The organism is Virgibacillus carmonensis, assembly GCF_057836705.1.
Map to the genome: position 1 here is coordinate 1 of NZ_JBYQFJ010000018.1, position 57,671 is coordinate 57,671.

Below are 57,671 nucleotides of genomic sequence, written 5' to 3' on the forward strand. Positions count from 1 at the left end.
CTGCACCGCTCTGCTTATGCTTGTCGTGTCTTTCAAGGCGCTTACGCTTTTCTTACACCGGAGCAAACAATTCGATTAAAAGTAATGAAACTGCACCAAGCAGTGTGGAATCGTCACCAAGTTTTGTCACTGACACGTCCGTCCGCTTTGCATCAGCTGTTAACGCACGTTGATCAATCGTTTGTTTAATAGCTGGCAATATGAATATTTCACTTTTCATAACCCCGCCACCCAACACAATTTTTTCAGGGTTAACAAGATGAATTAAATTGGTTAATCCTACTCCAATGATCTCCCCTATATCCTCCAGGATGTTACTGTATTCTTGCTCGCCAGCTAGTGCGCGCTCATATACCTCTTCTGCCCTTAGACTGTCTGGGATGTTAGTCATATTTTCACGCGTTCGTTTTACTATTGCCTCGCTAGTAGCAAAGGTTTGCAGGCAACCACGATTTCCGCATTCGCAAATTTCGCCATTTATATCAATTGTCATATGGCCAAGTTCACCAGCAATATCCTGTGCACCATGGTAAAGCTTTCCCTTATATACGATCCCCGCTCCAACCCCGTGCCCAAGGTTAACCGCAACCATACTTTCCACATCGCCATGTCCACCAAACCATGACTCCCCAAGTGCCATTGCTCTAGCATCGTTCTCAACCTGGACAATTAAATTAAATTCTTCTTCAAGCTCATTCTTTATAGGAATGTTTGTTAAGTTTAGGTTTGGCGCCACAAGTGAGGTACCTGTTTCAACGTTTACAACACCATGCATCGCCACTCCAATACCCAAGACTTTTTCATTGTTGGTAGGTGAAACCTTATGTATGTTTTCCTTTAAAATAGCGATAAATTGATCATTCGTTAACGGCGTATTTATACTGCTTTCTGCCCGCTTCATAACTTTTCCCGATAAATCAGTAAGAATGCATTCCACAGTTTCAGGTCCAACATCCACACCAATAACATAAAAAGCATCACTGTCTATGAGCAGCATCGTTGGTTTCCGACCGCCTTTAGATACACCAAGGTCACTCTCCCGTACAATTCCCTGCCCAATCAATTCCTTTACAATACCACTAACCGTTGGCGGAGTGAGCTCAGTCTCCTTCGCAATTTGCGCCCTTGAAATCGGTTCAGCCATACGAATTTTATTTAAAATAATAGATTTATTAACTGACTTCATTAATTGGAAAGTACCACGCTGCATGGAAGGATCCCCCTTGTTCCGTTCATGGATTTATTCTAATTATACCATAGTAAACTAAGGAGATTCAGGTGTTAGTTGAAAACTCAGCTAGTGGTGTGTCGGCTTCCGATTGAATTTCTGGTCATCACGATCAACTTCCAATCCGTTCCGATCGACTTTCTGGTCACCACGATCAACTTCCAATCCGTTCCGATCGACTTTCTGGTAATTACGATCGACTAACCCAGCTGGTCGATCAACTTTCTGGTTCTGAGGATCAACTTCTTTTACCAACCTGTTTTTTTGTTAAATTGTCTTTTATTCCATTTTCTTGTTATTGGATCATAGATAAGATTGGATGTTTTAAGTAGCCTTGTCGCCAAATGTCGGGATTTTACTTGCAAAAATTCCATACATTCTTTATTACTAATCCATGGGTTAATCAATAAGGTATAATCCTGTAGTGCAGTGATATGGGAGTTATTATTCTTCACATTACAAAACTTACATTCCCAAAATTTATATTGTCGTTGCATCCCTAACCTCCCACATTCAGGGCACTGCACCCCACCTACTATATTTTTCGGATCAATCCCGTAAACCCACTTACTATTTATAGTATATTCCTTGCACTCACTTAGAATCTGAGCACCTATTTTTTGATGAAGAATTCGTTTTTCACCTTCAAACTCACGGTCAACTTTCATTACATGTTGTGGCATATACTCTCCATGCATCACTACATCCGATATATCTCTGTTTTCAGGGATAACTTTTATAATCGTACTTGGATTGCTGATTGCAACGAGTGGGTAGATTGGAATATCCATTATATTGTGATCACTAAGCCAGTTCATTAATAGGAGTTTATTTGTCGTAGCTTGTGTGATGGGGTTACGAAAGCCAGTAACTTGGCCTTTATATGTGCTGTAGAATTGATTTAGAATGAAGTCAAAGGTTACAATGCCACGGTAATTTTTAATTTCTACTACGAAGATGCGATGTGGTGTTATGATTAACGTATCGATCTGGAAGGATGAAACTTTATTGTGGAGATAAACATCATGGAGTATCGTGAAGTTGTTTTGCAGAAGCGAAGCAGTGTAGCGATCGACATCTTTTTCACCATCAAATCCTTTTTGGCTCTTTGCTAAATCTTTGTCTAGCCTCTGTCGCCCTTTGTATGATTGTGGCAACCTATTTACTAGTGCCTTCAATATGCGTAATTCAACAGGAATAGGTCGTTTTTTAATAATCATAAATTACCCCTTTCATATTTAATTAAAAAGATTATATCATATAATATGGAAGTTTCTGAAACTCTAGCATGTAAAGTTAATCAAAATCTGCTTGGAAAAATAAGTAGGGCGTCCAGAACAAAAAGTTGATCGGTACCATCCTCAAGTTGATCGTCACAACCAGAGAGTTGATCCGCATTACCCTAAAGTCGATCCACACCACCCCGAAGTTGATCGGCACCGTCAAAAAGTCAATCCGCACCACCCCGAAGTTGAGCGTCACCGTCAAAAAGTCGAGCCACATCAACCCGAAGTTGAGCGTCACCATCCAAAAGTCGAGCCACATCACCCTAAAGTTGAGCGTCACCGTCAAATAGTCGATCCACATCACCCTGAAGTTGATCGGCACCGTCAAAAAGTCAATCCGCACCGTACTCTCACCCGCCACCCCATCAAAAAAAATAACCCGCATCCCCCAATAAGGGATGCAGGTAAAACACAATTTACAAGTTATAAGTAAACTCCCACTCCAGGTCCAAATGGGATGCCTAGTAATGCAAAGCCTAGTAATAGGATAATCCAGGTTACTAAGAATACGACACTGTACGGTAACATTAGTGCTATTAAGGTTCCAAGTCCGGCCTTTTTGTCATATTCCTGCATGAAGGCTAGCACGATAATAATGTATGGATTCATCGGCGTAATGATATTGGTTGATGAATCTGCAATACGATACGATGCCTGGATAAAGGCAGGTTCATATCCTAGGAAGTAAAACATTTTCAAGAAGATTGGGGCTTCCAGTGCCCATTGAGCAGAACCACTAAATATGAACAAATTCATTACTGCTGTCAATAATACAAAACCTATTACAGCCGCAAGTCCGGTAAATCCTAGTGATTCTAAAAAGTTTGCTCCACTAACCGCTATCCATGAACCCATATTGGTCCATTCGAAATAGGCAATAAATTGGGCTGCTGCAAATATTAATACGATAAACCCAGACATATCTTTCATTGCTTCTCCCATATATTTTCCAATAGCTCGGGAGCTTTCAATTTTCTTAACTGTGACACCATATGCTACACCTATTGCGATAAACCAGATTAAAATCAGTGGTACGATCCCATCTAAGAAAGGAGATGGAACGATTCCGCCTTGTTCATTGGTTAGCGGTGAGTTTGGTAAAAATATAACTAGTGCGATTAAAGCTATATAAGCTAAGCCAACGAGGACCGCATTTCGGAATCCGCGCTTTTCTAAAGCTGTAACCGCTTCAAATTCCTTTTTCACCTTACCCTCGTACTTGCCAAGTCGCGGCTCCACTAACTTTTCTGTGACAACTGCCCCTGCAATAGATAGGAAGACTACGGATACAATCATGAAGTACCAGTTGTCTACTGGAGTTACAACAATATCTGGATCGATTGTTTGCATAACTTCAGTGGAAATCCCTGATAGCAAAGCATCTGTTCCGGTAATCATCAGGTTGGCAGTGAAACCGGAGCCTACACCAGCAAATCCAGCAGCTAATCCGGCAAGTGGATGCCTGCCAACATTATAAAATACCATCGCTGCAAGTGGCGGGATAATAACGAATGCTGCATCTGACGCGATATTCCCTAATATACCTGTAAAAACCACTGCATATGTAATAAGTGATGCTGGAGCTTTCAAAATAGTACTCTTGATAGCTGTTTCAAGGAGTCCTACTTTATCGGCTAGACCAATACCGAGCATCATTGCCAAAACAATTCCCAGTGGTGCGAAACCGACAAAGTTTTCAAGCATGGAGGTTAGTATATACTGTAATCCTTCCCCAGTTAACAGACTTTTAATGACTAATTCTTCTTCAGCTCCTGGTACTGTAAATCTTACATCAAAAAGAGAAATTATCCAGGATAAAACGATTACCGTAACTGCTAAATACACAAACAGCATGAATGGATCGGGTAACTTATTTCCTACCTTTTCAATAACATTTAGGAAACCAGACATCCTTGATTTTTTAGCTTCACTACCTTTAGCTGACATATATTACACCCTTTCTATTTAAAAGATCACTTTATTTAAATCGATAAACCTTCCGGGGCCTTCCGCGTTCAAACGGCTTGGCTGTTCCACATTGTTCAATAACGCTTGCTTGATCCAAGGTTGTAAGAATTCGGCGCCCGTTACGTTCCGTACTTTGTAACCAGCGCGATACATCTTGCGCGGTAAATTCGCTACGATTGTACTGTTTTGCGTAAGATTGAATTTTTGAAACAACACCTGGATTAACGCCGCACTGATCCTTGCCGATTTCCATCGTATTGTACGAGATTGTTGCTTGTTTGGCGTTTTTTACTGTTACAGATTGATTTTCATCAATAAGTAATATAGTAGATTTATCGGTATCTTTACTGTTACGAAATCCATACCGAACGTTTTGCTCAGCCTGTGAGACTGTTTCGCCAAAGCCAACAGCGATTCCTACTTTTATATTGGATTGAACCTTTACGTCTTCTATCAGATTAAATAAATCCATTTCCGTTTCCGGGTTAATCTCCCCGCGTGTTGTAAAAATAAAGAACAGCCCATCACCTAATTGCATTAACGATCCATTCATTTTTTCTGTTAACAATAACAGGGAACGCTTTAAATCTAGTTCGTTATGTTTCATTTTAAAAGAATAATATAACTCATTCTGTTTATCTAAATTAAATGCAACATTACAACCGATCACAGCCATTTGAGAATTTTTATAACGGTTCAACTGCGCACGTTCTCGCAACAGTTCAATCGTAAATTTTATCGAAAGGTATGATGGCGTTACGCGATAAACCGGAATACCAAGTTCTTTCAATGCATAATAGGTTGCTTTGATTGGCGTAATAACTACCTCAATTTTTCCCGCGTCATACAACTTTTTATGGAAGTCTACGAAACTAGTAATATATTTATACCCTTTAAATGGTGAGTTATAATACTGCAATGATTCCAGGTTATAATAGGATAAAATTTTATCTATTTCTTCATTTGTTATCGTGTCGATACTGATTTGTTCATAAACTTTCTTTTCATTTAATTGTGCTTCCAACAATGTTCCAAAAAAGCTGGAACCATGTAAGGGAGGAAAACTTCCTTTATCCTTTGTAATCAATTGCTTTTCCATAGCGTACGTAAAGTTCAGTACACCAGAGAAAAACCATTGATCAACTTCATCTACATTTTTTTCTAACATTTCGTTTATTTCCGTAAGCTCTTCGTAAATAAATGGAACAAATTCCACGTCACTAAATTCTTCTGCGACATACATTATCCGCTCGATCGAATCGGCTGGGCCAATGACGCCAATTCGTACGTTCATGTTCTTCACCTGTTTCTATTATTTTAATTACTTGCTTGATCCCCCCTTTAAAATAGCTACGTACGTTTCTAATGCAACAGCTAACGCCTCTTCTTGAAAATCAAATAATCGGTGATGGTGTGGATAATCTAATTTAGTGCCAAACAGCATATACGTTGCTTTTCCACCCGCACCTTGCACTTTATTTATCATGTAGCTTGCATCCTCAGAACCAGCAACATTTATACTCGGCAGAACTTCTTTCAGATAACTGGATGAGCTACTTCCTTTTTCAATGATGGAAATTACATCATCATCACAATTGATTTCTTCTGCCCCACCGACAACTTCAAAGTCAACGGAAACGTCATACATGTTAGCAGCCGCTTCGATTATTCGTTTTGCTTCCTCTAGCATGTAGTGGTTAATTTCCTTTGTTTCTCCGCGAACTTCAATCTCTAGATGTCCTTTATCAGGTATAATATTTCGTCCACTCCCAGCTACGATTTTCCCAACGTTTACGCGGCTTATGCCATCACTATGCCGCGGAATTGTGTACAATTGTGTTGCAGCTGTTGTTGCGGCTATCAGCGCATTTTTTCCCACCTCAGGTTTCATCCCAGCATGTGAAGCAACACCTGAAAATTTCGCATTTAACTTGGTCGTTGCTAAAAAGCCTTTTATTGTAGCAGCAATTGTTCCAATGGGAAGTGAACTGATTCCAATATGGCCAGTATAAAAATGATCCACATTATCCAGCCAACCATTTTCAGTCATCGCCTTTGCCCCTCTGCCACCTTCTTCAGCTGGTTGGAAAAGCAACGTAAATCGACCTTTTAGATCCTTCTGATTTTCTGCAATAAATGTTGCTACACCAAGGCCAGTAGTCATATGTCCATCATGAGCACAAGCGTGCATGACGTTATCATTTGCAGAAACAAACCCATCTTGGTAGGGAATATGTGGGTTTTCCTTTGCTTCATTAATCGGGAGTGCGTCGATATCGTACCGAAAAGCAACATGGTCACCCTTGCGCCCTGTATCCCATGTAGCCGCAAGACCAGTGAATCCACCACGCATCTTTTCAAGCCATGTCTCGTCAACTCCGTGCTTTAAAGCTTCCTCTTCCTGTGTTCGCAGTTCAGCATCAGAAGGCAGTCCCAATCTTGATTCTTCTTTCATAACTTCTTTCCCAATATGCACGCTGAATCCTAAATCTTCTAGTTCTCTACCAAGCTTATATGTTGTTACATATTCCATAAAACCAAGCTCTGGGTACTGATGAAAGGTCCGCCGCCACTCCGTTAATGCTGGAACCATTTTCTCAACAAATTTGTCTGGCATGAAATCACTCCTCTCCTAACTCTTCTAATGTATCTAGCGCTATTTGAACGAAGCATGCACTTCCATTTGGTAATGCATCTTCATTTAGTTGAAAACGTGGATTGTGCAGGGCTTTCTGTTCTTCCTTATCTTCAATTTGTGTTCCAAGCCAGATAAAGGCTCCAGAATATTTTTGTAAAAACCGACTAAAGTCTTCTCCGGCTAATGACGGTTCAACGTCTGGTGTTGCATCTTCCCCCAAGACCTTTTGAGCTGAGTTTCGTGCTAATGCTGCCCATTCAGGTGTATTGATTGTTGCAGGATACCCATCCAAATAATCAATTTCTACCTCGGCTTCAAACATCGAGGCTGTGTGCTCCACAATTGTATGGAAGCGTTCCTTAAGCGTTTTTTTCACATCTGATGAATAAGATCTGATGGAACCCTCCAGAATTACGCCATCTGGGATCACATTGTGTGTACTTCCACCTTCTATTTTTGCGATTGTTAGAACGGAGGCTTCAAGCGGATCGACATTACGGCTGACCACTGTCTGCAAACTCGTTATCATATGTCCAGCAGTTACAATAGAATCACTTGTTTGATGCGGCATACTAGCATGGCCGCCCTTACCTTTGATGACCAATTTAAAACGGTCGGTAGCACCCATCATTTTGGTATCGCGAATTCCCATGGTCCCTACTGGGAGATTTGGCCAGACATGTTGTCCAAAAATTACATCCGGTTTATATGTATCAAATACTCCATCATCCAACATGACCTGTGCTCCCCCAATTGGCGAGTTCTCCTCAGCTGGTTGAAAAACAAGTAAAACAGTACCATGGATGTCCTCTTTCATTTGCCTGAGAATAAACCCTGCACCAAGCAACATGGCCGTATGTGCATCATGACCACATGCATGCATAGCATTTTCATGTATCGACGTATAAGCATGGTCATTTAACTCCTGGATTGGTAATGCATCCATATCTGCACGGAGCGCTACCGTTTTCCCTGGTTTATCACCTTTGATAATACCGAGTACACCATTCTCAGCAAAACCGGTTTCAAAAGGGATGTCAAATTCCGCTAATTTATTTTGAACCAACTTAGACGTTTCTACCTCCTCGTTACTTACCTCTGGATGTTGATGTAAATGGCGTCTAATATGTATTATTTCTTCTTCTATTTGTGAAAGATGCTTCTGGATTTTTTCATTCATATTCTTTCCTCCTTACCACTATTACTGCTGTCAATTTGATTTACGGAAAACTTCCTTTATTAAACCGTTAATAAGATTATACAAAATGTTTTTGTAATTGTATACAATTATTTGAAATTTTTATTAACAATGATATCCAGCCACGAGAGAATCGTCCAAACCTTGGAGCGTGGCGATCGACTTTTCGGGGTGTTCGATCAACTTTCTGCTTCGGACGATCGACTTATTGAGGTGCTCGATCAACTTACTAGTGCTTGCGATCGACTTTCTGCTTCGGACGATCAACTTTCTAATGGCGACGATCGACTTCAAGGTGATACGGATCAACTTTCTGTTCCGGACAATCAACTTATTTTTTCCAAGTGGATTTTGATTAACCTATTATTTGCGGATCAACTTTTTGGGGTGCTCGATCGACTTACTAGTGCTCCCGATCAACTTTCTGCTTCGGACGATCGACTTTCTAATGGCGACGATCGACTTCAAGGTGATAGGGATCAACTCTTCGATGTACTCGATCAACTTACTTGTGGTCCTGATCAACTATTCAATCGTTGCGATCGACTTTGAGGTTTTAACGATCAGCTTAATACGACTATTTTTTTATCCATTAAAAAAACTTCAGCCGCGGCCGAAGTTTACGCTTGTTAACCACCCATTTTATCAGGCAATGCGTGGATTGATTCGATTAAGTCATTGAGCTTTCCTTCGATGCGATGTAACAGATAAAACGTCACCACAATCGGAAAGCCAACTTCGGTTACGAATGACATCCAGGTTTCCATTTCATTTCCTCCTTTTTAATTTAATTTAGGTCCTATTGGTAAGACCCTTTTATAGTTCGGGAGAAAAGCGAATTTCCCCCCTTCCAAATTTAAATAATAAGGACCAGCGCCAGAATACTATTCTTGTCGCTGGTCCTTTTCATTAAGCTAATTCAATATCTAATACGTTACGCTCGACAATGCGAGCGCTCTTCTTCATTACAAGATCGCCGCCAGATGAAGTGAATGCGTTTTGGGTGATGATTTCATCCATCGCAGTCTGCACTGCGACCGCATCAGCTGGTTCAACTGGATTATCAAGTGTGTACGTTACCACTTTTCCGTCTTGGTTTTCAAACTTCAATTCTAATTTTTTCGCCATCAGAATCCCTCCTTTCTTTTAGATTTACGTATCGTTACGCCTGACGCAATTCGGAACTGTCAGTACGTTCAATTTTGAAAAGTGAACGCTGCTGCAATGGCTCAAGTAAGATTGAGATTGCATATAACTGATCCGCTGTTGCTACCGTTTTGACATTACTGAAGCTTTTTGTTTTAAAAACTTCCTTCCCTGAGATTGGGTCAACTCCTTCGTTGAAAACTAAACGAAGCGTCGAATTCGTCATATTTGCTATAGCCATGTGCCTCACCTCCTTTCACCATTACAATCGAAAGGAAGGCAGGAAAGGTGGCACGAAAATAAAAATAAAAAAAGCGCCACCATTTTTGCTTGGTGACGATAGTAATTATAATAGAAGGTTTTCTGCTTTAGCAGAAAATAGTATGTTGCTGTCAAATGCATGGTAAACCTATCAAGGGCAATTGGTCTGCTAATAAACAAAACACATTGACAGTATAATTATTTGAAACTATAATATACTTATAATAAGGTACCGAGTAGCGCTAACTACTCGGCACCAGCAACCACTAACTGCATTAATTAAGAGCAGTTGGCCAACGATCTAGCTGTAATTACCTAAAAGAAGTAAACGCGACCAAGGGTGGGGGCGGTTACTTCTTTTTGTTTAGGTAAACGACAAAAGTTACAATTAAAGTAATCGTAGCTATTTGGACTAAACCAAATTGTGCTACTAAACTTAATGCTTCGAATGTCGTCATCCTACCACCTCCCTCTTAAGTAACTTAAGAAATTAGGAAGATGGCCAACCGCCCGCAATACCTATGTAGTTGCTAGTTTTATTTTACCATAATACTATATTGAATAATAGCAAAATGAGAATAAACGTTCGCATTTGATGAACTCATGTTTAAACTTCTAAGACCTGTTCCAAACGCTTCAGTTTTTGGATTTCAAGATATTAATCAAGTTGAGTACTCCATTGTATCCCTTATTAAAACCTTTTCGAAACTCTCCTAATAGAAACTTTCCAGTTTGCTCCTGTCTCAATATCGTAAGCTTTTGCGAACGAACCTTGGTTAATTGCTACTCCTAATTTATCTAATGAATTCACGAAAAGCAGCGGTTCTCCCAAATGACTATCCGCAAACGAACGTCCAAATGTCATACTATTTTTGTATAGTTGATTCGTACTATTCGATATTGTAACTTCAAGAGATTCACCATATTCAATACCACTTTTTTCAAACAATTCACGGCCAATATTCGTCCAAAGATTACCAAATCGAATATCAAGAATATCAATGTTCCCTTTAATTACTCCTTCCTCAATACTTGCTATTGGGTTGTGCAATTCTACAATCTCACCTACATCAATACTCGGACCAACTTCCTCAAAAGATATGACTTTTGTGGCCAAACGCGCAGCTGTATAAGCGTAAACATCACGGCCATGAAATGTGTATGACTCCCCTGACCTTGGTAAGCGATTACGATTTTCATCAATTATACGTGCTTCAACGATTCCGATATGTTTTTTAATATGAGTTAACGTACCATTATCTGGTGTCACTATATATTGATTATCTGCTGTTTTTACCACAATACTTAAACGATCGGTTCCTACCCCAGGATCAACCACTGAAACAAATACTGTATTTTCTGGCCAATAGGTGATCGTCTGATACAATCGATAAGAAGCCTCCCAAATATTGTATTGTGGAATATCATGTGTTAGATCAAAAATTCGAATAGTGGGTTCAACAGAAATTGCTACCCCATACATTGCACTCACCGCACCATCGCTAAGACCAAAGTCTGTTTGTATAACTAAATTTTTACTCATGTTGAAGCCCTCCATTATGTGTTGGTTTTTTGAAAAATTAAAAAAACACGCCCTCGCCGAATAAACGGTAAGGACGTGGTTTAAATTAACGTGGTACCACCTTACTTTACTGTATGCTCACACATACAGCCTCATCAAGTACGTTAGTCATCAGACTCTTTATACTGTGGTATTGATAACGAGTACCAAATCTCGTCGGAACCTACTAGTATCACTGATATGTTCAGCGCGAAACTCCGAGGCCATTGTTCAGATTCCCACTTTTACTTCGTTTCCAGCAACCGAAGCTCTCTGTAAAAAACGATAAATCCTACTTTTCCTCATCCAAGTCTTTTAATGTTAAAAATTATTATACGGAACTAACTTTGTTATTGCAAGAATAATTTTTATAGATTAGACTATAACGTCATAATCGCGCAATCATAGCTTGAATTCGCGCGATGACAGTTCTGATTCGCGCACCACTGGCTTGAATTCGCGCAAAACCACCTGCTGCGACTATTTTGGTGCGTTAGCGCGTGACTTCGGCTGGAAGATGAGCGATTTGATTACTGTGTTGCGCGACTTTAGCCGGGCGACGCGTGATTCCATGCACGAATATCCACCGCCATCGCGCGCTTTGTTTTATACATAACGCTAACTCTTAATTGTTGCATTCGGTTTAGGGCGCTATTAAGCTTTAGAGAACCTCAGTATTATTTAACCCAGCGTTTATTTTGTTTCTCATATTCCAAGTTAAAAGATGTTAATATTCGTGTCGCTATACTCCGAGAATCTAACTTTAAAAATTGCCTGCATTCCTTATTTGTTATCCACTGTTTGACAAGTAAAAAGTAATCATTTAGTGCCTTTACATGTGCATCTCTTGATAGGTGGCTACAGTATATACACTTCCAGCCACTGTGCCTTCGATTCATACCAAATCTATTACAGCCAGGGCATTGCACTCCTCCCAAAATTTGATTCAGTAAAATGCTATATTCCTTCTGAAGATCAAAATCAAAAACTTTACACTCCTTCAAAATTAACTTCCCAATCTTCAGATGGAGGTGCCTTTTTCCACCTTCCAATTCGCCATCAATTTTAATTACCTGATGTGGGATATACTCTCCATGCATAACGATAGTAGATATATCTCTGTCTTCAGGAATTACCTTAATAATAGTACTTGGGTCACTTATTCCCACAAGTGAATAGATAGGAATACCAGTGATGTTACGATCTGTTAGCCATTCAGTTAGTTGGAGTTTGTTTGTTGTAGCTTGGATGATGGGGTTACGGAAGCTAGTTACCTTGTTGTTATACGTACGAGTAAATTGATTTGTGAGGAAGTTGAATAAAAGCGTGCCGGAAAAATCCTTGATTTCTACGACAAAAATGCTGTGTGGACCAATGATGAGCGTGTCAATCTGAAAGGAAGAACCTTTGTTATGCAAGTATACATCGTAGAGTATTGTGAAGTTATTTTTTAGAAGCGCTGTGGTATAACGATCAGTTTTCAACTCACCATCATGACCCTTTCTTCTATTAGAAAGATCTTTTTCTAAATTTCTTTTATTAGACGGTGAAAGCCTAGGAATAACCGCTTCTAACTTGATGATTTCAATCGGGGTTGTTCGTTTTTTTATTATCATACCTTGCTCCTTAACCTAGTATATTTTTTATAATGCCTGAACACTACCCCCCTTTATATGATTTAAAAAATTATACCATAAAACTGAACTTGATTGTCCTGCCTTTTATTAAATAGTTATAAAATGGTGTGTGGTGCGCGATTTCGGATGGTTGATGCACGTTCTGACCGTCGCATTGCGCGATTTCAGAGTATCGATGCACGATTCACACTCTGAGTTGCGCGACTTTCTACTTTCACCGCGCGATTGCGCAATACGTTGTTTGAACCGCGCACCAACGTAATGAATTCGCGCTTCGACCACTCAATTTCGTGCACTGACCGACACGTTTCGCTCAACACCTGCCAGAAGTCGCGCACCACAATCGCATCTGCATCTTTGCCACACGTATCCACTACTTACCCTGCTTCAACACAATCCTCATCATAAATTCAAACACCTTTAGTATCCGCTTAAATCGCCATGGCTGCTTGATTAATCGATATAGCCACTCTAAATTTAACTTAATCCAAAACCTTGGGGCACGTTTGACTTCACCTGCGATTACATCAAATGTTCCGCCGATACCGATAAATAGGCCCTTCTTAAATTCATCCAAATGTTTGGCAATCCAGTTTTCCTGGCGTGGAAGTCCGAGTGCTATAAATACAATATCAGGTTCTGCCGCACGAACTTCATCGACAACCGTGGCATCATCAAGGTCAAAGAATCCATGATGGTGACCGGCAATCGTTAACTGTGGATACATCCGATCCACCTCAGTTACCACTTTTTCATTCACTTGCTCTGATGCTCCCAAGAAGTAACAGCTTAAATTGTGCGCTTCTGCATATTCTAATAATTCAAAGGTTAAATCAGATCCAGCCACTCTCTCCTTTAGCGGCTGTTTCCTATACTTAGCTGCCATCAAAATACCGATTCCATCTGGTATAACATAATCTGCTCTACTAATTGATTTCTTATAAACTTGGTCTGCACGTGTTTTCATCACAATCTCAGGGTTTGCTGTGACAACAAAACATTTCTCTTGATTCATCAGTTTTGGAAAGAGGTGCCCGTTCAAGAAATCCTTTTGTGTTGTGTTGAAAAATTCTACATCCATTATTTGTACCTTTTCGTTCATTTTAGGCAACCTTTCACAGAAACTTTTTTCTTTCTTAAACGTCTATATTAATAGTAAATCATGCAATTGTAATCGTTTCTTACAGAAATGTAATAAAATATTAATTTACGAATAGGCATATTCATAGTAAAATAAAGGTTAATGTTTCAAAAATCATGTATAAAAATAAAATTTATGGTAACATGAATGATTACTTTTTATAGTATTAATATAGTTTGTTCCAAAGATAATTTCAAACGTTAGGAAATTAAAGGGGAAAATGTTATATGTCTAAAGAAAAATCAACGCAAAGCCGAACAGCCAAACGTGGTAGAAAAAGAAAATTACGCAAACGCGCTTATTTTATATTAGTTCCTGTTTTAGTACTTTTTATTAGCTTACTTACCTATGCAGCATATTTATATACAAAAGCTGATTCTGTCTTTTCAGAGTCATACAAGGACGATGGTCGAGCTAAATCGGAACTTCGTGATGAAGCAGTAGATCCAGCAGAAGATAATGTCTCTGTGTTAATAATTGGTGTTGACCAAAGTGATGTCCGCAACAATAAAGGGAATGCGCGATCAGACACGTTGATGCTTGCTACTCTTAACGTTGAAGATAAAAGTGTTAAACTGGTAAGTATTCCGCGTGACTCTTTGGTATATATTCCTGAGGTTGACTATGAGACAAAAATTAATCATGCCCATGCTTTTGGTGGCCCGGATGCAACAATTAAAACGGTAGAAAACCTGCTTGAAATTCCAGTGGACTACTATGTGAAAGTTAATTTTGATGCATTTATTGATGTTGTAAATGCCGTTAATGGTATTACTGTAGATGTTCCTTATGAATTATATGAACAAAACTCAAACGATAAAGCTAAGGCTATCCACCTTTTACCTGGCGAACAGGAATTAGATGGGGAAGAAGCACTAGCTCTTGCTAGAACTAGACATTATGATAACGACATTGAACGTGGGAAACGTCAGCAGGAAATTATCAAGTCTGTTGTTCGTAAGGCAACGTCATTAAACTCGGTTCTTAAATACGACAATATTATTGAGGCACTTGGTGAAAATATGACAACCAACATGACCTTCGATGAAATGAAAAGTTTCATTGCTTATGGAACAGGAACCGGAAATTTAGACATTGATACACTTACACTTGAAGGTACTAATTATCAGCCTACGGATACGTACTATTGGAAATTAGATGAAATCGCGCTTGAAGAAACCAAAGAGTTATTGAAGCGTCATTTGGAAATTGATCCCGCTACAGCAAAACGTTATGAGAATAATAATGAAGATAAAGTTTCTGCATCAGATGGTAAAGAAACCGAAAGCACAACAACATACTAAAAAATAAGAGTCTAAATCATAAACGATTTAGGCTCTTATTTTTTGTTGAAATAGTCGCTCGCTAAGTGGCGGTGAAATGCCAATTGTGCTTCATGCATTATCCACGTATTAACTTTTCTGCCGTAAGCTTTTTACAAAATTGGTCAGCGGTTTAAAGTCGTTATTAATCATACCTAAGTTTTCAATCAACACTTCAATCGCCAGTAATGCAACAGACATGATGATAATCGAACCCCATAAGGTTGTCATCGAAAACAAGAAGGCAGCTAAGCTGAACATTCCACTTAGTGAATAAATAAATAACACTGTTTGTCTATGTGTAAAGCCAGATTTCATTAATCGATGATGCAGATGTGAGCTATCTGGACTGGACATCGGCTGCCTGTTGACCCGTCTTCTTACCATCGCAATTAATGTATCTGAAATGGGCACTCCAAGAATAAATATTGGTATGACAAACGACACAATTGTAATATTTTTGAATCCGAGCAGTGCCAGTACCCCAATCATATAACCGAGAAATAATGCTCCCGTATCACCCATAAAAATTTTTGCAGGGTAAAAGTTAAATTTTAAAAATCCTATTGTACTAAAAAATAAAATAAGTGCCATCGTTGTAACGTATACATCACCCATTAACACAGCCATACCAGCAATAGTAAATAATGCAATAGATGAAACACCTGCAGCAAGTCCGTCCAATCCGTCAATTAAATTAATGGCGTTGGTGATTCCAACGATCCAAAAGATGGTTACAATCGAACTAAGAAATCCGAATTCGATTTGACCACCAAATGGCAAATTAATAAATTCAACTTGGAGTCCGCCCCAGAAAACAATCAATAAAGCTACACCAATTTGTACAATAAATTTGGTTTTTGCTGACAGATTGTACAAATCGTCAAAGATTCCCATAATAATGATGATGAACGCACCAGTGACAACAGCTGCATGGTAATCACTAGATGGTTGCAAGATGAGCAATCCGACAAGAAAGCTTATAAAAATTGCAATACCGCCAAGGGTTGGTGTTGGAACAGAGTGTGCTTTACGATAATTTGGTTTATCCGTCGCGTTTATTTTCAATGCAAATTTAATTAAAAGTGGAGTTAAAAGTAATGATATTAGTAACGTTAACGAGGCAAGTAAAGTAATTTCAATCATTTTTGCACCTCATTTTTCATATAAGACATAACATATACGAAAACGTTGTGGATAGTTTACAAAGCAGCCACGTCCAGCTCCAGCGACTAGCGGATTTCCCTCCCTAATCTTCAATAAGTCAAGCAACAAAAGATGAACACTCTTGGCTTTCCTTTATTTGATAGATCAGTCCATACGTCGCTGAACAGGCGCATACGCTTTTGCTCTTTACATTTCCATATCTAAGTATACATTATATATGTTTTCGGCAAAAATCTCCAACGAAAATTTACTAGAAGCATGGAGATGCAACTTTTCGCCCATTACTTGTAACTTACCCTCTTTTTTTAAAAATATAGCTTCATTCATGGCTTTTGTAATATCTGATTCCTCTACTAGCCACCCAATTGAAGGATCGGTAATTAATTCTTTTACTCCGCCCACATTTGTCGAAATAACTGGTGTGCCAGCTCTCGCAGATTCAAGTAAAACGAGTGGGAAACTTTCACTAGCGGATGTGAGTATGGTCACATCCGCTAATCTGTAAAAGCATTCTACGTCCTGACAGTGTCCTAGGAAGTGAACATGTTCGCTAATGCCTAGCCTTGCCGCTTCAAGCCCCAGTTCTCTCCGCAGTGCACCGTCCCCTACTAAGAGTAACCGGCATTGGGAATGCAGGTATAATAAATCTGCAAAAGATTTTAATGCAAGTTTATGTTGTTTGACCTTTTCAAGCCTCGCAACCATCAAGAATAAAAAATCCGTTTCCTTATAGCCAACATCTGAACGCACATAGTTATCCAGCAGGTTTTTTTGAAAATCAATTCCATTGAGTACGGTCTTAATTTTAGTGGGTTGTACCCCCTTTTCCTCCAGCATCGTTTGGAAGGGTGACGAGATTGCGATGACGCGATCCGCACATTTAATTGCATTTGTATGTAAGCGGCACAAAAATTCACCATACAATCCTTTCCCACGAAAGTCATAGAAAGGATCACTATGTACCGTTACGATCCATTGGAAAGATACTAATTTTTTTAAGAGTTTAGCGTAAACATTTGCACGGGGTCCATGCGTATGTATAACTTGAATCTGTTGTTCTTTTATATAGGTAACAATATTCTTTATAAGTGGGATACTTAGCTTTTTTGGACTAGCAAAGTGAACCGTTTCGATACCTAGATTTCGCGCACGATGCAGCATTTCACCCTCTTCTAACACTCCTAGCACAAACTCTTCTCGATTCAGCTTGTCCAGTAGACTCAGAATATGGTGCATCCCACCGCCAGTTTCGTTTCCTGCATTTAAATGAAGTATTTTCATAGGACTCTTTCACTCACTTTTTTGTATGATGTCCTTAGTTAGGATAACCATTTTATGGGTTTATTATAATCTGAGTAAGAATTGTACATAATGAGGATTGGGGGTGTTTAAGATGACACGCTTTACGAAATGTGGACTTATTTTTCTTCTCATTTATTTTCCGATAAGGCCATTGTTAGTTGAAATTTTTCCATTTACTCGATTTGTCGGGGATATCGTGATCCTTGTGCTTTTTTCAAAAACGGTTATCAGGCGGAAAAAATCACTTGTTACACGCTATCGATTCACACTCTATTTTTTCCTGTTTCTTCTAATCGGGTCTGTATCTGCATTACTTACAGGTGTAATTCCAATTGCCATACTAATGCAAATTAGGGCCTTTCTTATACCAGTATTGCTTCTATTTGTTGTAGGCGAAATGCTCATCACAAAAAAAGACGTCCGCCATGTTTTGTGGACATCCTTTTTCATGGGGTGTATCCTTTCGATTCATGGAGTCATTGAAAAACTGTCACACCGGACCTTACTTGTTCCTGAAGCTTGGCAAAACTGGGATTTAGCTGCCGTCAACAGTGATCGAATATATGGCTTGGTTGCTAATCCGAATGTCTTAGCGGTCTATTTAATGATCGTATTTTTCTTAACGCTTTATTTAAGAAAGCTGGCTCCAAACTATTCGGTATTGTTGAACGTAGGGCTTGTCATCATAGCTGGAACCATTCTGTTAACGTATTCAAGAGGAACATTAATAGCGTTTGGTATTGCCCTTCTCATACTTAGTTTAATGAAAAAGAAGGGCCATTACCTTGTCCAAACAGCCCTATTTTTCTCATTTGCAATCGCATTGGTCTATTTCCCTATCGATCAAATTACCGAAGATATGGGGAAGGAGACATCTGAACGATTTGTTGATATGTTCTCCGAAAAACGCATCCAACAAAGTGCAAGCGGCGGACGTGTATTTGTCGTTAAAAAAGGTCTGCAAATTTTTGTCGATCACCCAATAGCCGGAAGTGGATTTGGTACATACGGTAGCTCAGCAACAGTTTCATTTGAATCACCTATTTATGATCGATATGATATTCCGTCCAGTATGTATGCGGACAATCAATATATGCAGATTCTTGTTGAGACAGGAATTATCGGGACAGTATTCATGTTACTATTTATATACCAACTAGCAAAAAGAACATGGCGCTCATATGCATTTTTCCTATTGCTCGTCGGTTTAATTGGTAGTGCATTCTATTCCATGTTAGAGGACAAAACATTTACACTCTATTTTTACCTTGCAATTGGATTCGCGCTTAATCAGAGGCGGCTATTTGATGAATAACATGATAAAAGCATTTAGCATCTTAACGATTTTTTCGATTATCGGGAAATTGCTGGGGTTCACACGCGAGGCATTAATAGCAGCTTACTTTGGTACAACTGGTACTGCAGATGCATTCTTTGTAGCTTCGATCATCCCAATTGTTTTGTTCACCGCGATTGGCACTTCGATTCAGGCAGGGATTATCCCTATTTATATGAAGGATAAGAATCGCTCGCTTCAGATGGCGAATGAAAAGTTACATGTCCTTGGTTCCTTTTTTATCTGGATTGGTATTGGGCTTAGTATGGCCACTTTCTTATTTGCAGAGCTAACCATACAGATTCTAGCGCCAGGGTTTACGCCCGAACAGACGGAACAAGCTGTGGTGTTAACGCGTATTTTAGCTCCAAGCCTTTTGCTTTTAACCATAAACGGAATTTCAACAGGACTCCTGCATGCGAATAAACAATTTGTTATCCCAGCACTATCACCAGTAGTTCAGAATAGTGTTATTATCCTTGCCATCATCTTTTTAACTACAGTATATGGAATCGTCGGAGTGGCAGTCGGTGTGCTTGTTGGAACTATCATTCAAACGTTTGTTCAATATCCAGCCCTGCATAAAACTGGGTTCACATTCACCATTCGACTGACTACAACGAGTAACCTAATAAAAACTACCTTAGCGTTATTTATCCCAGTCATTCTGGCAGCTATTGTCATGCAATTGAACGATGTAGTTGACCGTATTGTTACGTCCTATTTAGAAACGGGAAGTGTCGCAGCAATTAACTATGCCAACCGCCTGTTATGGCTTCCACTTAGTATCATGTTGATGCCGATTGTTACTATTTTCTATCCTACACTTGTAGAAAAAGCTACAGACAATATGGAAGTCTTCCTTAAATTGATACGAAAAGGTGTCTTTCTGGTTTTTATTTTTGCCATACCATTTGAATGTGTGATGCTTGCTCAAGGGGAGAATTTAGTCGGGATGGCTTATGGCCGTGGTGTTTTTGATGCACGCGCATTACAGTTAACGTCACAGGCATTTTTCTTCTTCACGATCGCCCTCCCATTCTTTGCACTGCGCGACTTTTTCCTGAATGCATTGTATGCTGTTCATAAATTTCGCATCGCACTTTATTCCTGTTTAATTGGACTCGTTGTTAATACCGTTTTAAGTATTTATTTATCATCCTTCATGGATATTGCCGGGGTCGCCTTGGCTACAAGTATCTCCATGGTTGTAACTGTTTCGTTTATGCTCCTTAAAATCCGCTCCATCTATTCCATATCCATTAAGCACGGGGTGATTTTGTTCGGAAAATTACTTTCCATATTTATCGTAATTATGCTCGTTATTCGTCTGTTGGATCCACTTTTCCAGCATAATAACCAGTGGATTGAAGTAATATATACAACGGTAACTGTTTTCATTCTATATGCTGGCATGCTTTTTATATGGAAAGTTCCCGTGTTGAAAAAGTTAAAATCATGATCTACTTGTATGATATGATTTAATAAAGTACGGTTCAAAAAGGTTTTTTAGGAGTGGTTGATAATGGTTTTAAACTTTGCACACCGAGGATCATTAACCGAAGCACCAGAAAATACATTGCCTGCTTTTCAAAAAGCACTGGATCATGGCACAAAAGCTATCGAATTAGACGTTCAGCTTACAAAAGATGATCGGCTTGTTGTTTGCCATAACCATACATTTTCCAAATATAATAAAGATGTAAATGGCCGCATACGGGATTTCACCCTGGAAGAAGTAAGACAAATTGATGTAGGATCTGTATTTTCAGAGGTGTTCAAAGGTCTTGCATTGCCAACCCTTGAGGAAGTCCTGGAGATTTGCCCTTCGAATGTAAAGCTGAATGTTGAAATTAAGAACATACCGGTTATTTATCCAGGAATTGAAAAAATTTTGTTGGACTGCTTGCAAAAGTATGATCGGTTAGACAATCTGACTATTTCATCATTTGACCATTTTGCACTTGAAAAGGTCCAACAGCTAGCACCTGACGTTGAGCTAGGAATGTTGTTCTACTATCGTATTTTGCGTGCTTGGGAATATGCGAAGAAAAGTGGACTGAACATAAGTAGCATTCATCCGAATAATGTTTACACCGATTGTGAATTTGTAGAAAACTGTAAAGCGTATGGATTTAAAGTTTACCCGTATACGGTGAATTCTGTTGAACGTTATGAGGAATTAGTGGGATATGGCGTGGATGGGGTATTTTCGAATAATCCTGTGGTGTTTGGTGGTTAAAGAATGAGTGTGTCGATCGACTTTCCCTTGCAGCCGATCGACTTTTTCAACATGTCGATCAACTCGGGAGGGCTCTTGATCGACTTTGGTGTTTAGCCGATCAACTTGGCTACCCTGACGATCAACTTCCATTTACCTTTATACACGAAAGAAGCGAGGTTGAATATGCTTAACCTCACTTCTTTTTTAAACACATTCCAATTACTTTTTTATACACGAACTCTTTTCTCGAAATAATTAACGATTTCTTTTCCAATTTCAATGGAGGCTGTTGCTGCTGGTGAAGGGGCGTTGCAAACATGGACAGCTCGTCTATCCTGTATGATAGCGAAATCATCCAACAAGTTCCCTTCATGATCAAGAGCCTGAGCACGAACACCAGATGTTGCTGGTCTGATATCGTCTTCCACAATATCCGGAATGAACCGTTGCACATCTTTTATAAAAGCCTTCTTACTATAAGAACGATAAATTTCTTTTAATCCTTCCGATAAATTGCCCCGCGCCATTTTCAAAAATCCTGGATAAGTTGTGCCTTCCATAAAGTCTTTGAAATGGAAATCGGTTTTTTTATAGCCTTCGCGTTTAAAACTAGGGACAGCATTCGGTCCGATTAAGATTCTGCCGTCCATCATTCTGGTAAAATGAACACCTAAAAACGGAAAATCGGGATTAGGCACTGGGTAAATGAGATGCTTAACAAGGTGACGTTTCTCAGGCTTCAATTCATAGTATTCACCGCGAAATGGAATAATCTTCATATCTGTTTTTATGTTAGCCATTTGTGCAATCCGGTCACTGAACAAACCAGCACAATTAATCAGATAACGGCTGTGATAGACACCCTTGTTCGTTTTTAGTTCTACACTATCCTGCTTGGTAATGATATCTTGAACCTCTGTATTTAATGCAAGGTCTCCTCCAGTTTGTTGAATCAAATCTGCAAAAGTTTCTGCGACCTCCCGGTAGTTCACAATACCAGTACTCGGGACACGTATCGCTGCAATCCCTTTAACATGTGGTTCAATTCTACTAAGTTCTTCAACCGAAATCTTTTCGACCGCAAGTTGATTTTGGAGACCTCTATCATAAAGATCTTCCAACAACGGAAGTTCATCTTCACTCGTCGCTACAATTACTTTACCGCAGATATCGTGGCGAATCCCATGTTTTTTGCAGAACTCAACTAATTGAAGATTTCCTTTTCGCGCCAATTCTGCCTTTAAACTTCCAGGTTTGTAATAAATACCGGAATGAATTACCCCACTATTTCTTCCAGTTTGGTGAAGCGAAAGTTCTGCTTCTTTTTCTAATACTAAAATCGATGCATCAGGATGCCTCTTACTGACTTCCATTCCAACAGAAAGCCCGACAATTCCTCCACCGATAATGGCAAAATCATAAACCATGCTCCTCAAGCTCCTCCTTTAAAACATATCAATTAGTTCAATTATTCCAAGGTATCCAAATAAGACGACACACCCTGTTAAAACAATATTTGATATCCAACCATTTTTAAATTCCTTACCCACCCGCTTCGTATTTAGGAGGTAGAGCAGCGTAATAGCCAAAAATGGCATAAACAAAGCTCCAAGTGCACCATAAATGATAACAAGTGACACCGGTTTACCGAAAAACAATAGAATCATCGGCGGAAAAGTAAGCCATAGAAGATAAGCACGGTATGCTGGATCTTTTTCTGATACAGGTTTATCAGAACGATTTTCCTTTTTGCGCATCAAGCGAACAAAGTCGGCAAATAGATAAGGGACACCATTCCAAACACCCAACAAGGAAGAAAAGGCTGCAGACCATGCACCGATTAGAAACATCCAACGGGCAAAAGACCCAAACTCTTCACTGAATAAACTGGAGAGGGTTACTAATCCTTCTTCTCCGCCAATTTCAATACCGGTTCCATACAAGAATTCTGCCCCAACGATTAATAGGGACAATGTGAAAATCGCTGTAATGATATACCCGACAGCGGAGTCCATTCTCATCATTGGAACCCAAGATCTTCCTTCCCATTGCTTTTCCCTAATCCAGTATCCGTATGAGGCCATTGTAATTGTACCTCCTACACCACCAAGCAATCCCAAAACGAGTAACATAGAGCTGTCGCCAGTCCGTGGAACAAAGCCACTTATTACATTTCCGATATCTGGGACGAGAATTATTGCCGACCCAACAACTGTCACAAACATAATACCGATCATGACTGTCATTACTTTTTCAAACAGCTTATAACGCCCTGTTAAAACCAGTGCCATTCCGGCCAGTCCATGGATAATTGCCCATGCCCACAAAGGCATAATCGGAAACATCGTTACCATCATAATCGCACTAGTTGACATAGCCGCGGCACCATAACTAAATCCCCAAAGGATCGAGTAAACTCCAAAATAACCTGTTGCCCATTTTCCCAGTGAATGCCATCCTTCAAGGATTGTATTTCCGGTTGCCAGTTGCCAGCGTCCCATTCCTTCCGTCAAATAAAATTTAAAAATGGAACCGAGAAGAATAGCCCACCCTAGCGTTGTACCAAAAGCAGCCCCAGCAACTAAAGCGGCGATTAAATCACCAGTACCTACACCAGTCGCAGCGGTTATAAATCCAGGACCCACCGTTTTTAGTTTACCTTTAAAAGTGGTTGGTGCGGTTGGTTTATTATGAGCAGTTGGTGCCTCATTTTCAATGATTGGATCAGTATTCATTTTAGCAGCCCTCCTATAAATGATTGAAATAGATAAATTGTACTGTCTACAGTTCGTCAACTAGTGAAATTCGCGCAGGCATTAGTCCAAATCGCGCGATAATTCATCAAAACCGCGCAACATTACATTGAAAACGCGCAGTATTAAGTCTTAGCGCTATTTCAAAAGGTTAATGCGCCATAATCCAGTTTTGTGCGCGATTATTAGTTATGCCCGCGCGGTAATCTCACTTAATGCGCGACTCTCTAGTAAATTGCTGAATTTACTGTTAAATAAATGATAGATTTTACAAATATCGTTGTTTAACTTTCTGTAAATGATTACACATCGCTTCTTTTGCCTTATCAGGATTTTCTTCCTGGATAGCTTCATAAATAATTCGGTGCTCATCTAAAATGATACGGCTCCTATCTGGTACTTTTAACGTGTTAGTCCGGCTTTCTTTTAAACCTTCCAAGACTTGATCCGAGATCATATACATCACTTTTTTGATAATAGAATTCTTAGCTGCACTTGCAATCGACATGTGAAATGCTAAATCCTCCTCTGCAGCAATATTTTTATTCATAACAGCATTTTCCAGATCACAAAAAGCTTTGTAGATCACCGCTACATCCTCTTTATCACCACGTAACGCCGCATAATAAGCCGCATCGCCTTCTATCGACTGTCTCAGTTCCATAAGTTCCACGATACCAACCGCTACCCCACGGATAACCGAATTGATTCTTGAAATAATGTCATCCGTGTTGTTTTTTAGTAGGAATACACCACTTCCCTGCTTGATTTCAACTATACCTGCCGATTCTAATACACTAAAAGCTTCTTTAATAGAGGTCCTTGAAACAGAAAAGGTTTCTGCCAAAGTTCTTTCAGAAGGCAATTTCTCACCTTGTGAAATTTCCCCCTTTTCAATTGCTTTTTTAATTTGTTCAACAATATCTTGATACACACGTCTTTTTCTGACAGGCAATAATTCCATAAAGAGGTTCATCCCTTCATTTAGCAAAAGTGGTAAAGTGGCTGGTCCAATTTTGTTGATTATAGCATAAATGCGCTTTCAATTAAACTACTATTTAGATATTTCATTCAAAAACAAAAATTGTAAAAATAGATAGAGTGTGCTTATTCGTGGTAGAATAAGCACACTCTATTGGGTTGTTTCGAATAATCTGGAAGTGTTTTGATGGTTGAAGGGATGAGGGGCGATCGACTTTTTCAACATGCCGATCAACTCGGAAGGCCTCTTGATCAACTTTGGTGGTTTGCCGATCGACTTTGTTCACTTTCGGATCAACTTGCCAATCCTGACAATCAAATTCCATTCATCCCTTGCTCATAATATCAGCTACTATCCTTTCTGTTGCTTTCCCATCTTGATCATCAAAGAATCTACGGCTAAATGTGCTTACAGCTTCAAGATCAAAGGTTCCCTCAGAAATTAACGCAATCAGCGAATCTGTATCTGCAGCTATTGGTCCTGGTATTAGACTTTCATATTCATAATAAAAATCCCGTTCCCGTTTATAATTATCTAAGTCATATGGATAGAATATCATTGGCCGTTCTAGCAAACTATAATCAAAGAAAACAGTTGAATAATCCGTTATTAGAATATCGGTTAAAACGAGGAGTTCCTGTATGGTGAACGAATGGGAAATGTGGTATGCAAAATTAGACGGATTGGATACTTTCAATTTAGATTGCATATACGGGTGCAAATGAATGAACAGTGCATAATCACCAGATAGCGCATCTTCCATTTTCCTTATATCAAATGGGCATTCAAACGCTTCCTGATAATGGCTTTTCCCTCTAAAAGTTGGGGCGTACAATAATAGCTTTTTATTCTTTAATTCCGGGTATATCTCGTTAAACTTTCTCCGCGCTTCTTGTAAGCCTTTCTTATCATAAAAGTAATCCGATCTTGGCACACCTAACGGATAAATATGATCTTGTGGCATACCAAATGCTTCTGCAAAGTAAGGAATTACCTCGTTTGAACTTACGTAGGCCTTGGTGTAGTTGCCATGTATGTTCACATGCTTTAAATAGGATTGACTAGGTCCGAACGGTTTGCCGATCGTACTTAAACCAAATTTTTTCAAAGCGCCAGCACTGTGCCATAGTTGGATAATAGTCACGTTTTCCTTTGGTTTTAGTACATAAATCGGAAAATAATAGTCGTCTACAATAAAGTATTTGGATGTGGCTAGATGATAACATGCATGAATCATATGGAAGATATATGTTAATTTTCCTAGAGGAGAACTATCCAGCTTTCGGAATAATACATGCCTTTTATACACCGGATAATCCTTCTCCATTTGCTGATATACGTAATACAAATTGTCTTTAAGGCTATCTGATCGATAAGAAGCAAAGGTGACCTTCGTGTTATCCAATTTACAAAAGGTACAAAACAACTCATAAAAATACAGCAATATATATTTCACTACAATAGTTGGGGCCAGTCTTAAACGATTCATCGGAATCTACCTCTCACCTGAGGATATTTTTATAAATGTAATCTACTTGTTTCTGTAGCACCTCTGCTTGATTATCTTTTGAATAAAAAATATCTAGTACTCTTTTTCTTTCTCCATGGTATACACTCGGATCATCGATTGCCTTATTCATTTCCTCCAACAGCTCATTAAAATCATTCACTTTCGGCCCTGGGGTCACGTCAAGGTAACTGAAATACATGGCATTCGATTTCTTTAAATATAAATTCAGGTCATAACTGTAAAAAAGTACTGGCCTATCTAACAGTAAATAATCGGTATAACAACTCGAATAATCCGTCACTAACATGTCTGTATATTTTAATACTAATTGCGGATCAAATGTTTGATCACTGATATCAATAATATTCCGATACCCTGTTGGTACCTGTCCATTACTATACATATGCCGTTTGATTAGAAATTTATAACCTACTCTTTCACAAAAATCATTTAATACTTGGAAATCAATAACAAGGTTGATATCTGAATCTAGCTTACCGAGTTTCCGGTGTGTCGGCATATACATCATAACTTTTTCATTTTTAATCCACTCCGGAATGGCTGAATCTTCCTCGGTATCTTTAAAGAACACATCGTTTCTTGCTTGGCCAAGCTGCAAAATATTTTCCTTTGGTACAATAAACGTTTCTGGATAATACGAAGAAACCTTATTGCTCGTGGACACGACATAATTTCTTTTTGCTTGGTTTGTTTTAACAACAAACTTCCCAAAGAATCGTTTTAAACGACTTTTTTCATGAAGTATTTTGTAGGAAAATGTATTCTTATTCGCACCCCAAACTTTTTTCAGACCAACCCCATGCCATGTATTATATGAAATTGCTCCACCTAAAAGTGGTTTGCTAAAGTCATCATTGATTGAATGGGAGTGAATAATGACTTTCGCTCGTAATTGTGTGAAAATACCTTTTAGCGAATGATGGTTATAAGCTAGATAACCTTTTTTCGTAAGATTATCGATAACCTTGTTACTTTTTGAAATCCAAATACATTTCAGACTTGGATTGCTAACCATTTCTTGAAATAAGTATTTCGTATTCCCTCTAAATCCTTGCCCACTCTCGCCTCCAAAGACAATTAGTTTCGTTGATTTAGGGACGAATTTAGATAAAAAGTGAATACTAACAATCAAGGTCCGCTTTCCTAATAATCTAGCTCTTTTTAGATGTGGTCTACTAACCACTAAAAAGATAAGAATCAGTAAAATAACTTGCAGTATCTCTATTAACGTTCTAGCATCCATATTACTACCGCCTTACTTAGTAAAAATTATGTAGTCTGCCTTGAGGCTTGTTGCTTAAAGTTTTCTCCTACTTGTTTTCGTACGACAATATTTTGCCCGTCTAAACAAACACCATCATTTGATAATAAGCGATTAACCACCTCGCCAACATGTTCAGGCTGCATAATTGTACTCGGATCCTCATCAGGTGCTAGTACTTTTCTGAGCTCAGTCGCGCACCGTCCAGGTGAAATACAGTATACGAGTATTCCATAGTCCGAAAGTTCTTCTGATAATGTTTGAGAAATACTAATTAAGGCAGCTTTTGAAGATGCATACGCTAACCAACCAGGACGTGCCGAACTGCCAGCTGTTGATGCAACGTTTAATATCTGGCCCCCCGTTTTCTTCATGTATTTCACCGTTTCTTTCGTAATATTAAATAATGAATGCACATTGACCTGATACGTTTTATCCCAATCCTCTATGGAGGTTTCTAAAAGAGACTTCGGATTAGCGTATCCCGCCACATTGATAAGCATATCGATTGTTCCATATTGTTCACCTATCAAATGGACGATTTCCTTAACTGTTCCATAATCTGTTAGATCAATCGCGAAAAGATGCATATTTTTAGTAGCGTTCATTAATTTTTGGGTTTCTTTTAAGCCCGTTTTGGATCTGGCTATTAACACAAAGTTAGTAATGTCTTCTCGCTCACTTAATTCAATTGCAATGGATCTGCCTATTCCACGACTCGCTCCAGTAATGATACAAGTTTTCGACATTAATAATCCTCCATTAAAATAGATTCTTTGTAAATAGCCTCAGCAATCTTTCTGTCAATTGGTTTCGTTATCTTAATATTATATTCGCTACCCTTTAGAACCAGAATATCCGAGTGGTAATAGTGAAAGTACAAGCTAGCATCCTCTGTAAATTCTAATTTATCGTTCCTTGCGCTATCATGTGCATATAACAGCTTTTTCGCATTAAATTTATGCGGTAATTGCACATTGATCAATTGATCACGTTCCAGATTACCTTCCACTACTGTTTTGCCTTTTAACACCGTAAACGGTATATCTAAGCCAAAGATAACGCTTTCATTTTTAGATTGAATTAATGTTTTGTATGCCTCATAGGTAACAAATGGCCGAACAGCCTCATGAATGATGACATTTTCTGAACTAGCTTCTAGAAGGCCCTTATAAACTGATTCTTGTCTAGTGCTTCCACCTTCCATGCAGATAATCGGTGTGGAAAAACCATAATCACTGATGATAGCCTGTGTCTTTTCGATAAATTCAGAAGGACAAGGAATGATTATTTCGGTAATTTCCTTAATGACATCAACCTTTTCCAGAACATGAATAAATATCGGTTTGCCGGCTAACAGCAAAAATTGTTTGGGAATCGTTAGTTGCATTCTTTTCCCGATACCGCCGGATAACAAAATAAAGCTGTGATCGCTCATGACTTACCCCCTATAAAAAGTTATTTATAAGAGTATATTTACTTTCAATGGAAAATAGAATTGCGGAAAGATAAAAAGGCTAATCTGTTCAAAACACAGATTAGCCTTTCTTGTTTCTATTTAATTTTTTACATATGCCTCATGAATCCATGCTCTTTTTCCATCTAAAAATCCCCGATACCAGACATTACTTCCAACTGTTTCCGTCAAATCCACTTTAAATGTTGCGCCTTTATAGGTAAATAAGTTGTTAAAAACAATATTTTTAGAGCCGCCCCATGCTTTATTGTGGGCGGTGCCAGTTCCTTTAACTGTTAGATACTTCGTATCACTATCAAGTCCGATATGTTCATGCGTGGATAGATCTTCTGCTTTTACCCAACCTACTACGCCTTCTGTTTTGCTTGGTTCTGTACTGATTAAATAAAAGAGTTGGTCATTTATTGTTGCTTGCTGCTTAATATAATAGACAGCATTTGTATATTGTTCTCCAGCCTCTGCATATTTCGCCTTACTTCCAAGTGTGTCGTGGATTCTAACGTCCGCACTTCGAATATGACCCAATTTGCTCGTATTACTTTTTTCTACATCTGTTACATAACTATTGTGTAACCAAACCTGTTTTCCATTCAGCATTCCGCGGTACCATACGTTACTTCCTATCTTTTCAGTAAGGTCCACAACAAATCGCATACCTTTTAATTCAGGCATATCACCATAAACTAAATCTTTGGATCCGCCCCAGGCCTTACTGAATGCTTCCCCAGCACCTTTGACATAGAAAATCTTTTGATCACTGTCAACACCCGCATGTGTATGTGTCGACATGTCTTCAGACTTCACCCACCCTACTACACCAGTAACCCGACTTGGTTCTTTACTAATTAGGTAGTATAACTGACCATCAAATTTCGCTTCTTGCTTAATATAGTAGACTGCGTTTGTGTATTGTTCTCCGGCCTTTGCATAGTTGGAAGTGTTTGTAACCGTTTGATAAATCCGAACATCGTTACTACCGATGTGACCAAGTCTACTTGTGTTGTTTTTCTCCAACTTTGTTACGTAACTTGAATGTAACCATGCCGTTTTACCATTTAATGTACCTCGGTACCACGTGTTACCTCCAACTGTTTCGGTTAAGTTGACAACAAAACGCGCACCCTTTAATTCAGACATGTTTGCAAAAACAGTATCTTTTGATCCGCCCCAAGCTTTAGAATAGGCAATTCCAGTTCCCTTGATAAAAAATAATTTTTTATCATTGTCTACGCCAACATGCTCGTGGGTTGATAAATCGTCCGCTCTCACCCAGCCGAGTACTCCAGTTATGCTGCTTGGCGCTTCACTTATCAGAAAAAATAGTTCTCCATCGACTTTTGCTTGTTTTTTAATATAATAAACTTGGTTAATATTTTTTGTTCCAACGACACTGTTATTAGATAGATTAATTAAATCATTGTATATTCGCACTTGATAGTGTAGGTGGAAATATTTGGTATAGTGGAACACTAAACGGCAAAAATGTATGGATACATGCAAGCAATGTTGCGAATATACAGGAGAGTTCAACTAGTAGATTAGGTCACATCCGCAGCTCTGGTCGCCATAAACAATGTTCTTTGAGCCACCCCAAGGTTTATTGTAAGCAGAACCTGTCCCTTTAATGACAAAAGATGCTACATGGCGATCCAATTCGGTATGATCATGTGTTAATAGATCATTCGCATTAACCCAACCTATTCCGTCACTATTTAAAGTTGGTGCCAAATAGTAAGTTTCCCCACTAGATTTAGCTTGTTTCTTTATGTAATAGACTTGATTTGTATAAGTCTCTCCGGCCTCACTATATTCATTTGTATTCTGAGGGTCTTGATAAATGCGTACACTGCTTGACTTAATATGTCCAAGTTTACTAGTTTGCAATTCAATAAGCTTGTCATATTTTTCAGTAACAAGTTCCACAAAATTATTCCAGTCGTAACCCCACCTTGCAAAGTATCCGTGTGGGTCTGTATGATTGGTCCCCCCAAGATATTTGCTTACAGCATCGTGCGACCATAGCGTACCTTCCCCATTATTTTCTGCACTTTTTACTCCAAGGTTATATTTAACTAGTAATGTTGCAATGTAATTTGAATAATTATTGATAGATTTTACAAATTCAGCATAGCTATGAACACGGACCAGTTCAACGTGAATAAACCGTTGATTCGCATAAGGACCTGCTCCCCAGGCAGCGTATTTGGTCGGATGAATTTCAATAACACGTTCATCATCTATAAATGCATGAACAAATGCATTGTTGTAATTACGTGACATGTAAGCAATTTCCTGTGTAATGGTCGAGAAATTATTTGCGGTTTCATGCGCTATTACACCTTCTACTTGCCCTACACCATCACGATAACCGAATTTCGGAAACTCACTATTATGGCTAAATTCAGTTGAAACTGGTGACAATTCTAGTGTATCTATTCTATTATTCACATCTGGAAAAGTTGAAAAGGTACTGTAACCTCTGCTACGTGAACGATCTTGAGCTGCTTCTTTTTCATGCTCACTTTCCACTATTCCGTCTCGTGAACCTAACGGTACATATTGCAATTCTTTTTCTGATAGTTTACTAATATCTACCCCGTTTACAATTGTTCCCTTTTTAATTCCGAATTCGTTTACTTCTTTTTCTACTGGTTCCGTATCTACTTCTTCTTTGTCAGTAACCTTGTTGCCTTCCTCTTTTTGTGAATCCTCAGCATATGTATAAAACGGATTGAATGAACTACAAACCATAAGTGCAATAACCAATATAACTAATCGTTTCATTATTCTCCTCCAAGAAAATTTTTGTGATTTTACTTACACCTTATATCGTCAATATTCGCTATTTAGTTAATAGAATACCGCAAAATTTAATGCTATTTCTTAAATTACGACAAAAAAACTAATCCAAGATGGACTAGTTTATGTTTGTATATAAGCTGACTTAGACGCTTTAAAAAAGATTTAACGATCCAATTCCTTTAAATCACTTTCGTGTATCCACGTTTGCTTTCCGTTCAACTTCCCATAATACCATAGGTTTGTTCCAACCATCTGTGTTTGACTTACTTCAAATTCACTGTTTTCATATAATTTCAGATCAGGAAATACATGATTTTTTTTGCCGCCCCACGCACGACTGAATCCAGTTCCTGAACCATTTATATTAAAGACCTTGTAGTCGTTATCAATCTCTACAAGAGGATGACTAGACACTTCGGATGCTTTCATCCAGCCTATCACGCCATCCTTTGCGCTTGGTTTATTACTTATCAAATAAAATAATTCATTGTTATAGGCAGCCTCTTTTTTAATATAATAAACACTGTTCTTGTTACTTTCAGATGGCTCCTTTTCTATTACATCGGCACCTTGAGAATAGATAAAAGAATTACCACCTTTAATGTGACCCATGCGACTAGTTGGTCGTATTGTGCAACTGCCATCACCAGTACGAATGGGTTCATCATTGGCTGACCCCGCTCCATCATCCATCAACTTATTAAGTGATTCTTGATCATGTTCTAATGAAAACCTTCTATATGCATCTCGTTCTTTTTTTGACATCTTTTGCCATCGTTGTAAAAACGCCTCATACTTTGGTATAACCTCATCCACAGGCCCGTACGCTTTCACCATTCCAAATTCCAGCCATAAAATCTTTTCGCAAAATTTCTTCATTTGACCAATTGAGTGACTGACAAAAATCATTGTCTTACCTTGTTGTTTAAATTCATTCATTTTATTCAAGCTTTTCTCAGCAAATGCTTTATCTCCTACTGATAAAGCTTCATCAATTATTAAAATATCAGGATTCACATTAACCGATATGGCAAATCCTAAACGAGATTTCATCCCACTTGAGTAGGACTTTACTGGTTGGTCAATAAATTCACCAAGTTCTGAGAACTCTATTATTTCTGGTTCTAAATCTTTAATTTCATTACTATTGAATCCTAACATTAAACATTTCAGTTCGATATTATCTCGTCCAGTCAAATCGCCTTTAAGACCAGATGCAACAGCGATTAAAGAGACTTGTCCAATAGTTTCAATATTTCCGCTGGTTTCTGGAACAATTCCAGCAACTATATTAGAAAGTGTTGACTTACCAGAACCATTGATTCCGATAAAACCGATAACATCGCCTTTCTCAGCTTCGAAACTCACATCGGTTAACGCATAAAAGTCTTTTCCATAACTTTTAGGTGTAATCATATCTAATAATCGTTCTTTCGTCCCGTTATATAATTTATACTTTTTTGTAATATTACTAGTAATTATCGATTTTTTCATATCATCACAAGCCCTTATAAGTAATCAATAAAGTGTCTTCTAAATTTAACATGTAGCATAGACCCAAATAGGAATAACACAATGACTACACCCCAGAAGTATAACGTATAGTCCCAATGTGTGATGAAATGCCATTCAGTTCCAAACAAGGCAGCCCTATAGCCTTCAATTAGGTAATACAATGGATTTAATTTCAATATTTCCGTCATTATTGGCGAGAAATCATTTAGAATAGTTATTGGCCACAGTACTCCCGATAAATACAAGCCCATGCGTAAAGTCGAATTCAGAAACATGTGTACATCTCTTATTATTGTAGAAAGTGTAGATGTTATGAGCGATATAGAGAATATTAAACAGAAAGTGGCGAAAATAAAATAAATAAATTGTAAGTAATAAATGTTAACAAAGTATCCTGACAACTGAAAGATAATTATAGCTATTGTAAGCATAAATAAATGGATATAAAACTTCGAAAAAATAACAAAGTTAGGGATTATGCTCATCGGAAAATTCATTTTAGATAACATGCGCAATCTACTATAAATCGATTTTGAACCTTGAATTGTTGACTGATAAAAGAAGATCCATAATATAAATCCTCCAAGCAACCAATTAATAAATGGCACTTCCACGCCAGGTGCTATATAAATCTCATTATGTTCTCTTAGAGCGCCAAATACGAACCAGTAAATAAGAATCTGTATGGATGGATTTATTACCTCCCAAGCCATACCGAGGTAATTATTTTTATTTTGGTTTTTTATTTCATATGCAGAAAGTCTTTTTATTAAATAGAAATGGTTTAATTGCTCTTTAATCACTATTATTGCAGCTTTCATAAACGTGTCCTTTCACTTGAACATAATAATAATAATATTACCTGGAATTTATACATTATTAAATTATACAAGTTACACTTATAAAAGACAATAAATAAAAAGGCTTACCCCATTATAAAGAGGTAAGCCTGACTCGTTATTTCTTAAATACAGCTTGCACAACCCTGTCAGTAGCATGTCCATCTTCTAAATAACAAAACTTTTCATGAAATAGTTTTGTCTTATCCGAAGGACTGAATCCTTCTTGATCAACTTCTTTAATAGCAGAAATAACCTGCTCTGTGTTTTTCACCATTGGACCTGGTGCCTTTTCTTCAAAATCAAAGTAAAAACCACGTAAGTTATCGCGGTAATCGTCAATATCGTAAACAAAAAATATCATTGGTCGTTTCAGGTTTGCATAGTCGAAGAATACAGAAGAGTAATCTGTAATTAATAGGTCAGCGATTAAATATAACTCCCTGATATCCTCATGTTTTGATAAATCATAAACAAATCCTTCAAATCCAGTTAAATCCAAATTCTCTGCTACCAGATAGTGAAGACGTAAAACAATTATATAATCTTCGCCAAATTCTTCTCTTAAACGCGCTAAATCAAGTTCTAAATTAAATTTATACTTTCCTTTAGCATAAAACTGGTTATCGCGCCAAGTTGGTGCATAAAGTATAACCTTTTTATCCTCAGGAAGTTTAGTAGATTGCTTAATTTGAGTTATCGTTTCTTCATTATTTGAATTCAACAGAAAGTCATTTCTAGGATATCCCGATTCAATCATTTCCCTATTAAATTGGAACGCTCTCTTGAAAATCTCTGATGAATAAGCGTTAGGAGAAACTAAATAATCCCACTTACTAGCTTCTTTTAAGAAATTCTGTTTGTATTTCTCGGTATTTGTACCGGGCATATGAACTTCATCCATGTCAGCAGCAAGTCGCTTTAAAGGTGTGCCATGCCATGTTTGCAAATATTTTGTATGCTTGGGTTTTGGTATCCAGAGCGGCAAACGACTATTAGACACCCAAAAACCTGCCCGCGCCATCAACAATAACCATTGTATTGAAAAACGGCGAACATGTTTAACATTCTTATCTTCAAAAAACTTCATGTGTCTGCGATCGACACTCCAGTACATGTCATAGGAAGAATCATTTTCTAACAAGTATTCATAAATAGCCCTTGGGCTGTCGCTATATTGCTTACCTAAAAAGCTTTCAAACATGATTAGCTTTCGTTTAACCGGTAATTTTCCTAATATCACAAAAGCAGTTTTATATAAATTCTTCAAGGTATTACTTCTCCTAAACCTCACCCACCTGGATCGCAATTTACGAAACACTTCATTTTTTACATTGTACTCTGAAATCTGCAATGAGAGATATTTTGATTTACGTGTAGGTTTCATTTTAATTTTCATTTTCTTATTGTTATATTTCAAGAAATTTACTTGAGATGGGTTATTTAAATGGTTGCAACGGACTCTTGTACTTCGGATAGATTGTTGAATTCCCTCTATTTCGTATGTTAGCTCCACATAAAATTTAAAGTATTTCGTTTTATCCAGAACAATGTGTTGAAAATATTCATACTCTCCACTAAAGCCAACATCTATCAGTTTTTCATTCTGATTATACTTTTCAAACAGGTCCTCCCTTTTATTTTTCTTGATAGGAACTTCTACTTCTGTATCATCCAAATTATTTGTTACGATCACTTTTAAATCAATCAGGGTATAGTCATCTGTAAGATACAATGGGGCATAATTAAAGTGTCCTGAAAAGCTTAATTTATCGTTCGACAATCGGACTTCCTCAAAAGTACTGAATAATTGATACTCGTTTAAGCGAAAAGAAACATTTCCTTTTTTAGTAGTAAACGGGTAGAAAATCTTTTCTTTTTCAGGAAATATGATAGTATTGAATCGCAAATTATCATAATTACTTTTAATTCTTGCTCTTGATATTGTCTCGTCCTTCACCTTGACTATCGATAAATCCCAAATCTCATGGGTGAAGAACTTATCATTATGTAAATTAAAGGTAAAGGTTAATTCAAATATGGTATAATATTCCTCTTTTGATATAATAGAGTAATCAACTTCTATTATTTCTTCACCGTACCTGTGTGTTAAGGCAAAATAATAGGAGTCAAGTTCGCTGATATATTCATTACGAAAAGGAACATGAAGGGTATATGTATTATTAAGAACAATTAAGTCTATCATCTTTTTGTTTTTCAATTCGTTTACCGACATGATGAGTGTGAACTCCTCTCAAATGTGTAATGGTACAATCATATTATATATACGAGTTGACTCTTTTTCAAATCTATATAATATTATTTATTTATAGTACACTATTTATTAATGTTACATCAATTATACATGTAACATATCTTGGTCTGAAAAGTGAGGTATTCCAAATGAAACCAACAATGTATTTCTTAATGAACTCCATCGAATTAGAAAGAGGTGGTCTAACTAGGGCTTCTTTAAAACAGGCTTCTTTCTTTGCAGAATTGGGTTATGACACGTACATGCTTACTTTTAATTTTAACCCGAAATATCCTCGTATACGTAAAAAGCTTTTGGAAATGAATAAAGTGCATAAAGATGTAACTATATTAAATATGTACGAGGAACTAGAGGGACATAATGGTCCATTGTTAACCGATGCACGATCAAAAAAAATCCCTTTACACGAATTATCTGATGGTAACCCCGTTGACAAAAGAGAGGGACATAACGCATATAGAGTATATAAAAATGGAATTTATACAAAATATATAGCATTTAATAAAGATAATTCATTAGATTTCATTGATTACTTTAATGAAAATAGATATCGAACAAGACGGGATTCGTATGATTTAGCTGGGAACGTTAAGAAAGTTACTTACATGGATCTGCCCTTGAACAAACCTCGCCAACTCATCTATTATGATAACGATGGTAATGCTTACCTTACTCAATGGAACAATCCTAACAATGGTAAAATACAACGGATTCTTTTATTTAATGAGGATTCTTCAGTTAGGGAAACATTTGTAGATGATGATGTATCACACAAAGTTGATTGGTTGACTAAGGTAGTTAATAGAACGGGTAGCAAAGAAAATGTTGTTATATCAGATACTAGAAGTACGGATGAAGTTTTAATTAATTTCAATCACCCTAAGGCAGCTACAATTTGGCGACTACACAGTAGCCATTTAGACGCACCATTTGAAGTAGATTCGCCGATTACCAAAGCTGTTAAGGATGGAATAGAAAATGTAGACAAGTTTAACGCAGCAGTATTTTTAACAGAAGAACAAAAGCAAGACGTTATCAGCAAAATTGGTAATGAAGCTCCTTACCAAGTGATACCACACTACCACGAAAATAATAATGGTAAATCAATCAAGAGATTAATTTCTAAAACGAGCAAAAATATGAAACTAGGCATTGTGGTAAGTAGATTATCGACTCTAAAAAGAATTGATCATATCATTAGAGCCTTTCAGCTCACCGTAGAAAAAGTACCCGATGCTCAACTGGAGATTTGGGGGACCGGTGATCAGTTTGATACCTTAGAAAAACTGATTAAGAAGCTTAAACTAGAAAAGAATGTATTTATGAAAGGTTATTCACATACACCAGATGATATCTATCAAAAGGGAATCTTTTCTGCATTAACATCTAAAAAAGAAGGCTTTGCATTGTCTGTAATGGAAAGTATGTATAACAAAACACCTGTTATTAGCTATGATATTAAGTATGGACCAAATGATATGATTGTACATGGTGAAAATGGATTTATCGTTGAAAATGGAACTATAGAAGGCCTTGCAGCAAAAATGACTTATATGTTTGAAAATCCAGAAAGAGCAATTGAAATGGGCAAGAATGCGAATAATTATATTGAGAAGCATTTTAGTAAAGACATTTATAAAGAGAAATGGTTAGAGGTGGTTGAATTCGCCCTAAAAAATAAATTTCAATAAGATGAGCCAAATCATAAAAATAAAGACAAGCGGATTCTTCCGCTTGTCTTTATTTTTTTATTTATATACTGGTATATCTAAAATCAATTTGTAACCATTAAGCAGGCTATATAAATTACTCATTCTTTCCGTTTGTTTAGAAGCCCAGCGTATATCAGTTGCATATTGGTGTCCAAATCTACCATTATTACTGGCAAATAAAGGATCCCAGCGTATTTTATATAATGTATCTTGTCCCTCACTAACGTAATTTTCTCCTACAAACTTTGCTCCACCCTTTATAGCTAGTTCTGGTGTGAACCATCCCTGTTCATAGGCATAATTTGCTCCGCATAGTAAAGGACAATCATCGTATGCTCCTGTTCCATACATGTTGTATACGATTTGCTCACCCTGCTCACCGTCTACTTTCACACCGGTAGCTAATGGTGAAGTACCATTCCCTGTTTCTAATAAAGCGTGAGAAATTAAATATATCTCGTTAACTCCATATGTTCTACTTGCTTCAACAAATGCTTGTGCTTTACCTTCCAAAATGCCTTTTCCGTTTAGAATTTTTTCATTCACTTCATTTACATCAATTCCAGCTGTTTGTGATAGCTTCAGGAATTGAAGTTTATCTCTAAAAGTATCCAAAAAGTTTGCTGGATTTAAATAATATCTCAGATCAGTTTTATCCGGTGTTACCCATCCAGATGTATACGTAATATTATACCAAATATATTCTTCAGAACCTATAGCACTATCTAAAATATGATGAGTGGAATTTGGAGAAACTTGTCCACCTATCGAGTACATTGTGCCAGGTCCCCGCCTTAGATTCCAAACATTATTATTAATCGTACCAACACCATCAGTTATGCTATCAAAGGCGTCTTCACGAATCCATAATTTATATCTTTTATCAGTCTGAGGAGTAGCTTTCATTTGAATATCTACCATTTCATCCAGGGTCATGTTATAAAAAGTACTGAGATCAATAACCTTTTTTAGAAATGATTCATGGATCCAAACTGTTTTGCCACCCAATTGACCACGATACCAAATATTACTTCCTACTGCTTCAGTTAAGCCAATAACAAACTCTTCATTTCTATAGTTAGAAAGATCACTGTACACTTCATTTTTTGATCCTCCCCAGGCCCTGTTGTAAGCATTACCTGTTCCTTCGATATAAAATGTTTTTTGTTCACTATCGACTCCAACATGTGAATAAGTTGATAAGTCTTCTGCTTTCACCCAACCCACTACGCCATTTACTCTACTTGGTTCCAAGCTAATCAGATAATAGCTTTGACCTTTAGCAACAGCTTGTTCCTTAATGTAATACACTTGATTTGTGTATTTTTCTCCTGCTGTTATATATGAGGATTCATTTTCTGGGCTTTTGTATATTTTTACTTTTGAACTTTTAATATGACCTAATTTACTCGTGTTGCTTTTAATATAAGGCTTAACAAATGCTTCATGTAACCATATTGTTTTCCCATTCAATTTACCGCGATACCACGTATTGCTTCCTACAGCCTCTGTTAGGTTTACAGTGAACTCTTCATTTGTATATTGTGACATATCTCCATATACTAAATCTTTTGATCCACCCCATGCTTTACTGTAAGCACTTCCTGTTCCTTTAATGTAAAAAGATTTACTATCACTGTCAACACCAGTATGCGAATAAGTTGATAAGTCTGCTGCTTTTACCCAGCCTACTACTCCACTTGTTCTACTTGGTTCCAGGCTTATTAAGTAATACGTTTGTCCACTTGTTACAGCTTGTTCTTTAATGTAATATACCTGATCTGTATAGGTTTCTCCTGCAGTTTTATATGATGAGTTACTATGTGGATCAGAGAATATTTTTACATTTGAACTTGCAATATGCCCAAGTTTACTTGTAGGGCTTTGGCTATGCGTTACTACATATGCTTCGTGCAACCAAATTGTTTTACCGTTTAATTGTCCACGATACCACGTATTACTTCCTACCGCTTCTGTTAGATGAACAGTGAATTCCTGATTCGCAAACTTAGACATATCTGCATATACTAAATCTTTAGAACCACCCCATGCTTTGGAATAAGCACTTCCTGTTCCTTTAATGTAAAAAGATTTACTATCACTGTCAACACCAGTATGCGAATAAGTTGATAGGTCTGCTGCTTTTACCCAGCCTACTATTCCATTTGTTCTACTTGGTTCCAAACTTATTAAGTAATATGTTTGACCTTTTAGCTTAGCCTGTTCTTTAATGTAGTAAACTTGATTTGTATAGGTTTCTCCTGCCGTAAATGAGGGAGATTGACCTAAATTCTTATAAACTGGTACGCTTACGCTTCTAATATGACCAAGTTTACTTGTATTGCTTTTTATAAAAGTTTCTACATATGCCTCATGTAACCATATTGTCTTACCATTTAATTGACCGCGATACCATATATTACTTCCTACTGCTTCTGTAAGATGAACAGTAAATTCCTGATTTGCAAATTGGGACATATCTGCATGTACTAAATCCTTTGATCCACCCCAGGCTTTGCTGTAAGCACTGCCTGTTCCTTTGATATAAAAAGTTTTAATGTTACTGTCAACACCAGTATGGGAATAGGTTGATAAGTCTGTTGCTTTTACCCAGCCTACTACTCCACTTGTTCTGCTTGGTTCTATACTTATTAAGAAATAGGTTTGACCTTCTATAACAGCCTGCTGCTTTATATAATAAACTTGGTTTGTATACTTTTCTCCTGCTGTTATGTACGACATGTTTGTTAAGTTTTCGTATATTTTTACACTTTCGCTCTGGATATGACCGAGTTTACTTGTATTACCCTTATTAATATCGGCAGCAGAAAAAGTGTTAGGCTCAGTTAATGTATTGAGCGACGCCTTTTTCTCAGTAGATTTCTCATTTACTTTATTAGTTGTATCAGGTTCTTCTACTTTATCAGTTAGATCAGATTCTTCTTCCTGAATTAATTTTTCTTCTTCCTTTGCTGAACTATCCTTTTCTGTACCATTTTCATTTTCTTCTGGGTTTACTTTATCACTTTCTTGGGTATTATCTAATGTATCCTGCGTATTTTCTTTAAGTTCGTCTTCTGTTTTTAATGAAGATTCATTTTGACTTTCATCTGTTTCTTGTTGTGAAGTTTCATTGTTTGTATCTTGTTCTGTATTGGGGGTACTTTTCTCATCTTTTGCTACTCCCTCTTCAGTTGTACTCTTATCTTTTGATATATCTTTATCTTCTGCTTGTGTTGTCTTTACGTCTGATTCATCCACTTTGCTGTCTATATTACTGTCTGCGAAAATCTGACTGGGAATTGACAGACTAAAAAGCAAGAATGTGATGATTACTATTGCTGTTTTTTTCATTAAATAAAATACCTCCGCGCTAAAATTAAGAATTAAAACTACTATCCCAAAACCCGAGTCTTTCTACCACTACGCTTCTTTAGAATCTAGTTCCATGAAACATGTTTCAACAAACCACCACTTTCCAATGAAAAATAGTATACTATCATAGTATGCATTATTTTCTGTCGAAAGTTAATAGATTATGTGCAAAAAATTCCAACTTCGACTATTACTAATCTTTCAAATATAAAATCTCTTAACAAAAAATGCTTGTTTCTATTCTAAGGGATTCATAGTATAATAAGGAACAGTAGTATTTTGTATTTATATCGTATAAATATGAAAGTTATGTAGTATCATTTACAAATTTCTGCAAAATGTTCTTTTAATGATTTTGTTACTTCAATGTAAACAAAGTATAGTATTATATAATATAAATCGTATTTCTTGGAGGTTATTTTATGAAAAAGGTAATCACTTATGGAACGTTTGACTTACTCCATACAGGTCACATAAATATATTGCGCCGTGCAAAGGAATTTGGAGATTATTTGATGGTGGCAATATCATCAGACGAATTCAACGCACTGAAGGATAAAAAAGCGTATTACAGTTTTGAGCAACGCAAAGCAATTCTAGAGGCAATTAGATACGTTGATGAGGTAATTCCTGAGCACAAATGGGAACAAAAAATAGAAGATGTCCAAAATAATGATGTTGATGTATTTGTTATGGGAGATGACTGGAAAGGCAAATTTGACTTCTTGAAGGATCATTGCGAAGTTGTCTATTTACCACGAACAGTTGGAATTTCAACCACTCAAATTAAAAAAGACTTAAAAAAGTCGAATAATGGTTAGAGAACTCGCCGTTACTGTGTACCTTTTTGTTTTTCTTACACTCTTTAATATGTTTAAACTATTTCCTCAGAAGAAGAAAACAATTTTTGTTGCTTCATTTGGGGATAATATTTTGTTTACACTAAAAGAGTTGGAAAAACAAGTCGATGAACAGGTTGTTATTCTGAGAAACTCCCAATGTAAAGTGGATTTTGGACAAACTTCTATTGGTAAAGAATTATCATTTGAACTGTCGCACTTCTTTAGTTGGATTCAATCGATCTATCATTTAGCCACTGCCGATAAAGTGTTTGTTGATAATTATTATGGTTTTTTAGCTGTTACAGTTTTCAAGCCTAATGTTCAATGTGTTCAATTATGGCATGCAGCTGGGGCTATTAAACAATTTGGCTTAAAGGATCCTTCAATTGAAGGCCGATCCCTGCGAGCATATGAACGATTTCTGAAAGTTTATCAACGTTTCACTCATGTTACAGTTGGATCAGAGAAAATGGCTACTATTTTTAGAGAAAGCTTTGGCCTTTCAGATGAAGCGATTTTACGTACGGGTGTACCTCGCACAGACTTTTTCTATGACACTACTAAAATGCGAGAAGTAGAACGTGAATTAAAAGCTAGTTTCCCGGTGATAAGTCGTAAAAAAGTAATCTTATATGCTCCAACCTATCGAGATGATAAGCTCAATGACGCGAAGATAGCACTTGATATTCAGAAACTTGAGAAACAATTTTCAGGGGAGTATGTCTTATTTTTAAAGCTTCACCCAGCAATAAAGCGCGACTTCTATAATGCTTATTCAAATTTTGTTTATGACGTATCGGACATGGCCGACTTAAATGAACTATTGGTTATTTCTGATATTTTAATTACTGACTATTCATCTATTCCTTTCGAATATTCATTGCTTGAACGTCCGATGATATTTTTTGCTTATGATAAGGACGAGTATGAAAATTCCAGAGGATTCTGGGAAAATTATGAAAAACTTGTTCCAGGTCCGGTTGTGTACAATACAGATGATCTTTTACACGTTATTAAAAATCAAGAATTTGATTTAAAACAAGTGAGGGATTTCGCACAAAAATGGAATTTGTATTCACGAGGAAATTCTAGTAAATCGCTTATCATGTCGCTCTATACTGATGAAGAGCAATATAAAGTTGCCGATCAAAACTAATAAAAATTCCATTAGAAAAGGATCCCAAAATGGGATCCTTTTCTTTTTAGTACTCAACTTTTTGGTAATGGGTAATGTTATTGACCAAGAAGTTTATTAAGTGCATTTTCAACATCTTTACTAATTGCAATTGGTCCTCCAATAGCTGTTAGAAGATCTAAATTGTTTTTAGTAATAAAGTTTTCTACAACTTGTGGAACATGGTTTGTTACTAATAAAATGCCTTCCCCTCTTTTGGCAGCAAGCGCTCCACTTGAAAGGCCATCAGCAAAATGTCTGCCAGTTGCTACATAGTAATGATTTGTCTCTAGATCGAAATACTCTGCTACTGCGATTGCAGTTTCATAACGATTTCCACCTGCAACACGGTATGGATGTGGTAGTTCATTCATTAATTCTTCAGATACTACACTAGGTCCACCCACAACAAGTGTTTTACTCACCCCTAAGTCATACATTAATTTTTCAGCGGATTGAGGAATTTCCTCACCGTTTACTAATAGTATTGGTAATCCTTTCATAGCCGCATATGAACCTACAGATAGTGCATCTGGGAAGTTCATTCCATTTACAACTACTACTTCATTAGCGGAACCATTTTCAACAACCTTTTTTGCCACATTTACAGAAGTTTCAAAGCGGTTTTCTCCACCTATACGATGAACAGTAATTCCTTGTGATTTTAAAGCGACCTCAACTGACTTACTGACAGCGAGTTCTCCTCCAAGGATATAAACTGTTTCAGCGCCTAAACGAGCAATTTCTTCTTTAGTAACTTTTGTGAATTTATCAGACTCAGTTAACAACAGTGGTGCGTCATGCTTTTTAGCTAATGGAATACCCGCTAATGCATCTCCAAAGCGATCACCACGTGCTAAAACTACAGTGTCTGATTTTTCCCATCCTTCTTGACTTACTTCAACTGAAGTATGATAAAGAGTAGCTCCCGCTAAACGATCTACACGTGACTCTGTCTCATTACGATAGATTGTAAACTCTTCTGTCGTAACATTCCCAGCAATATCTTCAAGCGTTAACTTGAATACGTTATCACCAGGCTTAAGTGATAATTCGTGCTGTACAGTCTCATTGGAAGGCTTAACTACAGTCACCGGCCCTTTAAATGGTAATTCATACACGTGATTACCATTCACTTTAAATGATAAATACTGGTAATTATCTTTCAAATTAAAATCTACTGTTAGACTATCAACGTCATTGTCTACAACTTTTGGTACGTCATAATCCAAAATCGCGTTCGTTGTGTCAATGAAGATTGGACGGTTTATGGATATTTCTTTCCCAGAATTGTCAACTGCTTTAAGTTGGATGTCTTTTGCACCATCTTCTTTAAATGTAACAACTGTTGAGAAATTATATTTATTACCATCTTTCGTAAACTCTACTTCTTTACCATTAACGGTAAATGATTCTAGTGCCACATCTTCTTGCACATATCCGTTTACAGGAATTTCAAGCTGATTATAAAATCCGTATGGAGCCGGATTATTTTCATCTGCGTAGATAACTGGTATTTCATTATCCCCGAATGAAACTACATCAGTCGACTTGTTTGCCGCGTGGTCAAACGCTGCTACTTCAATCTTCGTTCCTTCAGATAATCCTGGTAAATTAACTTGCGTAGTACCAGCAGGAACATAACCTATTAACTCCCCATCAACTGTCACACTAAATTCAAGAATTCCAACTCCGCTGTCTGTTGCATCAAGAGCTAAAACTCCAGTCTCAGCGTTATACGTTGCGTTTACTTCAGGGGCAGTTGTATCCACGTATAATGGATATTTGTCTGATTGCCAATCCGCACCCTCGTAATCTATTAATGATTTAATCTCGTAGTAGTATACACCATCTTCTACTACATTTGATAGATTCGTTCCATCCCATTGTCTGTTCGGGTTGAAACTATAATAGGATCCACTACCACCGTTAAAGTAAGTTTTGCGGACATCATTTTGTATCAAAACGCGACGCAATTGTTTGTTATCTTCGTCTAAAATGTTGAATTGCACTTCTGCTGCATTACGCATAAATGCTGGTAAAGGATAGACTGTATCATAAAAGCCATCACCATTTGGTGAAACTGGATAATACTTTTCTCCGTCTACTACAACTGGTGCAACAAAATACCCTGCATCTCCATATAACATATCATGTCCAACACCTGGACCGAATAAGTCATCGAAGTTGTAGAATCTTTCTTCACCTAAATCCTGAATACCATCAAGTACTTCTGGCTCGTCCCAGTTACCATAGAAACCAACATATGGTACAGAAAGATCAGCAATTGTAGCATCTTCAGGAATTAATTTAACGTATCCCTCAACGAAAATGTTTTCTCTTAAGTCAAAAGTTGTTTCTTCCCCATCTACTGTTAGACCAGGAATTTTAGCATTAGTTAAATCAATTGAAACTGTAAAGTCAATTGATTGTCCTGCAGGAACCGTTATCGATTCAGGTGAATCAATATTTACATCTTTCATGTTTCCTGCAATTAATGCATTGTAGTTTTGTTCTGTAGCAGTCTTTTGTAATGTATCTGCTAATACACTTGTGTCAACATTATACGTAACATCTTCATCCGAAATATTCTCGGCTGTAAACGTCATATCAACTGTTTTAGATTGGAAATCTTTCAACTCTACTTTTGCTTCATTTGAAGATGATTCTACTACGGTTACAGGAGTACGAACTGCACTAAGCAATTGCATCATACCTGCACCTTGGCGTCTTGGAGAAAACGGCTGATCATTAAGATCCTTAATAATATCAGCTGTATTCATTAATAACACCTTAGTTAGTCGTGTACGTTCTTCAATAGTTAGATCAGCAAATCTGTCATCACTTTGCAAGTATTGTTGTACTAACGCAGATCCACCAGCAACGTGTGGAGCTGCCATTGAAGTACCACTCTTTACTCCATACTGATCATCGTTTAATGTAGAATAAATATTTCCACCTGGCGCAGTAATTTCCGGTTTAAGTTCTAAACTAGGCGTTGTACCCCAAGAAGTAAATGCTGTCATTCTACCCATTTCAGGTGATTCCTGTGAATTGATTTTCGATATATCTAATGTTGAAGCGCCTGAAGCTAAAACATCTTCTAATGCCGCTCCGTCTTCAGCATGTATCATGGTGAATGGAATTGCCCATCCGCCTTGATCTTCAAAGAATTGTGAAGTTCCGTGATCATAAACAATAATTCCTACAGCACCAGCAGCTGCTGCATTATTAGTTTTATCAATGAACGGAAGCACTCCTCGTTTGACAAGAACTACTTTACCCGCCACATCAACACTAGCGAATTCTTCTGGAGTACCACATACTTCACATGCCGTTCCAGGTACTTCTTCAACACCTTTTAATTGTGACAAACTCACTACTTCAAGTTCTTGTGATGCAGCTAAATCTGTCCAATCATCAACACCATAACCAGTAGCTTCAAATTCACCTACAGATACATTGTGTTGAAATAAATAAGCTGTATTACCAGATGCTGCAACTGAGATTGAATCTGTGTTTAATCCAGGAGCACCTACAACACCGATGTCAGGATTTTCATAGAATGGATTGTCCCATCCGTAACCAATATGACCAGAGTTACCTGCAGAAATTGCAGAAACGATTCCATTTTCTACTGCTCTAGTAATTGCTAAATTTTCAGGACTGTTAGCTTCATAGAATGATGCAGTTGAGCCAAGACTCATGTTAAGCACATCTGCTCCTAAAGCGATTGCATCATCAATTGCTGCTAAATACACATCAGACCATGTTGAAGGGAAATTAGGATCATTACTAAATACTTTCATACCTAGTACTTGTGCTTCAGGTGCAACACCCTTAATTCCTCCATTTTGTGGATCGCCATTAGCAACCACAGTACCAGCTACATGCATCCCATGTTCTGATGCTGCTGGTCCAAGGTCAAGTATCGTATCATTTTGGTCGTAATAGTTATAGCCAAAAGGTACTTTTTCCGTATAATACTTACCTTTGACTTCACCCTCACCAATAACCGTCTTTACCTCTTTCTTGGTAAGTTCTTCTTTTGTACTGTTACTTAATACAAAATCTTTATGTGAAGGATCTACACCTGTATCAATGACTGCTACTACCATGCCTTCACCTTTGATTTTTGCGTCCGCCCATGTTTGATGAGACTGGATATATTCATGGCTTGTATCCATGTTAGGCTCAATTACAGGACGATTATATTCGTTAGCTAAGTATACTTCCTTTACGTTTGCTACAGCTTCAATGTCTTCAATGTCTCCAAATTTCACTTCACCACTGAAACCATTAAATGAAACTGCATAATCGTAGTTATAATTTATGTCAACACCTTTTGATGAAATAGCATTTTTTGCAGTCTTTTGTTGTTTCTCTACTTTACTGGTTAATGAGTCTTTTGTTGAACGAGCAAGTTTTTTGTACATAACACCCTTTTTGTTGGCATACTCTAAAGGTGTTTCTCCGTCTAATTCAACAATTACTCTTACTTTTTCGCTATCTTTAAAATTAGCATCCAAAGTAGGGTCTTCTATCTTTTTAATTTTATCTAGTATACTTGTTTTGTTTAATTTAGAAGCATCAATTGGGTTTGCTTTTCCGCTTGTATTAGCAAAGGCAAATGTCCCGTTTGACAGAACTAAAAATAAAATTAAAACAACTGAAAAAATTCTCCGAAATTTGTACATTAATTGCTTTCCCCCTATCTGATTTTTTAACTGAAGTTAAAAGTCCTCCTTTCTACCAATTTATGACACATAACAACCTTAGTCTAAAATATTTACAAAAAAAAGTCAATTTAATTTGTGAATTTTCGCAAAAATTGTAATGTCATTCGTCATAAGACTTATTCATCTTAGTACTAGACTACTAGAAAAATGTTATCGATTTCCTCTATTGCACCAATAATTTTAGTGTGCTAATTTTAAATTAGCACAGATAAACGCACCTTGAGGAGGATATCATGAACAAAGTCAAATACACCATAATGGGGATTGCTCTATTTGTTTATACATTAGCTGTTATTGGCCTAACCACGATGATCGTTCATCCTGATCCGGATTATGATAAAAACACTTCATTGACCGAACAAGAAATAAATAATATGTGTGATGAACGTGAAAGTGTTGGGTTCTAGTCATTAGAAGAGCTCAGGGCGCCTTGAAAGACACGACAAGCATAAGCAGAGCGGTGCAGTGTGGATGGGTTTCCCATACGGAAGCGAACTGCTTATGTCTCGAGTGTCTAGGCGCTGGAGCTAGCCAGATTTTCGTTTATACTTTCTTTACTCTTTAGAAAACTTGGCTTATCGCCAAGCTTTAATATCGAAAGCCTTAGTTGCACTTATACTGATATTCGCTAAAAACTCATACTTTCTTATCCGTGTAAAAAATCCTTCGCTCTTTTTAGAGAGCGAAGGATTTTCTTTATTTCTCTTCTACATTAATTCTTTTATCTCCTAGGATTAGATAGTTCAGTTCTTCTTTTGGAATCTTGTTAAATTCAGTTCGTTTAACCAAATAGAACACTACTCCTAGAACAATCCATGACAGTAAGGCGACTCTTGATTCTATTCCAAGAAATGCAGGTGATCCTGGGAATAATAACAACCCTATAAAAGTTAAACTTGCTAACATCCCTATTACGGAAATGAATTTTTTTCCTGGCGCAACGACATGCTTTGCTGCGTTAAAGTCACTTCCCATTGACCATTTGAAGATACTAAATGCTGTAAAACATGTGTAGAAATAGGCAATTGAAACACCAATTGAGGACATATCTACTACCCACAATAACGCCTGTCGGCCAAACCATGGTGCAAACATAGCAATGATTGAAGTGAAAATAATACCTACATACGGTGTTTTATATTTTGGGTGGATTTTCGAAAATGCTTCAGGCAATATTTTCGCACGTGACATTGCGAATAGCAAACGACTTGCAGATATAATAAATCCATTAAGTCCTGTAAAAATTCCCATACTAAGTGCAATTGCCAGTACAATTAAACCAAACGTTCCAAGTATTTCTTGAACTGCAACTGCCGTACCCCAAATATTTCCTGACTCAGCCATTGCTTGCCAAGGACTTGCCATTGCTGTAGCAAGAATCATTAAGCTATACAGTATTCCAGAAAATAAAATGGCTAATATAATTAATGAAAACGCCTTTTTAGATGAAAAGTTAAATTCTTCTGCAGCCTGTGGAACATTGTCAAATCCGACATATGCCCATGGCGCGATTGCTACAATTGATATAATTGCTGCAAATGTCGTGGTGTCTGATGGAAAATACGGTTTGATATCTGCAAGTGAAGTCCCAGGATTTCCACCAATTAATGCTGTTATCAGGCCTACACCTATCAGCATTATGACGCAAAAAACAAATTGCATCCGCCCTGATAAACCAGTTCCACGAACATTTAAATATCCGAATACAATTAGTGCAATAGAAGCGATAAGGACTTCCATGCCATAAACATCCCAACCAGCAACTTGATATAAATGCAGATTTTCAATCACTTTAGGAAAAATAAATTTAAACATTAATGCGAATGCCGATGCATTCAAAGCAACAATACATATGTAACCAAGTGTTAAAAACCACCCACATATAAATGCGTGTGTTCGTCCTAAACTAACAAATGCATAAGCAAATTCTCCACCGGAGACTGGAAAGCTTTTAATAAGGAATCCATAACTTACTGCGATTAACATCATAAGCGCTGCACCGATTAAGAATCCGATGATAACACCAAGAGGTCCACCGCCACTCATCCAGACTGTTGGTTGTACAAATGCACCCCAACCTATTGATGATCCTAAAGCAATTGCCCATACCCAGTGTGGCTTTAATGTTTTTTTCAGTTTCGTTCGCTCTTCCATGCTTCGACTCCTTTTTTATTACCTTCTTTTTATGTTATCTCTCTTTTATACCAAAACTCAAGCTTTTTCGCAATTTTACTTTTCTATTAATTGAGTCATTCATAAATGCCGTTTGTTGAAAAATATTATTTGTATTGATATATGTTTTGACGGAAAAATGTTTTCATTCCCGGTTTTCCCTTCTGAAGTCCAGCATAGAAAAAGTATGCGATGATAAATACTGTTGGGGTGAATATTATTCTCCATAGAACAGTTTCTTGAAATTCATTTAAACCAAGTCGGTGCATGGATTGCCGAATAATTTCCATTATGAATATGTGAGATACATAAATTCCGACGGCATCTGCACCTATTTTTGACATAAATGAACCTTTTCCTATATTAGGATGTTTTATGATAGCCAGGAATAAAACAATAATCAAGGGAATAGTTGCTATAAAATAGTTTTGTCCACTCCCGTTCAACATTTCCATGGTTACAAAGGCCTCCATTACCTGTATAACCGATAAAACAACCAGAAAAATTATATACTCTATATTTAGTATCCTATTTGCCAACACTTTAATGGGCTCATTAAACTTGGCAAATATTGCACCTAAAGCTATATAAAATAAACCAAAAAACAAAGCGTCCCGTGTATTATACGAAACTTCATAAAACATGGAATAGGATTGTCCGAGTAAGCCATAAATATGCAGAACTATACTTAGAATAAATAGCACCTTCAATAATCTTAGCCTTACAAAAATAAATACGATTACAATCGACCATATTAAAGCCAACAAAAACCACAAATGCTGCTGTGGGGAATTAGATCCATAATAAGTAATGTCAATAAGACTAAAACTAGCTATAAAATCTTTGAACATGGACGACAATGCTTCAGCGTTTTTCTCTGTTTCAATAAAATTTATCCAAAGCTCAAATAGAAAGTAAAAAACAAACCATGTAATATAGAGTTTTACTAGCTTTATTATATATTTTCTAAAGTAAGCTAACTGCTTTTTGAATACAGATCCCTCGTAGCTATTATGGATACTAATCATCTTTTGCATAAATAAGTATCCAGATGTAATAAAGAAAAATGGAACAGCAAAGCGGGCAAATGAATCAATGAAGAAATCTATTCTACTCCCACTTACGTTTTCAATTTCAACTCCACTTACTGTGTTTGTGTGAATGACAATAACAAAAAATATTGCGAAGAATTTTATAAAGTCAATACTATAATTACGTTCCACTACATGACACTTCCTCTGTCTAGACCCCGTTGTTAATAGACTTTCCACATGTAATAATAGAACTAATTTGTTTATACCCTTTCTTATTGTGAGTTTAAACCTCGTTTTTTATGATATAAAAATACGTTTTTAACCTGTTTAGGTTGGGGGTCAAAGGCAATGAAAGGATATAAAAAAGACCTTATCCAGAGATAAAGTCTTCTTAGTCATTATTCTATTGACCATTTTTAGTTAGTTTCACTTTTAACTTATGATTTTCTAGACTGTTTATTTCTGTTTCTTCGCCTTCTATTGGGTCCTCTGGGTCCTCTGGGTCTTCTGGTTCTTCTGGGTTTTCAGTGGAGCCGTCATCTGATGGTGTGTCATCATCTTCTGGTGTCTCGTCGCCCTCTGATTCACCGTCATCCCCTGATTCAGTACCGGTATTTGTATCGTCAGTTGAGTCTTCTGCCTCTTCACTACCTGTTTCTTCAGTTTCTTCTTCCTCAGTTTGTTGATTTTCTTCCTCTATTCCATTATCTTCCTCTGCAGATCCTTCATCATTGTCGGATGTATCTTTTTCGGTATTGCCTTCCGTTGAACCTTGATTATTCTTTTCAGTTGAATTTCCATAATCATAATTGGTACCAGATGATTCTTGATAGGTTGATGTATTTGGCTCCCACGAAGATTCATAGCCTGAATCTTTTTGAACATACTTTTCATCGTAATCCTCGACAACTTCTTCGCTGTCCACCTCTGAACGTTCTTTTTCCAGTTCTTTTTCCTCTTCTTGCTCAGCAAGTGTCATTGTATCGGTTGCCACTTTTTCTCTAGGAAACTTAAAATCATCTATATCAATTTCTTCAACGTCTGCTTTTGCCTTTTTAGGCGCATCATCTATATGTTTAACTTTTTCTTCTGTATGTTCTTGTTGAAGGGTGTCTTTTTGTGAATTATAGTTATGTAATAATATGATTGAAATAATGGCTACGACACTAAAAATGTTAGCTGTGATTATTACTTTTTTCCACTTTGATTGCTTGTCCATTTTACACCTCCATATTACAAGTTTCTTCCATCATATAAGACAATTGGTGGGATGTAAATGAATCATGCCCAAATATTGGTTTTTTTTGCAAAATGTCGAATCTTGTATTGTTATTGGTTCTTTTTACGTATTTTTGTTATTTTTTTTAACGAATCAACAACTGGTCTTTTCCCATGCAAAACGAGTCCTGCAAATTCAGCAAAGATATGGATGATTAGCAATACAAGGATGGCGACAAGAAGCGTAACATAGAGTCTTGCATTGGAAAACAGAATAGCCATGGACCCGAATAACGCGCTAAAGGCATAGATGATTAATACAGCTTCGCGATGACTATAGCCTGCATTCAGTAATCGATAGTGTATATGTTTATTATCGGCAAGCATGATATTTTCTTTATTATATGCACGTCTAATGATGGCAAACAACGTGTCAAAAATAGGAACAGCTAATACGATGACTGGAATGATAAAACTAAATAATGTGATATTTTTAAACAACCCGAGCATGGATACGACAGCAATAGAATAGCCAAGAAAATTGGATCCAGTATCACCCATATATATTTTTGCTGGGTAAAAGTTATGGAATAGGAACCCGATGTTGGCGCCAATTAAGATAATACAGATGTATGCTGCTACTAGCTGGAAATCGATGATGGCCATGATGAACATACTGATTAGCCCGATGGTGGATACACCTGTTGCTAATCCGTCTAGGCCGTCTATTAGATTGATCGCGTTTGTAATACCGACCACCCATAGAATAGTAACTAGTACACTGACGAATCCCAAATCAATCATACCGAAGAATGGTATGGTTATTTTATCAATTATGAGACCTGAAGAAATGAGAAATGATGCTGCAATCAGTTGACCTGTTAGTTTGATAACTGGTCTTACTTGATATCTGTCGTCAATTGCACCTGTGATCAGAATCACAACTGCGCCGAAAATTATCTCTGGTAGATGTTCGTGTTGTGGTTGTAAGTAAAGCCCTCCCAAAATAACACCGAAGAAGATGGCGAGTCCGCCAAGCTTTGGTGTTATTGCCTTGTGGATCTTTCGATGGTTCGGGAAGTCCATTATTTTAAGTTTGATAGCTAGTTTCTTGACTGGATAGGTTAACAAATAAGTTGATAGGAGTGCAATTAGAAACGCGATAGATAGTTCAACATAGTTAAACATATGATTCTCCTAGTCGAGTTATATAGTATCTTTGATTATAGCGAAATATGTCGAGTGTGTGCAACTTGTACAGTGCGAATGTTGTAAAGGGCATTCTCTTTTACCTTGAAAATCTTTTTGTAACATGAAAATGGTACTTCCTTCATACCTATTATAGATGTGAACTTTTTCATATAAGGGGTTGGGCAGGGTTGCAATATTATTATGGGAATCAGTGGCCATTGCGTGTGCTGGATGAGTCGGAGTTTTGGAAAGAGCAGGAAGCGGAGCATACCGTAGTGATTCGGGAGTTATTGCCTGATTTGGAAAAAGATTTTGTGGAGGGTTTGAAGCGTTGGGAAGACGTTTTAATAACAACGAAACAGCATGTGACGCGATTTATTGAGTCTGTGATTCGGAGCAAGAACCAGATTTCTCCGCAACTGTCACAGCAGGTGTTGGAGTTGGCTTCATTTTGTTTGCAGGAGAGTGTAGCGTTCATCCAATTTTGCCGTAAAATAAAGTTGGAAAGCAAGGTGGTGGTGGATAACCAAATGGCCAAAACAGTTATCAATCACATAATCGATGAGTCGGAATATTTTATCGGTATTGCCCAAACAATTTTATATGAACACTAGCTAAACTCGTGCTGCTACTTCTGTAGGGGCACTTTTTTAATTTCCTTTCATTCGAGCAGGTAACCCGATATAATAATGAAATAGTAATGGTTGAACGGATTTTTTTATGGAAAGGTGGTATGTCGTATGAATATGGACGTTTCCATTGCGAAAGTCTGCATGCTTGCCGGGAAAATCATGCTGGAAAGTGGTGCGGAAACGTATCGCGTGGAGGATACGATGAACCGGATTGCAGTATCTTACGGGTTATCGAATGCGCAGAGTTACGCGACGCCAACTGGTATCATTTTTTCCGTTGATCGTGTGGAAAAGACGAACTTCATTCGAATCTCAACTCGATCGACAGACTTACATAAAATAGCGGAAGTTAATAGCATTTCCAGGAAATTGACTGGTGATGAACTGGTTCTATCCGAAGCATTGCTACTGTTAGAGGAAGTGGATCAGGCTAAAATTGCATTTGCAGGCTGGATTCAAATTGTTGCTGCAGCTTTTGTTGCTGGGTGTTTTACCATTATGTTTGGTGGCACGTGGGTGGACTTTATGCCATCTTTAGTAGCAGGTGGAATCGGTTATGCTGTAATGCTGGGCTTTGATCGGTTAGTAGAAATCCGCTTCATCTCAGAGTTTAGTGCGTCCTTCGTAATTGGGATTTTGGCAATTTTATTCATAATCAGTGGGATGGGCGTCGAAATGGATAAAATTATCATTGGTGCAGTGATGCCGCTTGTTCCTGGTTTGCATATTACGAATGCGGTACGTGACTTAATGGCAGGTCACTTGGTTGCTGGTGTTTCAAAAGGTGTCGAAGCTGTTCTTACCGCATTTGCGATTGGTGCAGGAATTGCAGTTGCATTTGCATTTATATAAGTTTTCCGGAAGGAGTGTTGGTCATGATTATTGCACAGCTTGCAACTAGTTTCGTTGCTGCAGCAGGGTTTGGTGTGTTATTTAACGCACCGAGGAAATCGTTGATTCAGTGTGGCTTAGTTGGGATGTTCGGATGGATTTTATATTACATGCTTGCTGACGGTGGAATGGATGTAGTTCCAGCAACAGTCTTTGCTTCGATGTTGGTTGCGGTACTAAGCCAAATCTGTGCACGCATCTTTAAAACGCCCATTATTGTGTTTATCGTATCAGGGATTATCCCCCTTGTACCTGGCGGGATTGCGTATGATGCAATGCGAAACTTTGTGGAGAATGATTATTATACAGCAGTACAATTGTCTGCGAAGGTTATGCTGTTATCTGGTGGAATCGCGATTGGATTGATGTTTTCAGAGGTGGCAAATCAGATTATCAAAAAACAAGTGATGAAGCGTTTGGAATCTTAGAAAACCGACGTGCATTATGCGGCGAGTTGGTTTTTTGTGGTGATTATGATTTCCTTTGGAGGTCTGATTGTTTCTATTCTGTAAATCGAAAAAATAACCACCATATCGCCAAGCAATTTAGGGGGATTATTTTGGTGATTTACTTCTAATATGTGAGCTATCCCTTTGAATGGTTACTTTCTATGTATAATTTTATCAGTAAGAGATTCGACTTAACGTTCCTTTTCGATCCAGAATATCAACGCTCATTCCGATGTGTTAAAATAATCGTAATGAAGTTGCCCAACTAATGGTTATTAATGTAGTGTGACTTTAACTTACTAAAGGAGGGGGAATCAAGGTGGATCAAAAGAACCGAAAAAAATTAAGAAAGTTTCTCATTGTTCATGTCCCAGCTTTACTATTACTACTATTATCAGTAACTTATGGTTCAAATGAATCATACCTTATTCCTGCTGTAATTCCCCTCTTAGCTCATAGCCTTTTTTGGGGATGGGTAATTATTGATGAGAAGCGCGCGGAAAAAGAATAGTATCCTAATAAACCAACTAAATAGGATCGCAACTTTTTCAGATTATCCATAATAATAGAACGGTCCTTCATGTAAAGGTGTTTAACAAATAGTCAAAATAAGGTATACTGTAAGTAGAAAGTAATACAATAATAAAGACTGAACGGTGCGCTAACACCATTCAGTCTTCGTGTAACAGCCCTTCAAAGGGGCGGCTCACAACTAGAAGTGAAAACAATCACCCTAATTGCTAACCAGTGCTCATAGGGTGGTTATTTTTTTTGACTTGACAGTATCGCAACAATTAGAGTTCCAAATGAAATCATTAGGAGAATAGTTTCGAAAGCTGTCATATCGCATCACCCCCTTTCTATATAGAAGGGAGTGAGCCACCACCCATGAAAAAGCCTTATTACACTATCTTTATTATATCAAAGACTCCTATTGGATTGGGAGTAATAGCAAAAAACGTACGAAAAAAATATAATACGTCCAGACATGAAAAGAACCAGGCTGGTTTGCCCGGGTTCTCAAGGTTAATCGGTTCTTTTATCAGATATCGCGCCTGTAATAAGTAGTGTAATCGCTGATATGATGTGCATTGTGATTCCAACGAACGGAATCCATGCAATGAGCGATGTAACAATACCAATGATACTTCCTACCGTTGGGCTGTTGTCGTTTTTGGATAACATTAATGTGATGATGTGTAGGACAAACATGACTACCAACGGGACATACGCTTGGCTCATGATAAATAGACCACCGATTAATGGAATGGCTAGAAAGGCTTCAAATCCTCCCGTGACTAGCCTCATAACTCGTGCTATTGACATAACTGTTCCTCCGTTCATCTTCCTGTATAGGATAAATTATATTCCCTGTATGGGCATGTGTAAAAT

52 protein-coding genes and 1 other annotated feature (1 of these 53 running past the window's edge) are annotated in these 57,671 nt (G+C 37.5%); of the genes, 14 read left to right on the top strand and 38 right to left on the bottom strand.

Annotated elements, in window-relative coordinates; translation table 11 throughout:
* Positions 1 to 52: 52 nt before the first annotated feature.
* From AC3G7N_RS13925 to AC3G7N_RS13960, 8 genes are all read right to left on the bottom strand, one after another.
* Positions 53 to 1,210 (bottom strand): ROK family transcriptional regulator, encoded by a 1,158-nt coding sequence (locus AC3G7N_RS13925; protein ID WP_489422774.1) that lies wholly within the window; start codon positions 1,208 to 1,210, stop codon positions 53 to 55.
* 87 nt (positions 1,211 to 1,297) lie between these two features.
* Positions 1,298 to 1,483 (bottom strand): hypothetical protein, encoded by a 186-nt coding sequence (locus AC3G7N_RS13930; protein WP_489422775.1) that lies wholly within the window; start codon positions 1,481 to 1,483, stop codon positions 1,298 to 1,300.
* Complete coding sequence (locus AC3G7N_RS13935; protein ID WP_489422776.1) at positions 1,477 to 2,448, bottom strand: nuclease-related domain-containing protein; 972 nt, start codon at positions 2,446 to 2,448, stop codon at positions 1,477 to 1,479. The genes AC3G7N_RS13930 and AC3G7N_RS13935 overlap by 7 nt, the downstream gene beginning before the upstream one ends.
* A 76-nt stretch (positions 2,449 to 2,524) precedes the next feature.
* The gene (locus AC3G7N_RS13940; RefSeq protein ID WP_489422777.1) at positions 2,525 to 2,899 is read right to left on the bottom strand and encodes a hypothetical protein; all 375 of its coding nucleotides are present in this window, start codon (positions 2,897 to 2,899) and stop codon (positions 2,525 to 2,527) included.
* Positions 2,900 to 2,937: 38 nt separating this feature from the next.
* Positions 2,938 to 4,461: an AbgT family transporter gene (locus AC3G7N_RS13945; protein ID WP_489422778.1), complete on the bottom strand. Its 1,524-nt coding sequence runs from the start codon at positions 4,459 to 4,461 to the stop codon at positions 2,938 to 2,940.
* A 31-nt stretch (positions 4,462 to 4,492) separates the two neighbouring features.
* A complete protein-coding gene (locus tag AC3G7N_RS13950; protein WP_489422779.1) occupies positions 4,493 to 5,776 on the bottom strand; it encodes a hypothetical protein in 1,284 nt (427 codons plus the stop codon).
* Between the two features lie 27 nt (positions 5,777 to 5,803).
* On the bottom strand, positions 5,804 to 7,099 hold the full coding sequence (locus tag AC3G7N_RS13955) for an amidohydrolase (protein ID WP_489422780.1): 1,296 nt from the start codon (positions 7,097 to 7,099) through the stop codon (positions 5,804 to 5,806).
* A 4-nt stretch (positions 7,100 to 7,103) separates the two neighbouring features.
* The gene (locus AC3G7N_RS13960; RefSeq protein ID WP_489422781.1) at positions 7,104 to 8,300 is read right to left on the bottom strand and encodes a M20 metallopeptidase family protein; all 1,197 of its coding nucleotides are present in this window, start codon (positions 8,298 to 8,300) and stop codon (positions 7,104 to 7,106) included.
* A 129-nt stretch (positions 8,301 to 8,429) separates the two neighbouring features.
* On the opposite strand from AC3G7N_RS13960, the gene AC3G7N_RS13965 reads away from it, so the two are divergent.
* The gene (locus AC3G7N_RS13965; RefSeq protein WP_489422782.1) at positions 8,430 to 8,870 is read left to right on the top strand and encodes a hypothetical protein; all 441 of its coding nucleotides are present in this window, start codon (positions 8,430 to 8,432) and stop codon (positions 8,868 to 8,870) included.
* Between the two features lie 77 nt (positions 8,871 to 8,947).
* Here AC3G7N_RS13965 and AC3G7N_RS13970 read toward each other — a convergent pair whose 3' ends face one another.
* The 7 genes from AC3G7N_RS13970 to AC3G7N_RS14000 form a co-directional block, all read right to left on the bottom strand.
* Entirely contained in the window at positions 8,948 to 9,085 is a 138-nt protein-coding gene (locus tag AC3G7N_RS13970) for a YvrJ family protein (protein ID WP_489422783.1), read from the bottom strand.
* 142 nt (positions 9,086 to 9,227) lie between these two features.
* Positions 9,228 to 9,446, bottom strand: coding sequence for a DUF2922 domain-containing protein (locus tag AC3G7N_RS13975; protein WP_489422784.1), 219 nt, complete (start codon positions 9,444 to 9,446; stop codon positions 9,228 to 9,230).
* Positions 9,447 to 9,480: 34 nt separating this feature from the next.
* A complete protein-coding gene (locus tag AC3G7N_RS13980; protein WP_489420096.1) occupies positions 9,481 to 9,705 on the bottom strand; it encodes a DUF1659 domain-containing protein in 225 nt (74 codons plus the stop codon).
* Positions 9,706 to 10,075: 370 nt separating this feature from the next.
* Positions 10,076 to 10,183, bottom strand: coding sequence for a putative holin-like toxin (locus AC3G7N_RS13985; protein ID WP_489422785.1), 108 nt, complete (start codon positions 10,181 to 10,183; stop codon positions 10,076 to 10,078).
* 233 nt (positions 10,184 to 10,416) lie between these two features.
* Positions 10,417 to 11,268, bottom strand: coding sequence for an SAM hydrolase/SAM-dependent halogenase family protein (locus tag AC3G7N_RS13990; RefSeq protein WP_489422786.1), 852 nt, complete (start codon positions 11,266 to 11,268; stop codon positions 10,417 to 10,419).
* A gap of 66 nt (positions 11,269 to 11,334) precedes the next feature.
* Positions 11,335 to 11,604: a binding site (T-box leader), on the bottom strand.
* Positions 11,605 to 11,963: 359 nt separating this feature from the next.
* Complete coding sequence (locus AC3G7N_RS13995; RefSeq protein WP_489422787.1) at positions 11,964 to 12,902, bottom strand: nuclease-related domain-containing protein; 939 nt, start codon at positions 12,900 to 12,902, stop codon at positions 11,964 to 11,966.
* 394 nt (positions 12,903 to 13,296) lie between these two features.
* Positions 13,297 to 14,025: a WecB/TagA/CpsF family glycosyltransferase gene (locus AC3G7N_RS14000; RefSeq protein WP_489422788.1), complete on the bottom strand. Its 729-nt coding sequence runs from the start codon at positions 14,023 to 14,025 to the stop codon at positions 13,297 to 13,299.
* Between the two features lie 266 nt (positions 14,026 to 14,291).
* Here AC3G7N_RS14000 and AC3G7N_RS14005 point away from each other — a divergent pair, with 266 nt between their 5' ends.
* On the top strand, positions 14,292 to 15,368 hold the full coding sequence (locus tag AC3G7N_RS14005; RefSeq protein WP_489422789.1) for an LCP family protein: 1,077 nt from the start codon (positions 14,292 to 14,294) through the stop codon (positions 15,366 to 15,368).
* A gap of 108 nt (positions 15,369 to 15,476) precedes the next feature.
* On the opposite strand, the gene AC3G7N_RS14010 is transcribed toward AC3G7N_RS14005, so the two are convergent.
* The gene (locus tag AC3G7N_RS14010) at positions 15,477 to 16,532 is read right to left on the bottom strand and encodes an MraY family glycosyltransferase (RefSeq protein ID WP_489422790.1); all 1,056 of its coding nucleotides are present in this window, start codon (positions 16,530 to 16,532) and stop codon (positions 15,477 to 15,479) included.
* A 207-nt stretch (positions 16,533 to 16,739) separates the two neighbouring features.
* Positions 16,740 to 17,834, bottom strand: coding sequence for a glycosyltransferase family 4 protein (locus tag AC3G7N_RS14015; RefSeq protein ID WP_489422791.1), 1,095 nt, complete (start codon positions 17,832 to 17,834; stop codon positions 16,740 to 16,742).
* Positions 17,835 to 17,946: 112 nt separating this feature from the next.
* Between AC3G7N_RS14015 and AC3G7N_RS14020 the strand changes: the two genes are divergently transcribed.
* The 3 genes from AC3G7N_RS14020 (at position 17,947) to AC3G7N_RS14030 (ending at position 21,433) form a co-directional block, all read left to right on the top strand.
* Positions 17,947 to 19,170, top strand: a complete 1,224-nt coding sequence (locus AC3G7N_RS14020; protein ID WP_489422792.1) for an O-antigen ligase family protein — start codon at positions 17,947 to 17,949, stop codon at positions 19,168 to 19,170.
* Positions 19,163 to 20,653 (top strand): murein biosynthesis integral membrane protein MurJ, encoded by a 1,491-nt coding sequence (gene murJ, locus AC3G7N_RS14025; protein ID WP_489422793.1) that lies wholly within the window; start codon positions 19,163 to 19,165, stop codon positions 20,651 to 20,653. Before AC3G7N_RS14020 ends, murJ begins: the two co-directional genes overlap by 8 nt.
* 63 nt (positions 20,654 to 20,716) lie before the next feature.
* A complete protein-coding gene (locus AC3G7N_RS14030; protein WP_489422794.1) occupies positions 20,717 to 21,433 on the top strand; it encodes a glycerophosphodiester phosphodiesterase in 717 nt (238 codons plus the stop codon).
* A 209-nt stretch (positions 21,434 to 21,642) separates the two neighbouring features.
* Here the strand turns inward: AC3G7N_RS14030 and lhgO are convergent, their stop codons facing one another.
* From lhgO to AC3G7N_RS14045, 3 genes are all read right to left on the bottom strand, one after another.
* A complete protein-coding gene (lhgO, locus tag AC3G7N_RS14035; RefSeq protein ID WP_489422795.1) occupies positions 21,643 to 22,842 on the bottom strand; it encodes an L-2-hydroxyglutarate oxidase in 1,200 nt (399 codons plus the stop codon).
* Positions 22,843 to 22,860: 18 nt separating this feature from the next.
* Complete coding sequence (locus AC3G7N_RS14040) at positions 22,861 to 24,150, bottom strand: Nramp family divalent metal transporter (protein WP_489422796.1); 1,290 nt, start codon at positions 24,148 to 24,150, stop codon at positions 22,861 to 22,863.
* 286 nt (positions 24,151 to 24,436) lie between these two features.
* Positions 24,437 to 25,132 (bottom strand): FadR/GntR family transcriptional regulator, encoded by a 696-nt coding sequence (locus AC3G7N_RS14045; RefSeq protein WP_489422797.1) that lies wholly within the window; start codon positions 25,130 to 25,132, stop codon positions 24,437 to 24,439.
* Positions 25,133 to 25,336: 204 nt separating this feature from the next.
* Between AC3G7N_RS14045 and AC3G7N_RS14050 the strand changes: the two genes are divergently transcribed.
* Positions 25,337 to 25,492 carry a hypothetical protein gene (locus AC3G7N_RS14050; protein WP_489422798.1) on the top strand — a complete coding sequence of 52 codons (156 nt, stop codon included), beginning with the start codon at positions 25,337 to 25,339 and terminating at the stop codon, positions 25,490 to 25,492.
* Here the strand turns inward: AC3G7N_RS14050 and AC3G7N_RS14055 are convergent.
* The 9 genes from AC3G7N_RS14055 to AC3G7N_RS14095 all read right to left on the bottom strand — a co-directional run bounded on the left by AC3G7N_RS14055 (position 25,476) and on the right by AC3G7N_RS14095 (position 36,811).
* Positions 25,476 to 26,639 (bottom strand): CDP-glycerol glycerophosphotransferase family protein, encoded by a 1,164-nt coding sequence (locus AC3G7N_RS14055; protein ID WP_489422799.1) that lies wholly within the window; start codon positions 26,637 to 26,639, stop codon positions 25,476 to 25,478. The genes AC3G7N_RS14050 and AC3G7N_RS14055 overlap by 17 nt on opposite strands.
* Positions 26,640 to 26,652: 13 nt before the next feature.
* On the bottom strand, positions 26,653 to 27,924 hold the full coding sequence (locus AC3G7N_RS14060; RefSeq protein ID WP_489422800.1) for a CDP-glycerol glycerophosphotransferase family protein: 1,272 nt from the start codon (positions 27,922 to 27,924) through the stop codon (positions 26,653 to 26,655).
* 26 nt (positions 27,925 to 27,950) lie between these two features.
* Positions 27,951 to 28,691 carry an SDR family oxidoreductase gene (locus AC3G7N_RS14065; RefSeq protein ID WP_489422801.1) on the bottom strand — a complete coding sequence of 247 codons (741 nt, stop codon included), beginning with the start codon at positions 28,689 to 28,691 and terminating at the stop codon, positions 27,951 to 27,953.
* On the bottom strand, positions 28,691 to 29,380 hold the full coding sequence (locus tag AC3G7N_RS14070) for an IspD/TarI family cytidylyltransferase (RefSeq protein WP_489422802.1): 690 nt from the start codon (positions 29,378 to 29,380) through the stop codon (positions 28,691 to 28,693). The genes AC3G7N_RS14065 and AC3G7N_RS14070 overlap by 1 nt, the downstream gene beginning before the upstream one ends.
* A 120-nt stretch (positions 29,381 to 29,500) precedes the next feature.
* A complete protein-coding gene (locus AC3G7N_RS14075) occupies positions 29,501 to 30,850 on the bottom strand; it encodes a GW dipeptide domain-containing protein (RefSeq protein ID WP_489422803.1) in 1,350 nt (449 codons plus the stop codon).
* A 99-nt stretch (positions 30,851 to 30,949) separates the two neighbouring features.
* Positions 30,950 to 32,203, bottom strand: a complete 1,254-nt coding sequence (locus AC3G7N_RS14080) for a peptidoglycan recognition protein family protein (RefSeq protein ID WP_489422804.1) — start codon at positions 32,201 to 32,203, stop codon at positions 30,950 to 30,952.
* Between the two features lie 180 nt (positions 32,204 to 32,383).
* On the bottom strand, positions 32,384 to 33,715 hold the full coding sequence (tagH, locus tag AC3G7N_RS14085) for a teichoic acids export ABC transporter ATP-binding subunit TagH (RefSeq protein WP_489422805.1): 1,332 nt from the start codon (positions 33,713 to 33,715) through the stop codon (positions 32,384 to 32,386).
* A gap of 14 nt (positions 33,716 to 33,729) precedes the next feature.
* Positions 33,730 to 34,557 carry an ABC transporter permease gene (locus AC3G7N_RS14090; protein WP_489422806.1) on the bottom strand — a complete coding sequence of 276 codons (828 nt, stop codon included), beginning with the start codon at positions 34,555 to 34,557 and terminating at the stop codon, positions 33,730 to 33,732.
* A 136-nt stretch (positions 34,558 to 34,693) separates the two neighbouring features.
* The gene (locus AC3G7N_RS14095) at positions 34,694 to 36,811 is read right to left on the bottom strand and encodes a CDP-glycerol glycerophosphotransferase family protein (protein WP_489422807.1); all 2,118 of its coding nucleotides are present in this window, start codon (positions 36,809 to 36,811) and stop codon (positions 34,694 to 34,696) included.
* A gap of 167 nt (positions 36,812 to 36,978) precedes the next feature.
* Between AC3G7N_RS14095 and AC3G7N_RS14100 the strand changes: the two genes are divergently transcribed.
* Positions 36,979 to 38,541: a glycosyltransferase gene (locus AC3G7N_RS14100; RefSeq protein WP_489422808.1), complete on the top strand. Its 1,563-nt coding sequence runs from the start codon at positions 36,979 to 36,981 to the stop codon at positions 38,539 to 38,541.
* A 57-nt stretch (positions 38,542 to 38,598) separates the two neighbouring features.
* On the opposite strand, the gene AC3G7N_RS14105 is transcribed toward AC3G7N_RS14100, so the two are convergent.
* Positions 38,599 to 41,916: an N-acetylglucosaminidase gene (locus AC3G7N_RS14105; protein ID WP_489422809.1), complete on the bottom strand. Its 3,318-nt coding sequence runs from the start codon at positions 41,914 to 41,916 to the stop codon at positions 38,599 to 38,601.
* A 443-nt stretch (positions 41,917 to 42,359) separates the two neighbouring features.
* Here AC3G7N_RS14105 and tagD point away from each other — a divergent pair, with 443 nt between their 5' ends.
* Complete coding sequence (gene tagD / locus AC3G7N_RS14110; protein WP_489422810.1) at positions 42,360 to 42,758, top strand: glycerol-3-phosphate cytidylyltransferase; 399 nt, start codon at positions 42,360 to 42,362, stop codon at positions 42,756 to 42,758.
* A 49-nt stretch (positions 42,759 to 42,807) separates the two neighbouring features.
* Entirely contained in the window at positions 42,808 to 43,935 is a 1,128-nt protein-coding gene (locus tag AC3G7N_RS14115) for a CDP-glycerol glycerophosphotransferase family protein (RefSeq protein WP_489422811.1), read from the top strand.
* A 77-nt stretch (positions 43,936 to 44,012) separates the two neighbouring features.
* Here AC3G7N_RS14115 and AC3G7N_RS14120 read toward each other — a convergent pair whose 3' ends face one another.
* Complete coding sequence (locus AC3G7N_RS14120; RefSeq protein ID WP_489422812.1) at positions 44,013 to 48,650, bottom strand: cell wall-binding repeat-containing protein; 4,638 nt, start codon at positions 48,648 to 48,650, stop codon at positions 44,013 to 44,015.
* 275 nt (positions 48,651 to 48,925) lie between these two features.
* Here AC3G7N_RS14120 and AC3G7N_RS14125 point away from each other — a divergent pair, with 275 nt between their 5' ends.
* On the top strand, positions 48,926 to 49,099 hold the full coding sequence (locus AC3G7N_RS14125) for a hypothetical protein (protein WP_489422813.1): 174 nt from the start codon (positions 48,926 to 48,928) through the stop codon (positions 49,097 to 49,099).
* Between the two features lie 289 nt (positions 49,100 to 49,388).
* Here AC3G7N_RS14125 and AC3G7N_RS14130 read toward each other — a convergent pair whose 3' ends face one another.
* From AC3G7N_RS14130 to AC3G7N_RS14145, 4 genes are all read right to left on the bottom strand, one after another.
* A complete protein-coding gene (locus AC3G7N_RS14130; RefSeq protein WP_489422814.1) occupies positions 49,389 to 50,846 on the bottom strand; it encodes an APC family permease in 1,458 nt (485 codons plus the stop codon).
* 125 nt (positions 50,847 to 50,971) lie between these two features.
* Entirely contained in the window at positions 50,972 to 52,087 is a 1,116-nt protein-coding gene (locus tag AC3G7N_RS14135) for an acyltransferase (protein WP_489422815.1), read from the bottom strand.
* Positions 52,088 to 52,301: 214 nt separating this feature from the next.
* Positions 52,302 to 53,117: a hypothetical protein gene (locus tag AC3G7N_RS14140; RefSeq protein WP_489422816.1), complete on the bottom strand. Its 816-nt coding sequence runs from the start codon at positions 53,115 to 53,117 to the stop codon at positions 52,302 to 52,304.
* Between the two features lie 110 nt (positions 53,118 to 53,227).
* A complete protein-coding gene (locus tag AC3G7N_RS14145; RefSeq protein WP_489422817.1) occupies positions 53,228 to 54,304 on the bottom strand; it encodes a glycosyltransferase family 4 protein in 1,077 nt (358 codons plus the stop codon).
* Positions 54,305 to 54,495: 191 nt separating this feature from the next.
* On the opposite strand from AC3G7N_RS14145, the gene AC3G7N_RS14150 reads away from it, so the two are divergent.
* The 4 genes from AC3G7N_RS14150 to AC3G7N_RS14165 all read left to right on the top strand — a co-directional run bounded on the left by AC3G7N_RS14150 (position 54,496) and on the right by AC3G7N_RS14165 (position 56,790).
* Positions 54,496 to 54,921, top strand: a complete 426-nt coding sequence (locus AC3G7N_RS14150; RefSeq protein WP_489422818.1) for a DUF2935 domain-containing protein — start codon at positions 54,496 to 54,498, stop codon at positions 54,919 to 54,921.
* A 126-nt stretch (positions 54,922 to 55,047) separates the two neighbouring features.
* Positions 55,048 to 55,791 carry a threonine/serine exporter family protein gene (locus AC3G7N_RS14155; RefSeq protein ID WP_489422819.1) on the top strand — a complete coding sequence of 248 codons (744 nt, stop codon included), beginning with the start codon at positions 55,048 to 55,050 and terminating at the stop codon, positions 55,789 to 55,791.
* A 23-nt stretch (positions 55,792 to 55,814) separates the two neighbouring features.
* Positions 55,815 to 56,258: a threonine/serine exporter family protein gene (locus tag AC3G7N_RS14160; protein WP_489422820.1), complete on the top strand. Its 444-nt coding sequence runs from the start codon at positions 55,815 to 55,817 to the stop codon at positions 56,256 to 56,258.
* A 340-nt stretch (positions 56,259 to 56,598) separates the two neighbouring features.
* The gene (locus AC3G7N_RS14165; protein WP_489422821.1) at positions 56,599 to 56,790 is read left to right on the top strand and encodes a hypothetical protein; all 192 of its coding nucleotides are present in this window, start codon (positions 56,599 to 56,601) and stop codon (positions 56,788 to 56,790) included.
* Between the two features lie 251 nt (positions 56,791 to 57,041).
* Here AC3G7N_RS14165 and AC3G7N_RS14170 read toward each other — a convergent pair whose 3' ends face one another.
* The 3 genes from AC3G7N_RS14170 to AC3G7N_RS14180 all read right to left on the bottom strand — a co-directional run.
* Positions 57,042 to 57,122, bottom strand: a complete 81-nt coding sequence (locus tag AC3G7N_RS14170) for a putative holin-like toxin (protein ID WP_489422846.1) — start codon at positions 57,120 to 57,122, stop codon at positions 57,042 to 57,044.
* 183 nt (positions 57,123 to 57,305) lie between these two features.
* Positions 57,306 to 57,605, bottom strand: a complete 300-nt coding sequence (locus AC3G7N_RS14175; RefSeq protein WP_489422822.1) for a hypothetical protein — start codon at positions 57,603 to 57,605, stop codon at positions 57,306 to 57,308.
* A gap of 36 nt (positions 57,606 to 57,641) precedes the next feature.
* A protein-coding gene (locus AC3G7N_RS14180; RefSeq protein WP_489422823.1) for a hypothetical protein crosses the window boundary here: on the bottom strand, positions 57,642 to 57,671 show its end. Its footprint extends 219 nt past the window's final position; 30 of the gene's 249 nt are visible here — the last part of the coding sequence; the start codon falls outside the window, past its right edge; its stop codon occupies positions 57,642 to 57,644.

Bases quoted from the DNA above. Each gene is read 5' to 3' on its own strand.
- AC3G7N_RS14155 (WP_489422819.1), top strand. From the start codon at position 55,048: ATGAATATGGACGTTTCCATTGCGAAAGTCTGCATGCTTGCCGGGAAA.
- tagH (WP_489422805.1), bottom strand. From the start codon at position 33,715: ATGAAAAAATCGATAATTACTAGTAATATTACAAAAAAGTATAAATTA.
- AC3G7N_RS14130 (WP_489422814.1), bottom strand. From the start codon at position 50,846: ATGGAAGAGCGAACGAAACTGAAAAAAACATTAAAGCCACACTGGGTA.
- AC3G7N_RS14000 (WP_489422788.1), bottom strand. From the start codon at position 14,025: ATGAACGAAAAGGTACAAATAATGGATGTAGAATTTTTCAACACAACA.
- murJ (WP_489422793.1), top strand. From the start codon at position 19,163: ATGAATAACATGATAAAAGCATTTAGCATCTTAACGATTTTTTCGATT.
- AC3G7N_RS13970 (WP_489422783.1), bottom strand. From the start codon at position 9,085: ATGGAAACCTGGATGTCATTCGTAACCGAAGTTGGCTTTCCGATTGTG.
- AC3G7N_RS14045 (WP_489422797.1), bottom strand. From the start codon at position 25,132: ATGGAATTATTGCCTGTCAGAAAAAGACGTGTGTATCAAGATATTGTT.
- AC3G7N_RS13980 (WP_489420096.1), bottom strand. From the start codon at position 9,705: ATGGCTATAGCAAATATGACGAATTCGACGCTTCGTTTAGTTTTCAAC.
- AC3G7N_RS14015 (WP_489422791.1), bottom strand. From the start codon at position 17,834: ATGAAAATACTTCATTTAAATGCAGGAAACGAAACTGGCGGTGGGATG.
- AC3G7N_RS14170 (WP_489422846.1), bottom strand. From the start codon at position 57,122: ATGACAGCTTTCGAAACTATTCTCCTAATGATTTCATTTGGAACTCTA.
- AC3G7N_RS13975 (WP_489422784.1), bottom strand. From the start codon at position 9,446: ATGGCGAAAAAATTAGAATTGAAGTTTGAAAACCAAGACGGAAAAGTG.
- AC3G7N_RS14115 (WP_489422811.1), top strand. From the start codon at position 42,808: ATGTTTAAACTATTTCCTCAGAAGAAGAAAACAATTTTTGTTGCTTCA.
- AC3G7N_RS13925 (WP_489422774.1), bottom strand. From the start codon at position 1,210: ATGCAGCGTGGTACTTTCCAATTAATGAAGTCAGTTAATAAATCTATT.
- AC3G7N_RS14020 (WP_489422792.1), top strand. From the start codon at position 17,947: ATGACACGCTTTACGAAATGTGGACTTATTTTTCTTCTCATTTATTTT.
- AC3G7N_RS13945 (WP_489422778.1), bottom strand. From the start codon at position 4,461: ATGTCAGCTAAAGGTAGTGAAGCTAAAAAATCAAGGATGTCTGGTTTC.
- AC3G7N_RS14095 (WP_489422807.1), bottom strand. From the start codon at position 36,811: ATGTCGGTAAACGAATTGAAAAACAAAAAGATGATAGACTTAATTGTT.
- AC3G7N_RS14060 (WP_489422800.1), bottom strand. From the start codon at position 27,924: ATGGATGCTAGAACGTTAATAGAGATACTGCAAGTTATTTTACTGATT.
- AC3G7N_RS13955 (WP_489422780.1), bottom strand. From the start codon at position 7,099: ATGCCAGACAAATTTGTTGAGAAAATGGTTCCAGCATTAACGGAGTGG.
- AC3G7N_RS14120 (WP_489422812.1), bottom strand. From the start codon at position 48,650: ATGTACAAATTTCGGAGAATTTTTTCAGTTGTTTTAATTTTATTTTTA.
- AC3G7N_RS14125 (WP_489422813.1), top strand. From the start codon at position 48,926: ATGAACAAAGTCAAATACACCATAATGGGGATTGCTCTATTTGTTTAT.
- AC3G7N_RS13985 (WP_489422785.1), bottom strand. From the start codon at position 10,183: ATGACGACATTCGAAGCATTAAGTTTAGTAGCACAATTTGGTTTAGTC.
- AC3G7N_RS13990 (WP_489422786.1), bottom strand. From the start codon at position 11,268: ATGAGTAAAAATTTAGTTATACAAACAGACTTTGGTCTTAGCGATGGT.
- AC3G7N_RS14080 (WP_489422804.1), bottom strand. From the start codon at position 32,203: ATGAAACGATTAGTTATATTGGTTATTGCACTTATGGTTTGTAGTTCA.
- AC3G7N_RS14090 (WP_489422806.1), bottom strand. From the start codon at position 34,557: ATGAAAGCTGCAATAATAGTGATTAAAGAGCAATTAAACCATTTCTAT.
- AC3G7N_RS13950 (WP_489422779.1), bottom strand. From the start codon at position 5,776: ATGAACGTACGAATTGGCGTCATTGGCCCAGCCGATTCGATCGAGCGG.
- AC3G7N_RS14065 (WP_489422801.1), bottom strand. From the start codon at position 28,691: ATGTCGAAAACTTGTATCATTACTGGAGCGAGTCGTGGAATAGGCAGA.
- AC3G7N_RS14050 (WP_489422798.1), top strand. From the start codon at position 25,337: ATGGTTGAAGGGATGAGGGGCGATCGACTTTTTCAACATGCCGATCAA.
- AC3G7N_RS14160 (WP_489422820.1), top strand. From the start codon at position 55,815: ATGATTATTGCACAGCTTGCAACTAGTTTCGTTGCTGCAGCAGGGTTT.
- AC3G7N_RS14100 (WP_489422808.1), top strand. From the start codon at position 36,979: ATGAAACCAACAATGTATTTCTTAATGAACTCCATCGAATTAGAAAGA.
- AC3G7N_RS14175 (WP_489422822.1), bottom strand. From the start codon at position 57,605: ATGTCAATAGCACGAGTTATGAGGCTAGTCACGGGAGGATTTGAAGCC.
- AC3G7N_RS14140 (WP_489422816.1), bottom strand. From the start codon at position 53,117: ATGGACAAGCAATCAAAGTGGAAAAAAGTAATAATCACAGCTAACATT.
- AC3G7N_RS14145 (WP_489422817.1), bottom strand. From the start codon at position 54,304: ATGTTTAACTATGTTGAACTATCTATCGCGTTTCTAATTGCACTCCTA.
- AC3G7N_RS13960 (WP_489422781.1), bottom strand. From the start codon at position 8,300: ATGAATGAAAAAATCCAGAAGCATCTTTCACAAATAGAAGAAGAAATA.
- AC3G7N_RS14040 (WP_489422796.1), bottom strand. From the start codon at position 24,150: ATGAATACTGATCCAATCATTGAAAATGAGGCACCAACTGCTCATAAT.
- lhgO (WP_489422795.1), bottom strand. From the start codon at position 22,842: ATGGTTTATGATTTTGCCATTATCGGTGGAGGAATTGTCGGGCTTTCT.
- AC3G7N_RS13995 (WP_489422787.1), bottom strand. From the start codon at position 12,902: ATGATAATAAAAAAACGAACAACCCCGATTGAAATCATCAAGTTAGAA.
- AC3G7N_RS14070 (WP_489422802.1), bottom strand. From the start codon at position 29,380: ATGAGCGATCACAGCTTTATTTTGTTATCCGGCGGTATCGGGAAAAGA.
- AC3G7N_RS13935 (WP_489422776.1), bottom strand. From the start codon at position 2,448: ATGATTATTAAAAAACGACCTATTCCTGTTGAATTACGCATATTGAAG.
- AC3G7N_RS13965 (WP_489422782.1), top strand. From the start codon at position 8,430: ATGATATCCAGCCACGAGAGAATCGTCCAAACCTTGGAGCGTGGCGAT.
- AC3G7N_RS14105 (WP_489422809.1), bottom strand. From the start codon at position 41,916: ATGAAAAAAACAGCAATAGTAATCATCACATTCTTGCTTTTTAGTCTG.
- AC3G7N_RS14005 (WP_489422789.1), top strand. From the start codon at position 14,292: ATGTCTAAAGAAAAATCAACGCAAAGCCGAACAGCCAAACGTGGTAGA.
- AC3G7N_RS13940 (WP_489422777.1), bottom strand. From the start codon at position 2,899: ATGCGGGTTATTTTTTTTGATGGGGTGGCGGGTGAGAGTACGGTGCGG.
- AC3G7N_RS14030 (WP_489422794.1), top strand. From the start codon at position 20,717: ATGGTTTTAAACTTTGCACACCGAGGATCATTAACCGAAGCACCAGAA.
- AC3G7N_RS14055 (WP_489422799.1), bottom strand. From the start codon at position 26,639: ATGAATCGTTTAAGACTGGCCCCAACTATTGTAGTGAAATATATATTG.
- tagD (WP_489422810.1), top strand. From the start codon at position 42,360: ATGAAAAAGGTAATCACTTATGGAACGTTTGACTTACTCCATACAGGT.
- AC3G7N_RS14010 (WP_489422790.1), bottom strand. From the start codon at position 16,532: ATGATTGAAATTACTTTACTTGCCTCGTTAACGTTACTAATATCATTA.